The organism is Salinivibrio sp. PR932 (assembly GCF_001996125.1).
GTDB lineage: Bacteria > Pseudomonadota > Gammaproteobacteria > Enterobacterales > Vibrionaceae > Salinivibrio > Salinivibrio proteolyticus.
Genome location: NZ_MUFM01000022.1, coordinates 1 through 50,249, shown reverse-complemented (window position 1 = coordinate 50,249; position 50,249 = coordinate 1). Strand labels below are relative to the sequence as shown.

The 50,249-nt window shown below is 50.3% G+C and carries 37 protein-coding genes and 1 tRNA gene; 22 read left to right on the top strand and 16 right to left on the bottom strand.

The genetic code is table 11. The features are described 5' to 3' along the window. Positions 1-247 precede the first annotated feature (247 nt). From BZG84_RS11305 to BZG84_RS11295, 3 genes are all read left to right on the top strand, one after another. Positions 248-1,738: an aerolysin family beta-barrel pore-forming toxin gene (locus BZG84_RS11305; RefSeq protein WP_077678221.1), complete on the top strand. Its 1,491-nt coding sequence runs from the start codon at positions 248-250 to the stop codon at positions 1,736-1,738. Positions 1,739-1,810: 72 nt separating this feature from the next. Further along, positions 1,811-4,663, top strand: a complete 2,853-nt coding sequence (locus BZG84_RS11300) for a twin-arginine translocation signal domain-containing protein (protein ID WP_077678220.1) — start codon at positions 1,811-1,813, stop codon at positions 4,661-4,663. Between the two features lie 145 nt (positions 4,664-4,808). Continuing rightward, positions 4,809-5,780, top strand: coding sequence for an ABC transporter substrate-binding protein (locus BZG84_RS11295; RefSeq protein WP_077678219.1), 972 nt, complete (start codon positions 4,809-4,811; stop codon positions 5,778-5,780). Here the strand turns inward: BZG84_RS11295 and BZG84_RS11290 are convergent. The 4 genes from BZG84_RS11290 to BZG84_RS11275 form a co-directional block, all read right to left on the bottom strand. Next, on the bottom strand, positions 5,777-6,334 hold the full coding sequence (locus BZG84_RS11290; RefSeq protein ID WP_077481866.1) for a sugar O-acetyltransferase: 558 nt from the start codon (positions 6,332-6,334) through the stop codon (positions 5,777-5,779). The genes BZG84_RS11295 and BZG84_RS11290 overlap by 4 nt on opposite strands. 259 nt (positions 6,335-6,593) lie before the next feature. Further along, positions 6,594-9,032, bottom strand: coding sequence for a M9 family metallopeptidase (locus tag BZG84_RS11285; protein WP_077481864.1), 2,439 nt, complete (start codon positions 9,030-9,032; stop codon positions 6,594-6,596). Positions 9,033-9,178: 146 nt separating this feature from the next. Then, on the bottom strand, positions 9,179-10,978 hold the full coding sequence (locus BZG84_RS11280; protein WP_241825781.1) for a Na/Pi cotransporter family protein: 1,800 nt from the start codon (positions 10,976-10,978) through the stop codon (positions 9,179-9,181). A 188-nt stretch (positions 10,979-11,166) separates the two neighbouring features. Next, on the bottom strand, positions 11,167-13,173 hold the full coding sequence (locus BZG84_RS11275) for a M4 family metallopeptidase (protein WP_077678218.1): 2,007 nt from the start codon (positions 13,171-13,173) through the stop codon (positions 11,167-11,169). A 242-nt stretch (positions 13,174-13,415) separates the two neighbouring features. Between BZG84_RS11275 and BZG84_RS11270 the strand changes: the two genes are divergently transcribed. Continuing rightward, entirely contained in the window at positions 13,416-14,195 is a 780-nt protein-coding gene (locus BZG84_RS11270; protein WP_158011489.1) for a DUF2927 domain-containing protein, read from the top strand. Between the two features lie 32 nt (positions 14,196-14,227). Here the strand turns inward: BZG84_RS11270 and BZG84_RS11265 are convergent, their stop codons facing one another. Then, entirely contained in the window at positions 14,228-14,992 is a 765-nt protein-coding gene (locus BZG84_RS11265) for a ParA family protein (RefSeq protein ID WP_077481811.1), read from the bottom strand. 384 nt (positions 14,993-15,376) lie between these two features. Here BZG84_RS11265 and BZG84_RS11260 point away from each other — a divergent pair, with 384 nt between their 5' ends. The 5 genes from BZG84_RS11260 (at position 15,377) to udp (ending at position 22,426) form a co-directional block, all read left to right on the top strand. Beyond that, a complete protein-coding gene (locus tag BZG84_RS11260) occupies positions 15,377-15,793 on the top strand; it encodes a CBS domain-containing protein (RefSeq protein ID WP_077481809.1) in 417 nt (138 codons plus the stop codon). A gap of 208 nt (positions 15,794-16,001) precedes the next feature. Further along, positions 16,002-17,366, top strand: a complete 1,365-nt coding sequence (locus BZG84_RS11255) for an MATE family efflux transporter (protein WP_077481808.1) — start codon at positions 16,002-16,004, stop codon at positions 17,364-17,366. Between the two features lie 324 nt (positions 17,367-17,690). Further along, entirely contained in the window at positions 17,691-18,917 is a 1,227-nt protein-coding gene (gene gltS, locus BZG84_RS11250) for a sodium/glutamate symporter (protein WP_077481806.1), read from the top strand. Positions 18,918-19,123: 206 nt separating this feature from the next. Beyond that, positions 19,124-21,445, top strand: a complete 2,322-nt coding sequence (locus BZG84_RS11245; RefSeq protein WP_077480250.1) for a zinc/cadmium/mercury/lead-transporting ATPase — start codon at positions 19,124-19,126, stop codon at positions 21,443-21,445. A gap of 219 nt (positions 21,446-21,664) precedes the next feature. Next, positions 21,665-22,426 (top strand): uridine phosphorylase, encoded by a 762-nt coding sequence (gene udp / locus BZG84_RS11240; RefSeq protein WP_069588323.1) that lies wholly within the window; start codon positions 21,665-21,667, stop codon positions 22,424-22,426. Positions 22,427-22,506: 80 nt separating this feature from the next. Here udp and BZG84_RS11235 read toward each other — a convergent pair whose 3' ends face one another. Next, positions 22,507-23,676 carry a Card1-like endonuclease domain-containing protein gene (locus tag BZG84_RS11235; RefSeq protein ID WP_077640364.1) on the bottom strand — a complete coding sequence of 390 codons (1,170 nt, stop codon included), beginning with the start codon at positions 23,674-23,676 and terminating at the stop codon, positions 22,507-22,509. A 282-nt stretch (positions 23,677-23,958) separates the two neighbouring features. Further along, positions 23,959-26,133, bottom strand: a complete 2,175-nt coding sequence (gene yccS / locus BZG84_RS11230) for a YccS family putative transporter (RefSeq protein WP_077480251.1) — start codon at positions 26,131-26,133, stop codon at positions 23,959-23,961. A gap of 275 nt (positions 26,134-26,408) precedes the next feature. On the opposite strand from yccS, the gene helD reads away from it, so the two are divergent. Beyond that, positions 26,409-28,484 carry a DNA helicase IV gene (gene helD, locus BZG84_RS11225; RefSeq protein WP_158011488.1) on the top strand — a complete coding sequence of 692 codons (2,076 nt, stop codon included), beginning with the start codon at positions 26,409-26,411 and terminating at the stop codon, positions 28,482-28,484. A 64-nt stretch (positions 28,485-28,548) separates the two neighbouring features. On the opposite strand, the gene BZG84_RS11220 is transcribed toward helD, so the two are convergent. Further along, complete coding sequence (locus BZG84_RS11220; RefSeq protein WP_077678216.1) at positions 28,549-29,004, bottom strand: methylglyoxal synthase; 456 nt, start codon at positions 29,002-29,004, stop codon at positions 28,549-28,551. A gap of 317 nt (positions 29,005-29,321) precedes the next feature. On the opposite strand from BZG84_RS11220, the gene BZG84_RS11215 reads away from it, so the two are divergent. Both BZG84_RS11215 and BZG84_RS11210 read left to right on the top strand, forming a co-directional pair. Then, positions 29,322-29,807: a hypothetical protein gene (locus BZG84_RS11215; protein ID WP_077678215.1), complete on the top strand. Its 486-nt coding sequence runs from the start codon at positions 29,322-29,324 to the stop codon at positions 29,805-29,807. 29 nt (positions 29,808-29,836) lie between these two features. Further along, positions 29,837-30,952, top strand: coding sequence for an endonuclease/exonuclease/phosphatase family protein (locus BZG84_RS11210; protein WP_077678214.1), 1,116 nt, complete (start codon positions 29,837-29,839; stop codon positions 30,950-30,952). Here the strand turns inward: BZG84_RS11210 and BZG84_RS11205 are convergent. Beyond that, positions 30,949-31,821: a ferric iron reductase gene (locus BZG84_RS11205; RefSeq protein WP_077678213.1), complete on the bottom strand. Its 873-nt coding sequence runs from the start codon at positions 31,819-31,821 to the stop codon at positions 30,949-30,951. The two genes, BZG84_RS11210 and BZG84_RS11205, sit on opposite strands and share 4 nt — an antisense overlap. A 198-nt stretch (positions 31,822-32,019) precedes the next feature. After that, entirely contained in the window at positions 32,020-32,631 is a 612-nt protein-coding gene (locus BZG84_RS11200) for a YitT family protein (RefSeq protein ID WP_077480243.1), read from the bottom strand. Between the two features lie 229 nt (positions 32,632-32,860). Between BZG84_RS11200 and BZG84_RS11195 the strand changes: the two genes are divergently transcribed. The 5 genes from BZG84_RS11195 to BZG84_RS11175 all read left to right on the top strand — a co-directional run bounded on the left by BZG84_RS11195 (position 32,861) and on the right by BZG84_RS11175 (position 39,230). Next, entirely contained in the window at positions 32,861-33,574 is a 714-nt protein-coding gene (locus BZG84_RS11195) for a GntR family transcriptional regulator (RefSeq protein ID WP_077678212.1), read from the top strand. A gap of 71 nt (positions 33,575-33,645) precedes the next feature. Next, entirely contained in the window at positions 33,646-34,515 is an 870-nt protein-coding gene (gene prpB, locus BZG84_RS11190) for a methylisocitrate lyase (protein ID WP_046073371.1), read from the top strand. A 114-nt stretch (positions 34,516-34,629) separates the two neighbouring features. After that, positions 34,630-35,781 carry a bifunctional 2-methylcitrate synthase/citrate synthase gene (prpC, locus tag BZG84_RS11185; protein ID WP_077640357.1) on the top strand — a complete coding sequence of 384 codons (1,152 nt, stop codon included), beginning with the start codon at positions 34,630-34,632 and terminating at the stop codon, positions 35,779-35,781. Positions 35,782-35,824: 43 nt separating this feature from the next. Continuing rightward, on the top strand, positions 35,825-37,276 hold the full coding sequence (locus BZG84_RS11180) for a bifunctional 2-methylcitrate dehydratase/aconitate hydratase (protein ID WP_077480240.1): 1,452 nt from the start codon (positions 35,825-35,827) through the stop codon (positions 37,274-37,276). Positions 37,277-37,322: 46 nt separating this feature from the next. Further along, positions 37,323-39,230, top strand: coding sequence for a propionyl-CoA synthetase (locus tag BZG84_RS11175; protein WP_274533690.1), 1,908 nt, complete (start codon positions 37,323-37,325; stop codon positions 39,228-39,230). A gap of 65 nt (positions 39,231-39,295) precedes the next feature. Here BZG84_RS11175 and BZG84_RS11170 read toward each other — a convergent pair whose 3' ends face one another. The 3 genes from BZG84_RS11170 to BZG84_RS11160 all read right to left on the bottom strand — a co-directional run bounded on the left by BZG84_RS11170 (position 39,296) and on the right by BZG84_RS11160 (position 43,120). Next, the gene (locus BZG84_RS11170) at positions 39,296-40,255 is read right to left on the bottom strand and encodes a sensor domain-containing diguanylate cyclase (RefSeq protein ID WP_077480238.1); all 960 of its coding nucleotides are present in this window, start codon (positions 40,253-40,255) and stop codon (positions 39,296-39,298) included. 112 nt (positions 40,256-40,367) lie between these two features. Further along, positions 40,368-41,555, bottom strand: coding sequence for a class I SAM-dependent methyltransferase (locus BZG84_RS11165; protein WP_077678210.1), 1,188 nt, complete (start codon positions 41,553-41,555; stop codon positions 40,368-40,370). Between the two features lie 188 nt (positions 41,556-41,743). Then, positions 41,744-43,120, bottom strand: coding sequence for a methyl-accepting chemotaxis protein (locus BZG84_RS11160; RefSeq protein ID WP_077480236.1), 1,377 nt, complete (start codon positions 43,118-43,120; stop codon positions 41,744-41,746). An 80-nt stretch (positions 43,121-43,200) separates the two neighbouring features. Here BZG84_RS11160 and yccX point away from each other — a divergent pair, with 80 nt between their 5' ends. After that, the gene (yccX, locus tag BZG84_RS11155; RefSeq protein WP_077480235.1) at positions 43,201-43,473 is read left to right on the top strand and encodes an acylphosphatase; all 273 of its coding nucleotides are present in this window, start codon (positions 43,201-43,203) and stop codon (positions 43,471-43,473) included. Positions 43,474-43,502: 29 nt separating this feature from the next. Here the strand turns inward: yccX and BZG84_RS11150 are convergent, their stop codons facing one another. From BZG84_RS11150 to BZG84_RS11140, 3 genes are all read right to left on the bottom strand, one after another. Further along, a complete protein-coding gene (locus tag BZG84_RS11150) occupies positions 43,503-43,832 on the bottom strand; it encodes a TusE/DsrC/DsvC family sulfur relay protein (protein ID WP_069588353.1) in 330 nt (109 codons plus the stop codon). 192 nt (positions 43,833-44,024) lie between these two features. Further along, entirely contained in the window at positions 44,025-44,693 is a 669-nt protein-coding gene (locus BZG84_RS11145; RefSeq protein ID WP_069588355.1) for a Bax inhibitor-1/YccA family protein, read from the bottom strand. Positions 44,694-44,900: 207 nt separating this feature from the next. Then, the gene (locus tag BZG84_RS11140) at positions 44,901-46,172 is read right to left on the bottom strand and encodes an NRAMP family divalent metal transporter (RefSeq protein WP_077678209.1); all 1,272 of its coding nucleotides are present in this window, start codon (positions 46,170-46,172) and stop codon (positions 44,901-44,903) included. 443 nt (positions 46,173-46,615) lie between these two features. Between BZG84_RS11140 and BZG84_RS11135 the strand changes: the two genes are divergently transcribed. The 4 genes from BZG84_RS11135 to BZG84_RS11120 all read left to right on the top strand — a co-directional run. Then, entirely contained in the window at positions 46,616-47,824 is a 1,209-nt protein-coding gene (locus tag BZG84_RS11135) for a NupC/NupG family nucleoside CNT transporter (protein WP_077480233.1), read from the top strand. A 180-nt stretch (positions 47,825-48,004) separates the two neighbouring features. After that, positions 48,005-48,095 (top strand) — tRNA-Ser (locus BZG84_RS11130). Between the two features lie 466 nt (positions 48,096-48,561). After that, positions 48,562-49,722: a hypothetical protein gene (locus BZG84_RS11125; protein WP_077678208.1), complete on the top strand. Its 1,161-nt coding sequence runs from the start codon at positions 48,562-48,564 to the stop codon at positions 49,720-49,722. Positions 49,723-49,843: 121 nt separating this feature from the next. Then, positions 49,844-50,249 (top strand): hypothetical protein (locus BZG84_RS11120; protein ID WP_108743615.1); only part of this gene is annotated, 406 nt, incomplete at its 3' end.

Genomic DNA, 50,249 nt, shown 5'->3' with positions numbered 1-50,249 from the left:
TACCTAAATAATAGAGCAGTAACTCTAATTGATTTTATTTGCTTTTTTTGGGTGAGTTTTTCCTGAATAAATATCACGTTTTACGTTTTGAGAATAAATGTGAATTCAGCATAAAGTAATGAACTGTAAAGGGAATTTAAATCATCGTTTTTCATTTTGTTTTTGTTATTGACTATGGAAAGGTCAAAGGGTCAGCTTTGGAATGGCCGGCAGACTCTAATAACACCTAACAAAAGGAAGACGTCAAATGGCGACAATTTCACGTACAACAACCTTGACTCTCTCCACCATCGCAGTGCTCGTCAGTACGGGGGTGGCTCAGGCGAGAATCTATCCTGACCAAATCGTGCTCGATACCTTAGGCGATGACCAATGTCGAGCCAACTATCGGCCCTTAACGGCAGACGAGGCGAGTACCCACCGCCATTTCTTGATGGAGCGCATGGGGAAATGGCAAATCGCTGGACTCGAAGGCGATTGGGCGATCATGGGTAGCGGCTATAACGGTGAAATCAAACACTACGGCCAAACGAAAGATACATGGTGTTATCCCATCAATGATGAGGGTGAAATTCCGGATTATGCCGCTCAAAGCATACCAGAAGGCACTGAGCTTGATATCCAATATTCCCTAGTCAACAACCGCAGTGAATTTATCAAACCGCTGAGCTATCTCGCACATTACCTTGGTTATGCATGGGTAGGTGGCAATCACAGTGATTACATCGGTGAAGATATGAACGTTTGGCGTTCTGGCGACCAATGGTTGATTCGCGGTAACAATGATGGCGGGTGTGATGGATATCGCTGTGACGAGAAAACAACTATCAAGGTCGATAACTTCGCTTACACCTTAAATGACAGTGACTTCTGGCATGGTGATGTGGTTGAGTCCGATAAACAGTTAGTCAAAACGATTTCTGCTGTCGCCCGCAACAACCTCGACGAGCCTCAACAAGTGGTGGTTGATCTCAAAGTCGATGAGGCCACCAATTGGTCGAAAACCAATACCTATGGATTTGCGCAAAAAGTACAAACAGAAAACGATTTTCAGTGGCCATTGGTAGGCAAAACCAAGCTCACTATTTCATTTGAGGCGAATCAAAGCTTTGCTAACAGCAATGGCGGCTCGAGCAGTGAGCAGGTGACGTTACAAGCGCGTCCATTTGTCCCGGCGAACTCTGAGATCCCTATTCGCGTTGAGCTTTATCGGTCGAGCATTTCTTATCCGTACCGCTTTGGCGCCGATATTAGTTATGACGTGATGTTTGACGGTTTCTTGCGTTGGAGCGGAAACGCGTGGCATTCGCACCCTGAAAATCGTCCTACTTCAAGACATACCTTTACGATGGGGCGCAGCAGCAAGCCTGAGCACGATATTGCTTACCAGTGGCATCATCGTTACATCCCCGGCGAAGTGAAATGGTGGGACTGGAGCTGGGCGATTGAAAAATATGGCTTAGAGAGCATGCAGTGGGCAACAGGGAAGAGCTTGCGTCCATTCTATTCCTATGTATCGGGTGACTTTTATGCGGAATCTCAGTATGCAGGGACCATTGAGCTTGGCCAAGCGAAGCCAATTGGCAAAGCGGCTTCCGCTCGCGTCAAGCGTTCTATTTCGCCAATGACCAAGACTGGCGAAGCAAACGGGGTGGAACTGATTTCTAACTTTGACCCTGATGAACTTGCTAGCCTTGGTTTCAACAATGCTGAGTTGACCATCAAACCGGTTAAATAACCTCAAACCCGCATCCGAAGATGCGGGTTTTTTTATTCATTCAAGATAATCCCGATTGAGAAGAGGACAATCATGAAAAGCAAATGCAATGTCTGGGAAGGGCTTCGCTCCCAAAGTCGCCGTCGTTTTTTAACTCATTCTTCGGCGGCTGTTTTAACCATAGCGGCGGGTGCCGTGTTACCAAAATCTGTCAAAGCGGCACAGTGGGTCGCACCAACCACTTCAGCAGAGCTCAGTGAGCTTGATGCGATTAGTTTTTACACGGATTCATCAGAGCATAGCGGTTTAGGGTTAGACCAAGTGGATTTCGAGACGCCCACTGACGAAGCTAACTACCTCGCGCATGTGATGTTTCAGAATATGATGAAGCATAACTTTCGGATCCATCACGGTGGTCTGAGCGACGAAATAGGCGGTGCGGTTGAGCCAAATGACGATGTACTAGCCATGCATGATAATCAACAGTCAGTGAGTGATGTTTATGCGCGCTATCAAACCTACTTTGATGACTATATGGCTGAATACATCAGTCAATATTTACAGTATGGCTACAAAGGGCAAGAGAATGTGGACGTTAATGATCGCCTTGCCTACAACAGTTGGGACATGATCAAAGCGCATGCCAATATCGACTTGGCAGAGAAAGGGGAAACCTTCAAACAAATCATTGATGAGCTTTACGCGATCGCGACAAACTATTGTCAAAATAATGCACTGGGACAGTACAAGCAAAATGCGTCTTATTGGTTAGATGAGCTGATCGCATACTACCAGCAAGATAGTACGCTTGAGTCGCTGCTTAACGATTGTGCGGTAAACGACAATGCCGATAACCGCTTCAATATTGCGGTTCAAAAAGTGAATGCGACGAGTGCGAAAATACGCACTTTAAACATTGCAGCAGACCGGCCCAAAACCGAGGACGCCCTGCGTGACATCGAACGCGTACTATTCGGCACTGTGATTAACGGCGTCGCGTTTAGTTTGCGCTGGGGGAGTGAGAGCGATCAGTATTCTGTGCTCGCCAATGAGGAGAATTTCTTCGCCGTTGCTCGCATTCTGCAGAACAATGAATCGTCGACTCAAAGCCAGTTCTGGCAGCAGTTCTTTAGCAACAACGGTGGCGTGCAAACCGTTTGGAACACGTTTAAAGGACTAGGGCTACGCGACGAGACCTTAGGGAATTATGCCACTCAGCAAGCGTTGACGAGCCAATACCCTGAACTGGAAACGCCGGTCAGTAGCCAGCGAAGTATGACAGACATTGTTCTATCCTCGCTGACTTTGCTACTCGGCATTGGCCACTTTACGTGGGCATCCGCGACAGACAGAGATGAGTGGGATAACCCCGTCGAACTCATTGGCCTTGGGGCCGCATTTATCGAAACCTCGCTGCAAATTAGCTATGAGATCCTCGCCACTAAAGTGACGCATTTCTTATTCGGTAAGGGAACACCCATAACCGATGAGATCGCGAAAGTCATGTCTAAATTTAGTGAGTTTCTGGGCAAACTGACCGGTCGTGTTGCCAAGTTTATGAACGTTGAGCGCCGAATTGCGGAGTCATTATTTCTTGGCAAAGTATCGAGTCTGGTGAGTAAATGTTTTGTGGGGCTCGCCTTTATTGCAGTCGGCATTGCCGGATGGAATCTTGGTCAAGCGATTGCCAGCGGTGATACCGCGGATATTGTGTGGGCTTCAGTTAACTTCCTGATATCGGGTGCTGCATTTGGGCTCGCGGTCGCGGCACTGATGGGGAGTGTGCTGGCAGGGCCATTAGGCATTGTGGTTGCCATCGTAGGGATAGTGATCGCGATTGCACAATGGATTTTCGATGCTTTACGTCAGCCGGAGCCCGAGCCTTCGCCGATACAGCGTTATACCAGTGACGTGGTGCAACCAGCAGGTCTCATTCATGCCGACGTAGGACAGTACATTTGCCGTGCTAAAACCTACATGTCTAAAACCAGTTTTAGACCATTTGATGTAAAAACGATGAACACTAGCTGGGATGGGCTGCCATCTATCGAGGATAATGAAACCCGCACACATTTAGGAGCAATGGTGTCTTCGCCAAAAACGGAGCGCACTTATTACTTTGGTGGTAATTTCGATGCGCCCGAATATGGCTGGACGGATAGCTTTTTTAGAGACGGGTTTACAGATAGCTTTGATTATGATCACTGGAACCCTTATACCCATATCGACGAGTGCACGATAGCTTGTGAAAGTGTAAATAAAAACAACGCTAACCAGGCAGTCTTTCTGTGTAGAGATAGTAGTTATCAAAACACACTATATCATACCGATGGTATCGAGGTGGCTCCTCAGAGAGACGATGCTATTCAGCTGCAGGATTCACGTGCTCAGGACATACTCGATATTGTTGCGGTACACCAGCAACAGTCATGCATCTTTATTGTGGTATGCGAAGACAAGCATGTGTATCAAATCAAAGATGGGCTGGTGTCGCTTATCACGGACGATTTTACCGATGGCTACCCGGATGATGATTTCCCATCATTAACGCTCGTTTGTACTGGGGAGATGGTGAGTATCTTCTACACCCTTAAACTGGATGGTGTTGCAGAAGAAGATCGTCGTCTATATCAGACGATTATCGAGCGTGATAGCGATGGCAACTTTACACAGGTACGGTTACTGCAAGATATGCCGTTACCAGAGGACTCACTTAGCATTGGGCTGAATATTGTCGGTCACTACTCGCCGCCGGAAGGAGACCGCGATGGTAGACATGAATTTATTCTTGTCTCTCAAAATCGCTATAAACGTTTTGGTGCTATCGAACCCAAGCAACAGACCCAGGGCGACGGGAAAGCGCTGCGCTTATTCGGTGGGGTCGAATTTCATGCGCCGGATTCAGGATTCTATGGGTTTTACAAAAATACCTTTATGCCTCGGTAACTGTTAAAAAATTGCCGCCACGCATGTGGCGGCTTTTTTCACTTTTTATTCATGACTGCGCTCTCACTCCTATTATGTGCTTTCTCGGTATCCATCCTTTGACTAGGGTTAATAACGCGAAAGAACAAAAAGACGGAGTGTGAGTATGAAAAACTGGTTACTGGTTATAGTGTTCTATGCTGCCTCAGTGGGTCCTTTATGGGCTGCCGACGTCCTGTTGATTGAGAGCTATCACAAAGAATATGGCTGGGATGAAAGCTACATTCGTGGGCTCGAAAGTACGCTTGGCGATGATGTGACCTTACATACCTTTGAGATGGACACTAAACGTTTACCGAAAGCCGATTATGACAGTCAAGCTGACAAAGCCTTCGCTATGTACCAACAGATTGCGCCAGATGTGGTGGTACTGGGCGACGATAATGCGTTGGGCTATATGTTACCGCGTTTACAAAATGAGGACATTGATATTGTATTTTTAGGTATCAATTCTAACCCACGTCGGTTGATGGCCAAATATAGCGGTAAGGCGAGAGTAACCGGTGTGCTCGAACGCCCGCTATTTGCGCGCAGTATGCGAGAGATTGGGCAAATGTTGGGTAAAGACAAACTTATCGTCAAAATCATGTTTGATGCAGGGACGACCGCGACCATCGCCACTGACCATATCAGTAACCAATATCAAAGTTTGAAGAGTAAACTGGGGATTGATGCCACGATTGAAAACCATGAGACGTTTGACGCGTGGAAAGCCTCAGTCAAAGACAGCGATGGCTATGACATCATCATTGTGGGCCTCTATCAAATTATCCGTGATAGCGATGGCAATGTCGTCGATCCGGATAAGGTATTAACATGGACCAACCAACATAGTGCGATCCCTTTATTTGGCTTCTGGGACTTTTCAGTGGGCAAAGGCCAAACCGCAGGAGGGGTAGTGTTATTTGGTGAATCGCAAGGCATTCAGGCGGGAGAATTTGTCAATCGAATACTGGCTGGCGAAGAGGCGTCCTCTATTTCGGTGATTCATGGCAAACAAGGACGCGCCATATACAGTGGGGCCGAGTTTGCTCGCTGGGGGTTTAATGCGCCAAGTGGCTGGCGCAATATTGATTAATCGTGGTGATTAAGCGACTTTATTAAGTGTGCAGGTGTGCCACCGTACAGGCTGTCAGGTGGCACGTCGTGTTTCACCACCGCATTGGCGGCAATGACGCTGCGTGCGCCGATGGTGACGCCTTGACAGATCACCACATTACCGCCAATCCATACATCGTCTTCGACCACAATCGGTTTACACCAGGTCTCCCAAGCGCGCCGGCTTCGATAATCAAGAGAGTGGGTTGCGGTGTAAAATTGGGTATTGGGGCCAATCAGCACATGGTTGCCAATCGTGATCGGGGCCCCATCCAGCATAGTGGCATTCATGTTGATAAAGGTGTTACTACCAATCTGTATGGTTTCGCCAAACTCACAATAAAACGGCGGTTGGATCACCGAACCCTCGCCGATAGTGTGTAATAACGTGTTGAGCAGTTGCTTTCTTGTTGCCGTCTCTACGCTTTGGTTGAATGCTTGCAAGGTTCGTGTGGCGTGGTCCCGCCGGATATCAATGGAGCCATCGCTGTCATCAAACACAAGTCCTTGGCACATTTTTTCCCATTCGGTCATGGTTTCTCCTTATTATTTGTGCATGTCGTGACAAAGGTAGTCATCAAGGCATTATCTCAGTCTGGATGGGAGAGAAAACAGCAATCATCCCTCGAGTATTTTTCCTCTTTCTATGCTTTTTTACCCTTTCTATGGCTATCAAAAAAAGCGCCACTCGGCGGTGGCGCTTAATAACATGGTGCTTAACGCTTAACGCTTAACGCTTAACGCTTAACGCTTAACGCTTAACGCTTAACGCTTAACGCTTAACGCTTAACGCTTAACGAAAATAAACACGCACATCGGTTTGGCTACGGCTTCCGTCACCTGCAAGTAGTAAGTGCAGACGCTGCTGGTCACTCAAGTCGACTTCGATGTACTGGTTGCTGCCCGGTGCGTCTGAGGCTGCTTGGTTTTGTGCTTGCGTTGGCCAATAGTCCTCGGCAGCGAATACGCTCAGATCCCCCGCGTCACCATCCGCCATGACCCACACTTGCGCCTTGGTGGCGCCTTCTGGCACATCGGCATAGAGATAGCGGCGTTGATAAACGCTAATACTGTTCGGGCTAGCAACGTTAAGTTGCGTCGGGCGCAAGTCATCGGTGCCAGCCGGTGTTTCTGGCTGTGGTTCTGGGGTTGGGTCGGGTTGTACTTGGCCCTCAGCATTCACTTTGACAGTGACATCGGTAAAGTCACCGCGCCCTGTGACACTTAAGGTATAACGACCTGGTTTCACATCATTAAGCGTCACGGTTTCATTACTGGTTTGGTTCCACTCGGTAGCGTCAAAATCGTAATAGTGCGCTTGACGGCCTTTCGCCACGTACAGATCCGCGTTGCCCTGTCCTTCGATACTAAATGTCAGCGCACTGGCAGATTGGGCTAGGTCAATTTGATACAGGTGCTCACTATATGCTTGCCCACTAATGGTAACGGTTTGACCGAGAGACAGTGTCGTTACTTCTGGTTCTGGCTTGGGCTCGGGATCAGGGTCTGGACGCGGTGGTTCACTGCCATCGGTGTCTTCTAAGGTGGTCAGCCACTGCGCAAACTCTTGGTCATAACGATGGCCATAGTCTTTGACTAAATTTGCCCACTGCTCGAATTTCCCGGTGCGACCCGCATCAAGCAAAGTTTCCACAGCCTCTGGGTGCTTTTCAAACAAGAAGCGTACCGCCAAATAGCCCCAACGATAGATGCGATTAACATCATTCTGATAGGTGGTGGCAAAAACGTCACTGAGCGAGTAGCCGCCTTCTTTGCCCAAGCGTATTGCTTCGGCATAGTCATCACCATGGGCCATATACTCCGCAAAGCCTTCAAGCCACCAGACGGTATGACCGTGACGAAGCACGTCATTGAAGTCGCCGTACATATTAAAGCGGCCATCCAGATAGTGAACGTACTCGTGTTCAAGGTTCCAAATGGAAAGCGATTGGCCATTATCATTACGGTAAGCAATAAAACGGGCTTGGTTGTCTGGGTCGGCAGGGTTTCCTTCTAAATATTGACCACCATTATCCGTCGAGTTACCAAACAAAAACGAGGAATAGGTTTTGTAGTCGGAAGGGTTATCAAACACTACGACTTCAACGCTGTCATTCCGATCGTCGGCGACCGCTTGATAACCTGAGTTAACGGTTTGATGGAAAGCCACTTCTTTGTTGTGCAGGCTTTCACATGCCTGTTGCGATTGCGCTTGCGTCATGCTTTGTGAACGAATGATCGCCGGACCGTCACATTGGTGACGATAAGGCATTACTTTGGCTTCCAGCGTGGCTTTGGCATCAGACAAACCTAATTCGGCAATCTTATCGGGCGCATAAGCATCCACCATTTCTACCATGCCCACCCAAACAGCGTCATTTTTTCCGCCCAGCGGGAAACGGGGTAATAGATCACGATAATGGCTAATCACACGATCTCGCACGCTGGCTTGGGGGGCCATCAATAGCCGTCCCATTTCGCGGACCGTGTTTGATACCAATAACGCCCCGTGGTCGCTGTTAGAGAGCTGCGGGTGATTAACGACGAATTGGTAAAGGCGGTCAATCAAGGAAAGATCAGCAGCGAGCACATCGTAAAAGGCTTGACGAGATTGGTGGCCCGCCATGGCGCGGAAAAGGTTATTGAGTGCATCTGCGTAACGGCGTTCGTCTAAGCGGTCTTGTTTCAGATTTTCAAGCAGTTGAATTTGTAGGTCTAGGGTTTGCGGCAAGCGCTTGATGCTGTCGGCCATCAGCGTTAAACCATGTAAAGCATCGGTTTGGGCGCTGCCCTTTGCCGTGGCGTAAGGCGAGCGTAAGAAACGATTAATGGCATCCGCAAGACGATCATCTAGCGAATCAGAATAGTCAGGACTCGCCTTGTCACCATAGAAGCGAACATAGTAGGCGGCACGTACATACTCAGCTAAGTTAGCAATTTGGCGGGCTTGGTCGTCCTCCCCCTGATAATGGGCAATGGTCTGCGATAAACGCTGTGCCACTTTGCTTACAAAAGTTTCTTGGTATACGTTGCTGTATCGAATGGACGTGGTGTCATACCAGCTGGTAAAGCAACTGCGTTCAGCACTCATAATGACTTGGAGTGGCGTGTTGCTGGCCGCTAAATCGGCAATGTTACATTGAACATCAGCCCATGCACTGGTGCTGCTGAATGCGGCGAGGGCCATCAGTGCTGATAAAGGTTTAGGTCGGGAAGGGAATAATGTATACATTTCAGGCTCCTAGATATAATTAGGCGGAGCCGTTATAACGATTTTACCGATATGGATGGGTTATAAAGCCCAAAAGTTAGGGCTTGGTTCCGTTTTCTTTGTTTATATTGCTATTTTTGCACCAATATTCCCCAGAAAATATGGCACTAGGCTTCTTTCTCGCGCAGATGCAACTTCGCGATCCGTTTGGTAACGGTATAAACACGTTTGAGCGACTCGGTCCACTCCATCTCAATGCTAAATAGCTGTAAGCGATTGGCATCATCTTCTACCAGACGCTCAGCCTGATGGGCGAGAACTTTATCAAGCAGTGCATTTAGCTCGCGTTTCGTATGTAAGACCTGTTTGGCACGCTTATCATCGCCTCGTCGGATCGCATTAACACAATCTAGCAGCGCGTGAGTCACTTTATCTTGCATAGCATCCAGCGTCGTACGCATCTTATTACTGATGGTGATATCCGCATTGAGGGATTTTTCCATTATTGGGATCAGTGTGTTAGTGATCAGATCCGCAATGCTTTCCAGTTGGTCGGTCATGCTAATTAACGCCATTTGACGTTGGCTTTGCGCGTGACTAAGTGGCTCTTTACGCAGCCTGCCTAAATAAAACAGAATACGCCCGTGCAAGGCATCGACTTGATTTTCGATTTCATCAATTTGTTTTAATGCGGCGATCGCTGCATCGCGTTGTGGTTGGCTTGCCAGTTTAGAGGTGAGTGGCGGCAGGGTATTCATCATATTACAAACCCGCCGTCCAATACGGCCAATCTCAAGTTGCGCCTGATCCATCGCGATATCTGGTGTCATCAATAACTCTTTCGCCAGATATTTAGGGGTAATGATAGGCTTTTCGCTACTGAGTGGCTTTTTCGAGCGCGGCACAATTTTTTTCGCTAGCCAAACAAACCCACCGGCGAAAGGCAACATAACCAGTGTGTTGACTACATTAAATAATGTATTGGCGTTGGCAATCTGCCGCGGCAGTTCAGCGCCCAAACGATCGACCCCTGTCAGTTGGGGATAAGCTGGGGAGAGCGCGACGCTCCAATCACTTAATAGCGAGATCAATGGCAGCCAAATCATGACGCCGATGATATTAAAAAGAACATGAATGCTAGCGGTTTGTTTGGCTTCTCGAGATTTTCCGATAGCGGCGAGAAGTGCTGTCACGCAGGTACCCACATTGGCGCCCATCGCAAGGGCAATACCGCTTTCCAGTGAAATAAAACCTTGTCCTGCAAGGACAATCACGATCCCGGTTGTTGCTGAGGACGACTGAACTAATGCGGTGAACAGAGCCGCAAGTAAGATCGCGAGTAGAGGGTTGTCCATGGTAGCCATCGCGTCGATAAAGGGCTGATAATCTCGCAGCGGTGACATGGCATCGCTCATCACATTCATACCCAGAAAAATCAAACCTAGGCCGAACAGCATATTGCCGTAGTGTTTGGCTTGGTCGGCTTTGGCGATAAACTGAGTGAGAAAGCCCGCAGCGACCATCACGTACGCTGCTTTGGTGATCTTAAAGGCAACAATTTGTGCGGTAATTGTGGTACCAATATTGGCACCCATAATGACCCCGGTCGCTTGGGCAAGTGACATCAGGCCTGCTGAAATAAAGCCAATCAACAAAACGGTGGTGACAGAAGACGATTGAATCGTCGCAGTAATGCCGGCACCGGTGAGCACGCCGGCGACGCGATTGGTGGTCAGTTTGGCGAGCAAGGTTTTTAAGCGGCTACCGGCGGCGTTTTTTAGGGCATTAGACATCTTGTCCATACCATAGAGAAACAGCGCCAGCCCACCGAGGAGTCCCATGATCATACTAGGATACTGAATGTTCTCAGCATTGGCTTGCGCGGCCCAAACGAGCGGGGGACACAATAAGAACAGCAGCACCACAAGCTTGGCGCGAAATGTGTTAGAAAAAGTCGTCAGATGCATTCAATCTGCCCAATTATCTGATTATTGCCAATAATCATTAACATAGATGTAAAGAAGCAGTAATGCGAATGTCACTTTCAGGGAGAGGGCAGAATCGTGGCGTGATCACAGTCGTGAGGAAATGGTGTGCGAAACTCTCATAAAAAAGCGGCCAGCCGTGGCTAGCCGCCAATCACAAGACAGTAATACTAACCTTGGCAGCTTCCTTGATATTGCCAAACCCATTGGTTCGAGAATGGATCAATGCCCCAGTTATCTTGCGTCGCTTGGAACAGATGCCCTTGATATTGAACGCTGACGCCGGAGTAGTAATAGTTGTAAGTTCCCCAGCTAGGGACGTTGCTGCAGCGGTTTTGCTCGATACCACGGTCATCAAGGCGTGCGATCACGTTTGTGGAGTAGTCCACCGTGCTGGTGACAGTGACATACAGATCCATGCCCTGAATTTCACTAAAACCGCAGTATTCCTCGTTACCTGCGTTAGTGGACGCACAGTCATGATCTTCGGCGCTCGCTGGACGGCCAACCGCCGTATATAACTCAACGTCACCTTGACCACGATATGTTTGTAGCCATACCGTACCGCGTGGCGCATTCTTAATCACAAACTGGTGAGCCGTGCCTGCGTAGCCGTGAAGCTCCACCGGCTGATCGAAAGTGAGCGGTTCGACGTCAGGCGTCGGTTGCGGATCTGGATCTGGGGTAGGGATTTCACCAGTTCCTTGGCAGCTTTGGGTTTGGATGCCAACTTCGGCAAAGGCTTGGCTGACAGCGCCGGCTGAATAGTTTAGTGCTTTCGCGGCTTCACATACGCCATCAGCGCCTTGTTGGAAGCTCGAGTTAGGTTGCCAGTACAATTGGTTGGCGGTGGCAAACGCGGTAAACGCTTTTTGGATATTCCACTCTGCGCTGGTGGCAAGATGGTAAAACGCTTTGTTGAAGATACCAGAGCTAAAGTGCACGTCGATGCCAGGATAGTAACGGTTAACATGACCAATGGAGCGCCCATCTTGGCTTGGATTGATGAAATAGCGCATCGCATCGCTATATTTCATCACGTTTTCACCCATTTTCCAGTTGAAGTCGCCATAAACATACTGGCCGAGTGCCGCAGCGGCGATATCGGAGAAAGACTCGTTCATGCCTCCCGACATACCGCGATATTCGAGCCCTGAATTTTGTTCAGTAAAACCGTGGCTGACTTCATGGGCAATCACATCCCACGTGGTTAACGGATACATGCTGCCATTACCGTCACCAAAGGTCATTTGCCGCCCATCCCAAAAAGCATTGCCATAGCCCTGACCATAATGAACACGCATGGTGAGCTTTTGACGGATAGGGCGCACGCCGAGCCAATCTTGATACATTTCAAAGACTTTTTGTCCAAAGTACTGCGCATCGTTCATGGGTGCATAGGCGCCGTTGACTTGACGGTAGGTATTCTGCGGACAATTGAATTGATGAACGCTTCCGCCCCATTCCTGATTGTTCATGTTGACTGTCACAACGTTGGGACTATCCATTTGACAGTAGCGGTTGACTTCAAAGCCGCCCAGTTGGGTATTTGGGCCGAAGGTATAGCGTCCACTTTTTTGGTTACCACCGGGTCCGCCGGCTTCTAGGTGCGCGATGCCTTCCCAGCTGTCCAAAATATCTCCCGATTTTGCATCGACGATTTTCATTGGACGCGAAGGATGACCGTTATCACTGGCAAGGTAGTCAACTTTATAGACGAGACGCGCTGTTTGTTGTTCATCTAACCAGATCAACAATTCTGTGTTTGCATCTGCTTGATGAAAATGACGATTACCTTGGCTTGTCTGGCCTTGAGCAATCGCAATGGCCTGCTGTTGGTTAATCATGGGTAGCGTGCCACCAATATCTTGTTCGATGTCAGTGACAACGTCACCTTTAACGCTTGGCGCAAAGCCCCGTGCGGCGGTGTTTTCCACCACAGAATAGCCGTAAACCGGGATGCCATGGTGCAGTTGCTGTTTACGGACCAGTGATTGATTGCCCACTTGCAGACGCGATTTTTCACGAAAACTGAGTGCAGGGGCTGCTGTCATTGCTGAGCGTGCCGTATTGGCGTCCAGTGCTTGGCTAAGATCCAAGTCAGAGGCGTCAACGATGGTGGCGGCTTGAGCGGAAAACGCAAAGGGGAGCAAGAGTGCGAGCGGTGTTTTACGCATAGAATCCTCGAGTTAGTGAGTCAAATCGCCCGTTACTATCCACATTACTCAATAACTAAAAATGTGATCGCTATCAAATTGAGGATCTGGTTCAAAAAATGTCTAGAAAAATGGTATGCCCATTCCATGTTCAACAGATATGGTAAGAAAAACAGACAGCACGCGATTCAACCAGTTGTTTTTCAACTGCTGTGCTACGCTAAACAGGCATCGAAAGCGCGGGGTTGAGGTAGTGAACGTTGTTGTTTAAGGGTCGAGTTAGTATCGGGCTTATCGTATGGCTGGTCTCGTTCAGTACGCTTGCTGTTGAGCAACCTTGGCAGCAACCGAGTTATATTCAAGATGCGTTTTATCGCATTGCGCTGAAAAGTGAATATGTAGAAGGTGAACATGGTGTTCGTAAGTGGAGAGAATCCGTGCGCTATACCGTGTCGCATGTCGTCAGCGACAGCGAACTTCACGATAAACTCGTCCGCTACCACCTTGATCATTTGCAAAGTTTGACCGGGATAAACTTTATACCGGCTTCACACCCCAAAGCCGCTAATCTGACCATTGTATTTACCAACCACCAACGCTTTTTAGACGATGCGCGGCAATACTTTAAAACCAACGATGTCACCCCATTACGCAAAGCGGTCTGTGCGGCTAATTTTGCCGTTGATAAAAATGGTTGGATACGGCGGGCAGCGGTCGTGATCCCAGTTGATTTGGCGCGATCTAAAGGTAAGTTAGTCGCCTGTGTGGTTGAAGAGCTAACCCAGATCATGGGGCTGCCCAATGACGACGATAACGTGTTTCCTTCCATTTTTAATGATCGCACGCCGGAACAACTATTAACGGGCTTAGACGGCTTGTTACTGCGGCTCTTGTACTTGCCGGACATACAAGCCGGACAAAACTGGAGCCAAGTGCAGCCAATCATTGCGCCGGTGATTGAGTCGTGGGCGCGCGATGGCACCATTGCGCAGGCTCATCGCGCGGTAAGAACGGGCGAGTTATACCGCTTGTTGGGTTGGTAATGCGCGAAGGGTTACGCGCTTAGGCGCGCCGCCTATGCAGCGTGTTGATCGGAAAGCACGCGCGCTGCGAATTCCCGCCATAATCGACGATAATACATGGCCGCAGCGGTTCCTTTGCCGATATCGGTGACAGGTGCACAGGTCACGCCCATTTTTTCTACATCGCTACTAAAGGGCACATGGGCATCTAACATAGCAGGGTATTGTTTCTCCATCCGATGCATGGTGTCGACGTGTAAGCGCTTTGTTTTCTGCACCATCGAGAAAAAGGGGTGAATACGCGCCACATCAAAATCATGGGCGATAAAATACTGATAAAGCTGCTCAAGCGTGCGTTCAGAGAGCGTCGTCGGGATCACGGGGGTTAGCAGTTCATCACAATGGCGGAATACCGCATCAGACAGCGCGGAAAGAGTGGGTGGGCAATCGAGTATCACGATATCGTAGTCATCCTTGACCGCTTTAAATCGACGTTTGAAGAGACTTTTTGACCCGCTTTTCTGTGAGGCTAGAAAAATATCGAAGTCTTTAAAATCATGGTGCGCTGGCACCACATCAAGATTAGGGTAGTGGCTGGGTTGAATGGACTTTTTAAACTTCTTATCACGGGTAAAGAAGCTGTCTTGTCCTAAATGCTTGGATGGCTTGAGTTTAAAGTAAAACGATGACGCGCCTTGCGGGTCGAGATCGCAAAGCAAGACGCGATAGCCGCTTTCTGCCATCAAATGCGCCATGTTCACCGACGTCGCCGTTTTTCCCACACCACCTTTGTTACTGTAAACCGCAATAATTTTCATCGTTTTCTTCCCATCCCCATGCGTGAATCGCCATCGTTTTGAATACCATCCATTTATTTTTGATACGGTATGAAATCGATGAAACCCTAGCTACCCCTATGGCTGTTTTATTTAACAATTTGTGACAAAACAAAAAGAGAAGGGCGTGCGAGCTTGTCTTGTTGCATATGAGGCTGAGAGGCGTGTGAAGCCGGTATAAAGCAATCACGTCATATCATTGCTTTGTCCAATCACACAAATTGCTCAAAGTGATTTAGACATTTCGCCAACTTAGACAACACTTAAAGAACGGGATAACCATAGCTGTGCTGCGCGGCATACTCTTTTCGACATGACGTGGTTAGCAGGTATATGGCGTGAGTTAAGCATTGAAGAGGGGGCGACATGGAGTCGATCAAAGTCAAAGATTATATGAACAAGCGGCCGGTGACATTCTCGCCAGAGATGCCATTATCCAGTGCGCTGGAAAAATTGCTGCGGAGCCAACAAACCGGTGGACCCGTGATTGATGCCAACAAGCATCTAGTCGGTTTTATTTCTGAGCAAGATATGCTGCAGCAATTGCTTAGAGACAGTTATCACTGTCAAGACTCCCACTCTGTGTCTGATTGTATGACGCCGAATGCACTCGCAGTGCAATCAGAAGACAGCATCATTAAGCTGGCCGAAATGATGATACCTACCAAGCCCAAGCTCTACCCGGTGGTTGATGACGGTAAATTGGTGGGGATTATCACTCGGCGAGACGTGCTCCGTGCGATCAGCACTCAAATGGGAGAGTGCCTCACGCATCCCGTCTAAATGAAAGACTAATGCGTCTTGTGCTGTTTCTTTGAGGGGAGAAGTGGCCAAGGCGTTTTTCTTTGCGCGCTTTCGCGTACGAGGAAACGATGTAACTTATCAATATCACGCACACGTGCGCTACCCCAAAATGTGCTGATCCTAACTCAGCACCGTATCGGCGATTGGGTATGATACTCGTCATCATACCCTGACGCACTATCTGACAATGCCAGTACAACCTCATTCACTGTCACGCCAGTTCTGGCGCTATACGTTACCTACCGTAGCCGCTATGTTGGTCAATGGCCTTTATCAAGTCATTGATGGCATTTTTATCGGTCAGGTCATGGGTGCTGATGGCTTGGCAGGCATTAACCTAATTTGGCCATTGATCGCGGGTATGTTGGGGGTGGGCTTGATGGTCGGTGTTGGCGCAGGGGCAAAAATAAGTGCTGCACGAGGAAAAGGGCATGATCCCTCAGGGCATCACACGCTCGCGGTCGCGATCGGATTAGTGCTACTTCTCAGTGTTTTTCTTAGCTTCGCACTGGTCGCGTGGGGCGAATATCTACTAGCACTTCAAGGCGCAGAGCAGGTGCCGCTGGCTTTTGCGGTGCAATACTTAGATGTACTGGTTTGGGCCAATGTGTTTACCCTCGGTTCGATGGCGGTGCCTATTTTACTGCGTAACGACGATCAACCTGGCTTGGCGACGCGATTGATGATGCTAGGCGCGTTGCTCAATATTGGTTTTGATCTGGTGTTTATCGTCTGGCTTGAGTGGGCATTAACCGGCGCCGCGATTGCAACTGCGTTAGCGCAAGCGGCGGTGACGCTGGTGGGCGTCAGCTACTTTTTTTCTCGGCGGAGTCGGCTGCAAGTTATTTGGCCTTCATGGTCACAGGCTTGGTCAATCACACGGCATATCTGTGCAATCGGTGCGGCGAGTTGGATTATGTACGGTTATAGCGCTGTGATGGTGGCGGTGCATAATCACCTTTTAATGCTGCACGGCGGAAAACTGGCGGTAGGGGCGTATGCCGTGATCGGCTATGTGGTGATTGTGTACTATTTGCTAGCCGAAGGGGTAGCCAATGGGATGCAACCTTTAGTGAGCTTTTATGCGGGTGCCAGTCAGCCACACTGGGTAAAGCGGTGCTTATTGATGGCGTTGTCTTGTGTCTTAGTGACGGGCGTTGCCTTTGTGGCAGTGATCAATGGCTTACCCAACACCTTGGCACGCGTATTTGTTGGCAGCGGCAATCCTGCCTTACTGGATAGCACAGTCAATGGGCTACGGTTGCACCTGATCCTTCTGTTTCTCGATGGCTTTATTGTCGTTGCCGCCGCGTACTTTCAAGCCATTCATCACGGGCGAACCGCGCTAATGATCAGTATCGGTAATATCGTACTGCAACTCCCGTTTTTGTTTCTGTTTGCGTCATATTGGCAATTGGATGGGGTTTGGCTAGCCTATCCGGCCTCTAATTTGGCATTGGCAATACCTGTGGGGGCATGGTTAGCGATCGATCTGCGACGCCGCCTCCGTCATTTGTCGCCAACAGATGCGAATGTAGGCGATTTTTGCTGAAAATGTCGACAACATTACTCACTGGCTTTGAGGTGAATAACCTTGCTAATTCAATAATTAGCAGCGATATTGACGCATAAAGTTCGATACTTGGTGCCAAAATCACAGATTTCTGCTATTGTGCCGCGAATCAGACATACCGAGGCGTCAAGCAACTGTTGGCGATACTCGCAGTGTCAAACAACTAAAAACGATAAGCAGGATGCTGAGATGTCGTTGGGATGTGGAAGCCAGCATTGACTTCAACGTGAATAACATGAGGTAAAAGACAAAGGTCAAATTGGATTATCAGGGAGGATGTGATGAGAGAAACAAAGAGGTTATATGTATCAACTCAATTCTATTGGTGCACTAGAGTCATTTTTGATCGCCATTGGTGTGCTTTTTCTAGGCCATTTTGTTAATTCAAAAATTCCTGCATTACGTAAATTTAATATCCCCGAGCCTATTGTCGGCGGATTAATTATTGCCTGTGTTATTGCAGTGCTGCATTCAAACGGTATAGATTTTAAATTTGACTTGCCGTTAAAAAGCACCTTTATGCTAATGTTTTTTGCCACTGTGGGTTTAGCGGCTAATTATAAACAATTGGTGAAAGGTGGGTTAAAAGTATTTTGGTTCCTCGCTATCGCTTCTGTCTACATTATTATTCAGAATGCGATTGGGGTGAGCTTTGCATCGATGCTTGGCTTGGATCCACTGATGGGCCTTGTGGCTGGCTCCATTACCTTGTCTGGTGGGCATGGCACAGGCGCGGCATGGGCACAGATATTGACCGATGAATACGGTATCCAGAGCACGCTCGAGATTGCAATGGCCTCCGCCACACTCGGTTTGGTCATTGGTGGCATTATCGGCAGCCCGGTTGCTCAACGCTTGATTAATAAGCACCAATTAGAATCAGAATATGGTCGTGGCACGACGACACATCAGAAGTATCCTGAGTTGGTGACCTATAACGAAAATGAAGAAGACAAAGTAACTGCGAAGAAAGTGATCGAAGTCTTATTCATCTTATTGCTTTGTATTACGGGCGCGCGTTATTTATCAGAATGGGTTAATAGTTTCAATATTCAGTGGTTAATGATCCCGGACTTTGTATATGCCTTGTTTTTGGGTGTGATTGTTACTAATACCCTTGAGATCTTTAAATTTAGAAAGTTGGAATCAGAAACGGTTGATATGGTCGGGACAGTATCATTGTCATTATTCCTTGCCATGGCGCTGATGACATTGAAGCTTTGGAATATTCTCGACTTAGCAGTGCCTTTTTTGATTATTCTTACCATTCAGTCGATCGTGATCGGTGTATTTAGCTACTACGTGACATTTAAGTTGATGGGAAGTAACTACACTGGAGCAGTTATCGCCGGTGGCCATTGTGGCTTTGGACTGGGTGCCACGCCGACAGCCGTGATGAATATGGGATCGATTGTCAATCGTTTTGGCCCAGCGCCTCAAGCCTTTATGGTGGTGCCCATTGTCGGTGCTTTCTTCATCGATATTGTCAACCTTATCATTCTGCAGGGCTATATTTTTATTATTCAGTAAGCCGAACGCGCTCAGTGCTGATCACTGAGCGCACTTTTCTCTCTTTCTTTCCCCACATCACAGCGGTTTCCCTTTATTCCAGCACTTTCCCCGACCCACAACGTAAGACAAATGCGATTAGTTTCGATCATCGCTTGACTCTGGAGTAGGCTCCAACCCTTATAGTAGGTATAAACGTTCGATATGCCGTCAATAAGGAGCCGACTATGTGTAAACACTGTGGATCGCATCATTGTCATCAACCCCATCACCATCAGAATCCGACCACTTCTGCGGTTGGAACCACACAATGTGCACCAGACAGCGGGTGTTGCAGCAGTCATGCGGAGGGCGAGGGTAACGCCGGCGATGATGATCCGGATGGGCATTGCCACGCGCATGCTCAGCGACAACGTGCAGACACCTCTTCTGAGCGCACATCAATCGATTCAGTGAATGCGCACGAGTGGGGCGTGACCGGTATGGATTGTCCAAGCTGTGCCGCGAAACTCGAAAAAGCCATTCTGGCAACGTCAGGCGTAGCGCAAGCACAGGTGATGTTTGCGACGGAGAAACTGCGTGTTACTTATACGGCCGATGCACAGGCTTCTACCGAGCGTGCTGTTGAACAAGCCGCCCAAAAAGCGGGCTTTCCTCTCGTCGCTCTCAACCAAACCCAACCTGAGGTAACCGGATGGAAAAAGTGGCGGCAAGATGCGCTGTTATTCGGGCTAATTGCGGTCATGATGGTGGCATGGGGGCTCCATTATTGGTCTGAACCTTTATCGTGGGCGCTGTTTACTTTAGCGACCTTAGTTGGACTGGCGCCAATCGTGGGCAAAGCGATACGACTGGTCAAAAGCGGGTCACCTTTTTCTATTGAAACACTGATGAGTATCGCCGCACTCGGGGCCTTGTACTTGGGTGAGACCACCGAGGCCGCGATGGTGCTGGTACTGTTCCTGATTGGTGAAAGACTGGAAGGTTATGCTGCCTCACGGGCACGAGATGGCATTCAGTCACTGATGGCCTTGGTTCCTGAGACAGTGACTCGCGTTCATGCATCTGGTGAGCGTGAAACCGTGGCGGCGAGCGCACTGCAACCGGGCGATGTGATTGAAATTAGCGCTGGTGAGCGTTTGCCTGCAGATGGCCAGTTGATGGGGGCAATGGCAAGCTTTGACCAAAGTGCGCTAACGGGAGAGCCCATCCCGGTTGATATTGAGGTCGGTGATGCCGTGATGGCAGGCAGCCTTGCGACTGATAAAACGGTCCAACTCACAGTCACATCCGCACAAGGCGAAAATGCGATTGACCGGATCTTACGCTTAATCGAACAGGCTGAGTCGAAAAAAGCACCGATTGAGCGGTTTATCGATAAATTTAGCCGTTGGTACACACCGACTATGATTGCGCTTGCCGCATTAGTCGTCGTGGTCCCGCCGTTGTTTTTTGCCGCCAGTTGGCAAGAGTGGCTGTATCGCGGCCTTGCTCTGCTATTAATTGCCTGTCCGTGTGCCTTGGTGATTTCAACACCGGCAGCGATCACATCAGGTCTGGCGACGGCAGCGCGTCGAGGCGCACTGATTAAAGGCGGTGCGGCGTTAGAAATGCTCGCCAGTGTCAATGCGGTCACTTTTGATAAAACCGGCACGCTCACAGAGGGGAAACCGACCGTTACCGATGTGCTGACATGGCAAGGTGACGAGAAGGACTTACTTAAGTATGCCACCGCAATTGAGCGAGGTAGTCATCATCCATTGGCCAAATCCTTGGTGCTTTATACCGCCGAACGAGGCATTGAAGTGCCAGACGCACACAACATCCAAGCGCAAGCGGGACAGGGTGTGAAAGGGGATGTCGATGGGTGTCGGATTAGTCTGATCGCACTCGACCGACTGACGGATGACATGCTGACACCGAATCAGCGACACCAAGCCGGTGAGATTGCACAGCGAGGTGTCACGGTGGCGGTCGTCATGGTCGAGGGTGCGCCGCATGGTCTGATTGGCTGGCGTGATACCTTGCGGGGCGATGCCAAGCAAGCCGTCAACCAATTACGTGATTTAGGTATTCATCCGGTGATGCTAACCGGTGACAATCCGGCTGCGGCAGCAGAGATTGCAGGAGAGCTGGGTATCGACTTTCGCGCAGGCTTATTGCCGGAAGATAAAGTTCATGCTGTTGAAGCCCTAGCGAAACACTATCGTGTTGCTATGGTGGGAGATGGTATTAATGACGCACCGGCGATGAAAGCGGCGCAATTAGGCGTAGCGATGGGCAGTGGTACGGATGTTGCGCTTGAAACGGCTGATGCGGCATTAAGTCATAACCGTTTGACTGAATTGCCCGGGATTTTACAGCTGGCGCGCGCAACGCAGGCGAATGTCCGTCAAAACATTACCATTGCGTTAGGGCTAAAAGGTGTCTTTCTGGTCACGAGTGTCTTGGGGATCACCGGGCTTTGGGTGGCGGTGTTAGCGGACAGCGGCGCGACGGCGCTGGTCACGTTGAACGCATTACGGCTGTTGCGAGACAAGCGCCAATAAAGCTGACAGCGCTTGTCTGCATACGCTGTCATAAAGTGATAACGATCTCTAAATTCTGAAATCTGTAAGGATTGACAGTGTAATAGGTCGATAAAAGTCACATAAATACCCGAAGAATTGGGTATCCTAGACACATAACAACTTCGAGTTCAGGCCTGCTTTGGCAGGCCTTTAATCATTTGAAGATGCTGCTGACAGCATCCAGCGAGGAGACTGATTATGTCTGATACCCCTGTATTCCACCTTGGCGTTAACCACGCCGACCTACAAGGCGCCACCACTGCGATTATTCCAGGCGATCCTGCGCGAGTAGAAAAAATTGCCAACCTGATGGACAACCCAACCTTTCTTGCCTCTCAGCGTGAGTATACCTTGTACCTAGGCTGGTTGGACGGTAAGCCTGTGGTGGTTTGCTCAACCGGTATCGGTGGCCCATCAACCTCGATTGCGGTTGAAGAATTGGCGCAGTTGGGTGTGCGCACCTTCTTGCGTGTCGGCACTACCGGCGCCATTCAACCTAACATTAATGTCGGCGATATGATCGTCACCACAGGGTCTGTTCGCCTTGATGGCGCGAGCACCCATTTTGCACCGATGGAATTCCCAGCCGTGGCTAACTTTGATGTGGCAACGGCCATGAAAGCGGCGGTTGATGAAGATGGCGCAACGGTTCACACCGGTGTGACTGCATCAAGCGATACCTTCTATCCGGGTCAAGAGCGCTACGATACCTTCAGTGGTCGCGTTGTACGTCGCTTCCAAGGCTCGATGCAAGAGTGGCAAGACATGGGCGTGCTGAACTTTGAAATGGAATCCGCCACGCTACTTACCATGTGTGCTAGCTCCGGTCTGCGTGCGGGCTGTGTTGCAGGTGTGATTATTAATCGTACCCAAAAAGAGATCCCTGACCACGCAACGCTTAAAGAAACCGAAGCGCGTTCGATCAAGATTGTGGTTGAAGCTGCTCGTAAACTGCTGTAATTCAGACATTGTGGTATCAAAAAACGCGGTGATCATCATGAGCGCCGCGTTTTTTATGATGGCCAATCTGAGCGCGCGAGTTAGCTGGTGCGAATTGCGACAGTACCTCCGGCGGCGACAAACCAATCATAGAGATGGGTACGTAAATTACCAAGTTGATCTGGACCAATCAGTGCTAAGCCCAGATCGGTAGCTCGGGTAATATCGTGATGGCGCAACGGACGGAAACTCACCAACATTGCTCGCGCCTGTAACCCTCCAAGCAGATCGCGCAGCGACTCTAGCTTGTACAAGGTGTCATCGCCATCGCTCGACATGCCTTTGGTTTTACACTCAATAATATGCAGTTTGTTATTGACCACAGTCGCCACATCAAGCTCGTTACGCACTTCGCGCTCGCCAATTTGGCGATATACTTGTACGGAGAGTGAATTATCTTGAATGGTTGGCATTTCTTTTTGAATGGACGTGACGGTGTAATGCACGTAGCTTTCTAACCATTCACCATTGGCAAAGCGACGCGCTTCCTCACAACTAAAGGTTAGCACCCCATTTTGGTATGTTGCGAGCCCAGCTTCAGTCAGATCGTCAAGCAGCATACCGAGTTCACGGTAGCCTTGCTGTTTCTCGCTTAACGTCACATCAAGGCACTGTTCCTTGCGACACGTGGTGGCTAAATAGTTCAGTGTCGCCAAGCCGGGTCCTAATTCATAAGCATTGCTGGCCCACTTTTCGCCCAAACGATAAATATCATCGGTTAAACAACCGATCACATCGTCATCATGACGCTCACAACGGGCGCCAAAAATCGTGAGGTATTCGGTCAAGCTAATATGGTCTTCGACTTGCTGTTGTGGCAACCCGTCTGGATACAACCAGCACAATTCATCGCTATAAGGCTCAATGACATAGCTGGGCCATTGATAGGTGCGAAACACTTCGTAAGCAGACAGCAGTTGATGACGCAGACCACAGCTCGCGTTAAAAAGGATATCTTCAGAGGTGGTGCTAAGCTGTTCGGCCAGTTGTTTCACTTGGCTTTTTAATTCACGGATATTGATATCATCGGAGATTTCAAAAAACTCGGTTTCGATGCCTTTTGGCGCAAGCACGCGGGTAAGGCGTTCAAATTCTAGGTCTTGCTCAAGGGTGCCTATTAACACCAACTTGCTCACCGGCAGTTGCTGGTGTAACACGGGGGTGACCAATCGGACGGGATCCGAGTCGATGATTCCTACATGAATAGCCATAATTGCTCCAGGCGGGCGATGCGGCTAAACGAGCCGCTAAAAATATAAGTGTATACCCTAGCTTCCAAACGAGTCATTTGGGTATAGCGTTAAGTCACTTCAGGTGGCTGTATTAATAATATCCGGTCTACATCATGGGCTTTCAACCATCAACAACGTAAATTGTTGTAAATTGACACCCCGCTGACTTAGCGTTGGCGTGCAGGTCGAGTATCCGCACGCAACGCGAGTATTGGTACGCAGGGTGAGTCACCGAAGGCGGGACCTTGGCCCCGCCGTTAATTATGCGCGACTTTGTTTCAGGGCTTGTTGGCGCAGCGTGAGTGTCAACTGGTTAAGCTCTGGCAGCATGCGCTGAATCAGTTGTAATTGCTGCAATACCATCGTCAGCGGTGTGTTATCGACAGGCTCTACGTAGCCGCCGTGAGTCTGATGCATGTCATCAGTGGTTGGTAACGCCAGCTGTGCATCATGGTTGGTAGGCTGGGTCAGTAGCTCGGTTAATTGGGTTAACCCTTGGTGGATATCACGGTGAAGCTGGGCCACTTTTTGATGGTTGACCTCATCATCCATCCGGCTTCGATGCGCGCCAAGGGCAGAGATATAGCTTAGCATCGCGTTGTTTAAACATAAGAAACGGAAGGTTTCTTCGATGTTGGTGCGATAGCGGCCAGGCTCCGCCAACATATTACTGATCGCGGTAGTCAGCTCCGCATCCGCATTGTGCGCTTGGCGCCGCGCAATTCGATAGGCAAGGGTGTCGCGTTTACCTACTCGGTATTGGGCAATCACGTGGGCTAAATAGTCCCGATTGGCTTGCAAGGCTTCTGTCATGATCCCGCGGAGACGGTGCGCTTGCCAGTCGGGCAACACATAACGGACCGCCGCAACGGCAATCAAACAGCCAATAACGGTATCGCCCAAACGCGGTAAGATCACTGCGAAACCTTCCCCGAACTGACTAAAGCACATTAATACTAATAAGGTGATAAACAAGGTGGCTAGGGTGTACTGAACGGTGCGGAACGCGAAAAATAGCACCCCAGTGACGACCATCAAGGCCAATTGACTGCTGGGATCGGGAAACAGATATAAGGCCGGCACGCCGAGTAGCAAGCCAGCCACAGTGCCGACAATCCGCTCTTTAAGCTTACTGCGTGTGGCTGAGTAATTGGTTTGGCAAACGAACTGAATGGTCATCAAGATCCAAAAGCCATGCTCAAGCGAGAGGCCTTGAATCACGCCATACCCCGCGAGGAGCGATAACGACAAGCGCACCGCATGGCGAAAACGCAACGATCGAAACGTCAGTTGTTGGCGAATGCGAAAGAGCATCTCACCAACAGAGCGCGCATCGGGATCAGCCAATTCATTTTCTTGGGCTCGGCTATCAACTGCGAGGTTACTCAAGCTCGCCAACTGCTGCTCAACCGTCTCCAGGTTTTTGTATAAAAACTGCAACTGATTCAGCAATGCGGTGCGAGTATGGCTGTCTTGGTGTTTAGCCAAATACGCCATCGATTGCTGGATAGCCGTTAATGCTTGCTGTCCTGCATGATGATGTTGATAGCTGATCCCCAACGAGAGCGCTTGCGCTACCTCACGGCACGCGCGCGCTTGCACATTGAGCAATGCTTCGAAGCGAAACAAAATGTCCGAGTGGAAAAAGTGGGCGGCAAGATCTTGGTAACGATAATGGGACGAGCTAACCCGCTCGTGAATGTCTTGGGCGATAAAATACGTTTGCAGCAAGGTTTGATGCCGCTGGGTCAGACGGCCGCGTCGTGCTCGCGCCAGTAATGATGCTTTGGCTTGGTTGAGCGCGGCTACCACTTGCGCATTTTGGTTGGCGGCGGCGATACGAGTAGGTTGCGGAACCAATTCGGCAACCGGATGGAACAAACTGGACTTGGTTTCCATGTAAGTGGCGGTTTGGCGAAAGACCGCTGCGAGTCGGTGCTGCACGGGACGGTGCGGCCAAATCACAATCCAAACCAGCGATAGTAACCCGTACCAAAATGCGCCTGAGAGCAGCATCATGGGTTGAAGCCACAGATCACTGCCTTGCTCCATCCCCAACATGGTGTATACCGCCAGTAGCAATGAGGCAAAGGCGATGGTGCCATAACGCTCCCCAATGGCCCCCAGCATGATAAAGCCAAAACTGGAAACGGTTAGCCCTAATGCAAACAGCCAAGGCCAATCGTAAAGCAATTCAACCGAGAAAGAGGCGACCGCGAAGCAGGTGAGCGTCACGCCCAAGGCTTTTATCCGACCCCATAGGTGATCATCCACTTCCGCTAATGCTGAAGCGATGACCCCGAGCACCAGTGGCGTGACAATATCGGTGCGACCAGCGTATCCCGCGTAAAGGGCAACCCCCATTAAAGCGATTAGGACGCGGATACTGTCATTGATACGGTGGTTCGCCCAGTACTCGCGTAGCGTCAGTGGCATCGAAGGAAAGCGTGGCAACGAAAAGGACATAAAAACACGGATTAAGCCAACAATGAGGGCAAGATAGCAGAAAGACACTGAAAAACTAAGCGTCATCCGCGCGTTTTCGTGCGCTTTTTAGAAATAGCTTGCGACAAGTCAAATCCATAGCGTGCTATAGGTGATGCGGCGGGAAGCCATATTGCTAGTGAATTGATTTATCGAGAGTTGCGCAGTAGCATGCCTGTCATCTTATCAAGGCTGGAAAGCGCGTTTTTACGCACTGACTCATGAGTATGAAACTCTCCGCAAACCGCTGGGCACAATGGCTTGTTTATGGCGACCATTACAGCTTGCAGCTCGAAGATGACGGCTTACTGCTCGAATCTCGTCACCATCGGCAATATATTCCTTTTTCGGCATGGGATGGGCAGCTCACGGTGTCGCGCGGGTTGCTGTGGGGAACGATTTCGCTCACCGGTTATACCGAAGAGGGCGATCCGCTGCCTTTTGAGGTTTTTGGCTTGCCTTGGCACCGCGCCCAGCAGGCAGGGCAAACCATCTATCGCAGTTATCAAGCCTATATTGCCCGTTATCAAAAACGGCTGGCGCTGATCCGGCCCAGTTTGCTGGCAGAGTATGATGCACTGGTGAATGCACCCGCTTATGTTCGCTTATCGCAATTGCGCGCGGCGCAACAAATCCTAGTCGAAAAGCTAGAAGGCGAGGGGATCCCAGCCTCATTCTTGGCCAGCTTAGATGAAGTGATGGCAACGACACTGGCACCCGTTTTGCGGGGGGATAAACAGTGGCTCAAGACGCGCAATCAGCAATGGCAAGCGATGATGCTCAATCAGTGGCAAGCTTGGTTTGATCGCATCGAATCATCGCCATTGAATGACGGGCAGCGCGCCGCCGTGCTCACCGATGAATCTCATACCTTGGTGGTGGCGGGGCCCGGTAGTGGAAAAACCAGCGTATTGGTGGCACGCGCCGCCTACTTGATTGAAAGTGGTCAAGCCAAACCAGAGCAACTATTGCTGCTGGCCTTTGGTCGTGATGCCGCTGAAGAACTGAAAACGCGGATAAAGACTAAAACCGGTCATGAGGTGAATGTCACTACCTTTCATGGCTTTGCCCGCCAGCAACTTGCCGATCACCAAGGGCAGGCGCCGATGATTTCTCCACTCGCCAGTGATGATACAGCCAAAGCGGCGTGGCTGACTCAAACACTTGCCGAACAGTGGCAACAGCCATCTCCCCGTAAAGCATGGGATAAACTGCATCAGCAACAAACACTGCCGCTTGATGAGAACGCTGAACTGACTGCGTGTGCCCATGACAGCCGGTTGCACACTTGGGTTTGGTCGCGCCTTTCACGGGTGATCCAAGCCAATACCACCAAGCGTGCGTTGACCGATAAACTGGCAAGCTTTGAGGAGCAGAGTGCGTTAAAAAATGAACTGGCGGTGATTTGGCCATTGTACCAAGCCTACAAACAGGCGCTAAAAGCGGAGAACGCGGTAGACTTTGATGGATTGATTACCCAAGCCACCAAGCTGTTTCAGCAGCGAAAATTCACCACGCCCATCCAGTTTGTCATGGTTGATGAATACCAAGACATTTCGCCGGCACGGTTGGCAATGTTAGAGGCACTGTGTCATGGCAAGACAGACACTAAAACCCAATCACCGCGCGCCTCGTTATATGCGGTGGGGGATGATTGGCAAGCCATTTATCGCTTTGCCGGTGCCGATGTTAGCTTAACCACAGAGTTTGCACAGCGTTTCGGTGACAGTGAAATTTGCTGGCTGACCACCTGTTATCGCTATCCGTCTACCTTGGGGAAGGTGGCGCAGCAGTTCATTGAGCAAAACCCCAAGCAGCTCAGCAAACAGTTGGATTATGCGCGTGACAAGGCACCAGCGAAAGCGCCTAAAGTGATCAAGGTGATCACGGACGATACGTTAGAAAAAACGCTGGCAAGCTTAGAGAAAAAGCACGCCAAAGCAGAGCACGCGGTGAGTGTGATGCTGATTGGTCGCACGCATGCCCTTCGTCCTGACGCGCTAGAAAGCTGGCAAAAAGCTTATCCATCATTGACGCTTCGCTATACCACTGCACACGCCAGTAAGGGGCAAGAAGCGCACTATGTGTTCATCCTCGGCATGGATGAAGGCGTATTTCCCGCCAAACCACGCTCGCTCTCACTCGATGAGGCGTTACTGGGAAAAAATGAAGAGCCGATTGAATACGCAGAAGAACGGCGATTGTTTTATGTCGCCTTGACGCGGGTCCAAAAACAAGTGTGGCTGGTGCACCAAAAAGGCCGTGCCTCATCGTTTGTGGCGGAACTGAAAGGGTATCAGTGAGACAGTCCCCACACTGTTAGCCATAGACGACATTAGTCATCGACGGACAGTGCGGGGTAAAAGATTATAAGCGCTCGTCTAAATAAGCTTGATAATCAGGGATTTGAATATCCACTTCTTGACCAAATAACGGTGAGGTAATCAAAAAGCTTGCGGTGGCGCGATTGGTGGCAACGGGAATGTTCCATACGGTGCTGACACGCAGTAGCGCTTTAACATCCGGATCATGCGGCACGGCATTGAGCGGATCCCAAAAGAAAATCATCGCATCGATTTTTTGTTCAGAAATCATGGCGCCCAGTTGTTGATCACCCCCCATCGGGCCACTAATCAAGGGTGTGATCGTTAATCCGGTTTCGCGCGCAAGAATATGCCCGGTGGTGCCGGTCGCATAAAGCTCATGCTGACTGAGCACTTCTTGGTGTTTTTTAACCCACTCACTCAAGGCGTCTTTGTAGTGATCGTGCGCCACTAATGCAATGTGTTTGCGCGCGGACATGGTGCGAGACGTTTGTTTCATGCTGCTTCCTATTTAAAACATGGCGGTTTAACGTCAAACTGCGTTTAGCAGGGTGTTATCGAAGCCTAATTCAATCCGGTAGTGAAATATAGCGTACCGCTGACAAAACCTTGGCATAGCACTGTTTAGAGTGTCACATAATAAGAAAAAACTGACGCATTCAATGAAAAACGTCAGGGTTTTCAGTCACAAGTTAACCAAGCACGCAAAAGTAGCGCAACAACCCATCGAAGTGGCAACAAAAAGGCTACAGTTAACTAACAAGGCAAAGGAAGTGCCTAGTCATGCAGGAGAGTTTATGAGCAAGGAGTACGCGTATGTGGGTGACACTGGATTTTGAAGCATCCGGTTTGTCGTTATCGTCTTATCCCATCGAGGTGGGATACGTGTTGCCAAGTGGCGACAGCAACAGTTTTTTGATTGACCCTTCCACCGCCAGTGGGCACTGGACTCACTGGGACAAAGAAGCCGAAACCCGAATACATGGGATCTCGCGTGAACGCCTTTTTAGCGAAGGCATCAGTGTGCTCGATGTATGCCAGCACCTCAACCAGACCCTCGCGCCTTTTGATCATGTTTTGTGCGACAGTCAATGGGATCTGTTTTGGATGGGGCGGCTTTACAAAGCCTGCTACATGCGTCCTTCATTCACCCTAATGGAGGTGAATCAATGGCTAAAAAAGCACAGTGATCTCGATCGGCGCGACTTTAGCCGCGAAATGGAGGCATTGGGGCCAGCACCGCATCGTGCTGAAGAAGATGCGCGACAAATTCGTCGTGCCCTCGATAGCTTGTTAAAATAGCCCATCATGTAGCGCATTGTTGGGATGTTATGACAGCACCTTCAACCCTTAGGTTGGCACAATTCAACCTGTCTCTAGCGGGACGTCAGGCCGGCGAGATCAAAGCAAAGATGTTAGCGCCCACCCCCAGCCGGCAAATTAAAAACCTCGCGGCAACCATACAACGAGTGCGGCCCGATGTGGTGGTGCTTTGCGAGTTTGATCATCCGGGCAACGGTGGCGACGATGGGGCGCTCGCCGCATTTTGTGAGCGGCATTTGGCTGAATCGCAACACGGTGACATGCCGATTGATTATCCGTATCGCTACTTGCCTGCCACCAACACGGGGTTAAAACTCAAGGTGCCAGTCAGTGAGCATCAACACTTAACGAATGCTCAGCAGTGTCATGGTTTTGGCGACTATCATGGTCAATTTGGCTATGTGATTTTATCGCGTTACCCCTTCGAAGATGATGCGATTCGCACTTGGCAGCACTTTGCGTGGCATCAATTACCTTACCATCAACTCCCAGCGGACTATTACACCGAACAAGCACAACAGGCGCTACGTCTCGCCTCGAAAAACTTGGTGTCAGTGCCGATTCTGGTTGGTGATGAACGAATACAAGTGGTGGCCTGTCATCCCACACCACCGGTGTTTGATGGACCGGAAAAGCGTAATTGGCGGCGCAACAGTGATGAAATCCACCAACTGATTGGCCTTTTGGATAACGCCGACTGGCTGGTGGACGACAAGGGCGCTCACGGCGGTCTTTCTCCCGAGACGCCGTTTGTGGTGATTGGCGATTTAAATGCAGATCCGAGCTACGGCGATGGGGATAAGCAAGCCATTGGCGCTTTGCTCAATCATCCGCGTGTGCATCCCGAGGTCGCTCTCGGCGCACAGGTGCCAAAAAGTGAGGCGGCCCAGTCTCACGCGTTTCGCTTTATCAATGGTAAAGGGCGGGCAATTGCTACCCATAACAGTGGGTTGCGCCTCGATTATGTCCTACCTTCGTGTGAGCTCGCGGTGTTAGCCTCCGGCGTATTTTGGCCTGCCCCTGATGATGCCGACTACCCACTGATTTGTGATAAAAACGGCCAAGAGCATGCGCGTGCTCACTCCGATCATCGTCTTGTTTGGGTCGATGTGGCGCTGAGTTAGCGAGGCTGCGTGTCCAGCGCCACGCCTTCACGCTGACACGCAACTTCTGCGAGGCGCTTAGCTTGTTCGTCAGGCTTTAAAAAACAGCAGGTTGAACAATAACTGTGTTCATCCACGGTAAAGATCCGGCAGCAGCCGCCGCGCAAACGGAAGCTGTGGGTTTGTAATACGGTTTGCGTGTCGTTCGGGTCGTAGACGGTCACATCGTGAAAACCACTGCGCTTGCTATAAAGCGGGGTGCCGCGTTGATGGACGATCGACAGTGCCGCGTCACGCGCGGCTTGTTCACAATCACGATGTTTCCCCACCATCAAAAAGGCAATACAGATTGAATCGGCAACCACTTTCCAAAGTGGCCCCTCACGCATACCGCTTTGTTCCGCGACCGCATCAACGATGGGCGAAAAGTGACGTAACAACGCGCCGTGCAAAATAGTTAGCCACTCTTCTGCCGCAGGTTGTTTCCAGCCAATCAAGGCATTGAGATAAAAATGTGGCTTGTGATAAACCAGCTCCTTGCCATTCGGTTTAGTGACGCGGGTAGGCTCGTATTTAACTTGCCAGTTATCAAGGTCCAGCGAGGGAAGCTTTCCAGCCTGTAGCCAGCTGGCAAGCACTGGAAGCAAAAACTCATAGGCATAGGCGCCGATAAAAAGCGTGCCTTGGGCACGGCTATCGGCATCGCCATAGGTCGAGTTTACCGCGGCAAAACATTGCGCCAGTCCTTGTGGTTTGGTGAGTTGTTCCCGAAGCGACACGCCTTGCACATCATCAGGGATAACTGACAAGCCTAATGCGGTGGGAAAAGGGGACAGTGCAACCGCGGCAGGCAGTTGTGGTGCTTCAAAGCTAGGATCGGCCGCGTTCATCAACACTCCTTATGATTGGCGCCTAAAAGGCGAAATTTAGCATGCGCAGCAATCAATTGTAAGAGTGATTCGTATTTAGATATCAAGGCGCTATCGTAACGATTGGGGACAAGGTGTTGTAGAGGAAGTGATTGAAAAAAGAGGCGGAAGGCCGCCTCTATCTATGCTTATGTATGTTTTCCGTGTCATTCACGCCCGCTATACGGCTTGGGGCGGCTGAACTTGGTAGCGTCCGGGTTTATGGTTCATGGCAAGGACGAGATTGGTCGTGATTGCGGCAGCGACCGATAAGCCAATGAGCCAAGGCTCGACCACCAGCAGTGATAAGATCACAATCGAGCAATCCAGCGCCATTTGCACTTTTCCCGCGCGGATACCAAACCGCTGCTGCAAAAACAGCGCTAAGGTGTTAAATCCGCCCAAACTGCATTGATGGCGGAACATCACCAGCATGCCCATGCCGATTAGCCCGCCGCCAAATAGCGCGGCATAAACAGGATGAATGGTGTTGATGGTGAGCACAGCGGTTAAATGATCGGCGCAAAATGAGACGATGCTGACCGCAACCAAGGTACTTAAGGTAAAGCGTTTCCCCATTTGGGTGTAGGCGAGCCAATAAAAAGGCAGGTTGATCACGAAGAAAAGCTCACCAAAACTGAAGTCAGTGACTCGCTGTAAAAACAGCGCTAATCCAGCGGTGCCGCCGGTCAATAACCCTACTTGGTTGAAAAAGAAGATGCCGAGTGATACCAAACTACTGCCGATAAGCAGCGCGAGTGCGTTTTCACGCTTGGAATGATTTCTATCCATATTTGCGTTCTATCCCTATTAAAACGACCGCACTACCATACGCCGCTCTCGCAATAGGTCGAGTCAAACGCCCGTTTGATAACAAGTGAATAACAATCCAATGCGTACATTATCATTTACGTTGTGGTTTTTATCACGATAAAAAGGCGCCGCTACAGACCAAAGTCTAATCTACATTGTCTACAATATTGTTCTATTCTGGCTATATTGAAGTTTTTAGGCGGTATTTATGTCTTTATTGTCGACAAATGACCAATTTCTCGCGCAGAACGCGCAATCGTTGCCTGCTGAGCCACGTGAGCCCACCAAGTCAGCCAGCCTAACCGAGCAACTTATCGAGGCGATTGTCACCGGCACTTATCCAGCGGGCACTAAGGTATCGGAAGCGGGATTGGCTGCTGCATTTGGCGTCAGTCGAGGGCCACTGCGCGAGGCCATGATGCGGGTCGAAGCCCTGGGATTGGTAGAGCGTGTGCCACATGTGGGGGCAAGGGTAGTGACTCTCACGCATCGTCAACTGGCTGAGATTTATGCGGTGCGAGAAGCGTTAGAAGGTATGGCCGCAAGACTGGCTTGCGCGCACATCACCGATGAGGAAATTGAGCAGTTAAGTGCAGTGCTCGACACCCACCATGCCTATATCGAACGGGTGGACGGGGCGGCCTACTTTCACCAACAAGGCGATTTTGATTTTCATTATTGCATCATCAAAGCCAGTCATAACCAGAAACTGATCAACCTGTTGTGTGGTGAGTTGTACCACTTGCTGCGGATGTACCGGTTTCAATCGCCGCGGGCGCATTCTCGCCCTAAGCAGGCGCTGCAAGAGCACATGCAAATTTTAGCGGCAATTCGCGAGCGCGATGCCGAGTTGGCCGAAATGCTGATGCGTCGACATATTCAGCGCAGTCGCCAACTGATTGAGCAACAAATTGCTGATTGAATAGCAACTGACGAATTAAAAATAGTGCGGTGGTGAGTCCCGCTAAGTCACTAATTTACAAGGAGAATGCTATGAGTGCAGGTGCACGTTTTCGCCAAGCGGTACGCAACAATATTCCGCTGCAAGTCGTCGGTACGATTAACCCCTATTGCGCCATGATGGCAGAGCGAGTGGGGCATCAAGCCATTTATCTGTCAGGAGGTGGAATTGCCAATGCCTCTTATGGCTTACCGGATTTGGGGATCACGACTCTCAACGACGTGTTGGAAGATGTCCGCCGGATCACCGCAGCAACCGACGTGCCCTTACTGGTGGATATAGATACCGGCTTTGGCGGCGCGCTCAATATTGCTCGCACCATTCGCGAAATGGAGCGGGCCGGTGCAGGTGCGGTACATATGGAAGATCAAGTGGCGCAAAAGCGCTGCGGTCATCGTCCCAACAAAGAAATTGTCAGCCAAGCTGAAATGGTCGACCGCATTAAAGCCGCGGTGGATGCGCGGACCGATCCTGAGTTTGTGATCATGGCGCGCACCGACGCCTTGGCGGTGGAAGGCATGGACAGTGCCGTCGCCCGCGCTAGAGCGTACGTAGAAGCAGGGGCGGACATGATTTTCCCCGAAGCCATGCAAACACTCGAGCAGTACCAAGCCTTTGTCGAGCAAGTAAAGGTGCCGGTGCTGGCGAATATCACCGAGTTTGGTCAAACCCCACTGTTTACCAGCCAAGAGTTGGCGGGCGTCGGGGTCAGCATGGTGCTGTATCCGCTCTCTGCATTTCGTGCCATGAACCAAGCCGCCCTCAATGTGTATCAACACTTGCTGGATGATGGCCACCAGAAAAACGTGGTAGACACCATGCAAACCCGTGATGCGCTCTATGACTTCTTGGGGTATCACGCCTACGAACAGCAATTGGATCGCCTATTTGGAAAAGAGTGATCACAGACGCACACTCTCGGTGTGAAAACGTCGGTTACACCACTGGAATTATCGCCACGTTCACGGATTCATGCAGCGGTTGAATCTGATGGCATCAAAGGAAAGGAGCCAATCATGACAAATGTCGCCGTCGCACCCAAAGATAAATCACTCTCCGGCGCGGGCCTTCGCGGCCAAAGTGCCGGCACCACCGCCTTGTGTACGGTGGGGCAAACCGGCACTGGATTAACCTATCGCGGTTATGACATTACCGATTTAGCCAATCACGCCCAATTTGAGGAAGTGGCTTACCTGCTACTCAAAGGCCAACTCCCCAATCGCCAAGCGCTGGCTGACTACACAGAAACCTTGGTCGGCAAGCGGGGGTTACCTGACGCCTTAAAAGCCGTGCTGGAGCGAATTCCTGCCAATGCGCACCCCATGGATGTGATGCGTACTGGTTGCTCGATGCTGGGTAACTTGGATCAAGAAACCGACTTTAGTGAGCAAGCGGATAAAACCGATACCCTGTTGGCGATGTTGCCGGCCATTATCTGCTATTGGTATCGCTATTCGCATGATGGTGTACGAGTCGATACCTATCAGCCGGAGGTGAAAAGCATTGGCGGTTACTTCCTCAAAATGCTCACTGATGAAACGCCGTCGCCACTGCATGAATCTGTGATGCATTGTTCGCTGGTGCTGTATGCCGAGCATGAGTTCAATGCCTCGACCTTTACTGCGCGTGTGTGTGCGTCCACCTTGTCCGATTTGCACTCTTGCATTACCGCGGCCATCGGCAGCTTACGCGGCCCATTGCATGGCGGTGCCAATGAAGCGGCGATGGCGATGCTAGAACAATGGCGCACACCTGACGAAGCCGAAGCAGGATTAATGCAAATGCTCGCCAATAAAGACAAGGTGATGGGCTTTGGTCATGCAATTTACCGTGAATCAGACCCCCGCAATGCGCTTATCAAACATTGGTCGAAACAGCTAGCGCAAAACGCGCCAGACGCTTGGCTGTACGACGTGTCTGAGCGGGTCGAACAAGTGATGAAGCGCGAGAAAGGCTTGTTCCCCAATGCCGATTTTTATCACGCATCGGCCTATCACTTTATGGGGATCCCAACCAAATTGTTTACTCCGATTTTTGTGATGAGCCGAGTAACGGGCTGGGCGGCGCATGTGTTTGAGCAGCGCGCTAATAACCGCATTATTCGACCAAGTGCCGATTACGACGGCCCTGAACACCAAGATTGGCTACCTATCGATCAGCGCTCTTAATCAGCGCGCATTTACCCGATTGAAATCACAGAAGGAATTGACCATGAGCAACAACGTAGAACTGAACCAGCGCCCCGACCCCGATGCCTTATTGGTACAAATTGCTGACTATGTCGATAGCACGCCGATTGCCTCGGCAGAAGCCTACAACACCGCCCGTAACTGTTTGATGGATACCCTTGGCTGCGGCTTGCTGGCGCTACGTTTCCCTGAATGTACTAAACACCTGGGCCCACTGGTGCCGGGCACCACAGTACGCCACGGGGCGCGTGTGCCGGGCACTTCCCACGAGCTTGATCCGGTCACTGCCGCGTTTAACATCGGCTGTATTATTCGCTGGCTCGATTTTAACGATACTTGGCTCGCCGCCGAGTGGGGCCATCCGTCCGATAACCTAGGTGGAATTTTGGCCACCGCCGATTACTTAAGTCGTGTGGCCGTGGCCGAAGGTAAACCGCCGCTTACCATGCGCGATGTATTGACTGCGATGATCAAAGCGCATGAGATCCAAGGCGTGCTCGCCCTTGAGAATAGCTTTAACCGTGTTGGGCTCGATCACGTTTTATTGGTGCGTGTGGCATCAACGGCTGTGGTTACCAAAATGTTGGGCGGTAATCGCGATCAGATCATTGATGCCGTCTCACAAGCTTGGGTGGATGGCTGTGCGCTGCGCACCTACCGCCATGCGCCAAACGCCGGTTCACGCAAATCGTGGGCGGCGGGCGATGCCACCTCCCGCGCGGTGCGGTTGGCGATGATCACCATGAAAGGCGAGATGGGCTTGCCGTCGGTGCTCAGCGCACCTAAGTGGGGCTATTACGATGTGCTGTTTAACGGCAACGCTTTTAGTGTCAAACAAGACTTTGCCAGCTACGTAATGGAAAACGTATTGTTCAAGATTTCCTTCCCAGCGGAGTTTCATGCTCAAACGGCGGTAGAGGCGGCGGTGACCTTGCATTCACAGGTGAAAGACCGGGTGGATGAGATTGAACGTATTGAAATCACCACCCATGAATCGGCCATTCGCATCATTTCCAAAGAAGGGGAGTTGGCTAACCCGGCTGACCGTGACCACTGCCTGCAATATATGGTGGCAGTACCGCTGCTATACGGCAATCTAGTGGCCGAGCACTACGAAGACGCCTTCCATCACGCCGACCCGCGTATTGATGCGCTACGGCAAAAAATGGTGATCAAAGAAGACTCGCGTTATAGCGCGGAATACCTTGAAGCTGACAAGCGCTCGATTGCCAATGCGATCCAAATTTTCTTTACCGATGGCAGCAGTACTGAACAAGTCGCGGTGGAATACCCAATTGGTCACCGCCGCCGTCGCGAAGAAGGGATCCCCGTGCTGGAGCAAAAATTCCGCACCAACTTGGCGACCCGTTTCCCGCGCGCACAGAGTGAAAAAATCGCTGCCTTGTGTAGCGACCAGGCCGCGCTGGAGAAAACCCCGGTGCACGAATTTATGTCGCTGTTTGTGATTAACTAAGCACGCGGAATGAATCCATTGCCTGCAAACGTATCGCCTGCCAAGGGTGGGCGATAAGGAGCCGCTTATGCAAGAAGCAAGTTACCAACACCATGCGGATTGGGCCAGTCGTGACCCCGAGGGATTTTGGCAGGCACAGGCCAAGCAGCTCGATTGGTTTACCTTTCCACAAACCATTCTTAGCAAAGACGATAATGGCATTGAGCGCTGGTTTGCCGATGGCACCATGAACACTGCCTATATGGCACTCGATGCGCATGTTGAACAAGGTCGGGGCGAACAAACTGCACTTATTTACGACTCACCGGTTACCAACAAAAAAACCACCTATACCTATGCGGCTTTACGTGACTACGTGGCGAAAGTTGCGGGCATGCTGGCAGGGCTAGGGGTTGAAAAGGGGGACCGCGTGGTGATTTATATGCCCATGATCCCAGAAGCGACCGTGGCCATGCTCGCTTGCGCACGGCTTGGGGCGATCCACTCGGTAGTCTTTGGTGGCTTTGCCCCGAATGAGCTGGCGGTACGGATTGAAGACGCGGAGCCCAAAGTGGTGCTCACCGCCTCATGCGGCATCGAGGGCGCGAAAACCTTGGCTTATAAGCCGATGGTTGATCAAGCCATCATGGACAGTCGCTACAAACCCGACCATGTGGTGGTCTATCAGCGTGCCATGTGTCGTGCCAATTTAGACAATCCGCGTGATGCTGACTGGGCGGCATTATTAGCTGAAGCGACGCCTGCGGCGCCAGTGCCTGTCAATGCCACCGATCCTTTATATATCCTCTATACATCAGGCACCACGGGCAAACCCAAAGGCGTAGTGCGCGACAATGGCGGCCACGCGGTGGCGATGAAGTACAGCATGAGCGCGATTTACAACGTCAAACCCGGTGAAGTGTTTTGGGCCGCATCGGATGTCGGCTGGGTGGTAGGGCATTCGTATATTGTCTATGCCCCTTTGCTACACGGCTGCACCACGGTGATGTTTGAAGGCAAACCCGTCGGCACACCGGATGCGGGGGCGTTTTGGCGCGTGTGTGATGAATATAACGTCAGCATCTTATTTTCGGCACCTACCGCCTTTCGAGCGATTAAAAAGCAAGACCCAAATGGTGAGCACCTTGCGCGCTATCCGATGACATCTTTACGTACAGTGTTTATGGCAGGCGAACGGCTTGACCCGCCCACATTGGAATGGGTAGAAGAAAAGACCCAGCGACCCGTGGTTGATCACTGGTGGCAAACCGAAACCGGCTGGGCGATTGCAGGCAATCCATTAGGGTTAACCTGCTTTGCGACCAAGCCCGGCTCAGCAACCATGCCAAGCCCTGGCTATCAGGTGTGTATTCTCGATGAAATGGGCGAGATTGCCGCACCAAACCAGCAAGGATACATTGCCGTGAAGCGTCCTCTGCCGCCTAGCTGCCTGCCGACGGTGTGGCGCAACCACGATCGTTTTGAAGCCGGCTATCTCAGCCAGTTCCCCGGTTACTATGTCTCCGGTGATGGCGGCTACATGGACGAAGATGGCTATGTGTTTGTGATGGGACGGATTGATGATGTGATTAACGTCGCGGGTCACCGCTTATCGACCGGCGAAATGGAAGAGGTGTTAGGCAGCCATGACGCGGTCGCCGAATGTGCGGTGGTGGGCATGCACGATGAGCTCAAAGGCCAGTTGCCGCTTGGCTTAGTGGTGTTGAAAGATGGCTTTGTCTCTGTGGGTGGCGATATAGAACGGGAATTGGTGCAGCGTGTGCGGGATCAAATTGGCGCGATCGCTTGCTTTAAACACGCGGTTATTGTGGACAAGTTGCCTAAAACACGCTCAGGTAAAATCTTGCGTCGTATTATTCGTCAGATGGCGGATGGCGAATCTTACCAAGTCCCCTCGACGATTGATGATCCGAGCAGTTTGGAGACCATTGCAGCGGCGCTGTCTTCTTCCTAAGAGGGATAGGCTGGTATTCGCACGGGCATTAACCGAAAGCGGGGTAGGACACCCCGCTTTTTGGCTTACACCTTGGCTTTTTTTTGCTGGTACATCTTGGTGTCTGCTTCATCCAGTAGATCATCCAAGCTGCGCGGCGTCGACATGGAACTGGTCGCCACGCCATAACTGAATGAGATAGGGTAGGTGTGGCGATTGATTTGATTAAACCGCTCCACAACACCGGAAAAACGGTCGAGTGCTTGCTCGGCGGCTTCACGCCCAGCACCGGAGAGAAACACCACAAACTCATCGCCACCAAACCGCGCAAACACATCGGATTCGCGCATGTTGGCGCGCAGCAGATTAGCCATATGACGAAGGGCGATATCCCCTTCGGAATGACCATAAGTATCATTGATGATTTTAAAATCGTTTAAATCGATAAACGCGAGTGAATACGGCGAATTCATGCGCTGACAGTGCTGTACGGCGCGACTGGCTAGCTGCATAAAGCCGCGTCGATTAGATATTCCCGTGAGATCATCAGTATATGCGGTTTGCGCTGAGGAGAGCTCACTCTCGGCGAGCAGGGCCAAATCCTTCAAAAAGCGCAGATCTTCATCGCTAAAACGGCGCGGCTTATCATCAATCACACACAGGGTGCCCATGTTACTCCCGTCGCCAAGCGAGAGCGGGTATCCAGCATAAAAGCGAATATGTGGCTCGCCCGCAACGAGGGGATTATCAGCGAAGCGTGGATCGAGACTGGCGTCTTTCACCACAAAGGGTTGATCGCCCAAAATAGCATGACCACAAAAAGAGATATCGCGTGGCGTTTGGCGTACGTTAAGGCCAAAGCAGGATTTAAACCACTGGCGATCATCGTCAATGAGGCTGACGAGGGCGATGGGGACATCGAAAAGGCGTTTAGCTAAGCGAGTGATGCGATCAAAGCGCTCTTCGTCTTCGGTATCAAGCACGCCAGTGTCTTGTAATTTTTTGAGGCGTTGAGCTTCGTCGTTGGGCTTAATGGGGCTTAGCATCTGAACACTCCTGTCGGGTCGCTACTTACTTAAACGTAGATTCATCAGACAATTGTGTCCAGAAGTGCGGACGCGCTTTGCGCCCGTCCGCACACCAGTTAAAGACCGTGTGTTATTGCACCAAACACGCAAAGCCTTTGAGGTAAAAACCTTCTGGATATGCACTGTGAGTGGGATGGTCCGCCGCTTGTGCAAAGCGCTCAATAAACTGCACGTTTTTACCGGCATCTAATGCCGCGTCTGCCAGTATCTTTTGGAACAGGCCCGTATCCATTAAGCCCGAGCACGAATAGCTGAGCAGCACACCGCCCGGATTAAGAAGCTGCATAGCGAGCATATTGATATCTTTATAGCCGCGACATGCGCCGGTCAGTTGGGATTTGGACTCCGCAAATTTGGGCGGATCCATCACAATCACATCAAAGCGCTCGCCTTGTTCGCGATAAGTGCGCAGCAGCTTGAACACATCGGCATTCACAAACTCAGCACGGGTGAGATCAAAGCCGTTTCGAGCCGCATTGGCTTTCGCTTTGTCGAGCGCGGGCTGTGAGACATCCACATTAGTGACCTGCTTAGCATTGCCTTTTTGCGCATACAAGCCAAAACCGCCAGTGTAACAAAAGCAGTTTAAGACCCGTTTGCCATCCATATATTTCACCGCTTGTTCGCGGCTATCCCGTTGGTCGAGATAAAAGCCGGTTTTGTGGCCATTGGCAATATCGACTTCAATCGCCACGCCGTTTTCTTCGATGATGACGGACGCAGGTGGCTCCTCACCGTGTAAAACGCCGGTGCGCGGTTTAAGGCCTTCTTTTTTACGAATCGCAACGTCGGAACGCTCGTAGATATGGCACTCTGGAAACTCGGTGCGCAGGGCAGTGACGAGGTTATCACGCTGAGCATCCGCGCCGGCGCTAAGCAATTGGCACACCAAGTAGTTATCGTACTTGTCGACGGTGATGCCGGGGACGCCATCAGACTCAGCGGCCAATAGTCGATAACCAGTGAGCCCATCACGCTCAGCGAGCATGGTACGCAGCGGTTTTGCCGCGCGGATACGGGCTAGGAAAAAGTCACTGTCGATGGGGTTTTTTTCAAAGCACCACATGCGAACTCGAATTTGGGATTGGGGTGAATAGGCGCCTAGCCCTAAAAACTCACCTTGATGATCACAAACAGTGACCGTGTCACCCAAAGCAGGTTTCCCTTCGATACGGGCAATGCCGCGCGAGAAAATCCAAGGATGGCGGCGTTTGATGGATTTATCGCGGCCTTTGGCGAGATACACAGTGGCAGTCATGGACGTTCCTAACAATTTGGTGGTGCAAAACACGTCAAAATGCTGAGTAAGGCACCTGCATCATGACGTGACTTGCGGATAAAGCAAAAAAGGGCGGGTATTGTCGAGCAAGGCTGGTGTCATTGCAATAAAAACGCGCCCAGAGTCGGGCGCGTAATAGGAAGCATGCGGGCGGTGAACCAAGAGGTTTAGGTGCGAAGCCCTGCCACCAAGGTTTTCAATTGCTGCGCTTGCGTGCCAAGTTCACTGACTTCGGTAGCAGAATCTCGCAGCATTTGTGCGACTTGCGTGGACTGGCTGCGCACTTGTTCCACATCTTGTGAAATCGTGCTCGCCACGTTGCCTTGCTGCTCGGCGGCGGCTGCAATTTCGGTACTGCGATCAGAGATCGTGCTGCTACGGGCGGCGATTTGGCTGATCTCGGCATCAATCTCTTGCACCGCAGCTTCGCTGGCAGACGCATTTTCGACTGTGCCCTCCATAACGCGACGCAATTCAGTGGTATGCGTTTGCAGCGACTCAATCATGGTTTGAATATCGACCGTGGACTCTTGAGTGCGACTTGCCAAGGTGCGCACCTCATCGGCGACTACCGCAAAGCCACGCCCTTGCTCGCCCGCACGGGCAGCCTCGATCGCCGCATTCAGGGCCAATAAGTTGGTCTGCTCGCTGATGGCGTTGATGGTGGTCACCACGCTGCCAATTTGCTCAGCATTTTGATTCAACTCGGTCACCTTATCAGCAGCTTGAGCAATTTCACTGGCCAGCGCGTTAATCGCCGCCATGGTTTGCTGCACTTGTTGACGCCCTTGCTGAGCTGCCTCGGTGGCCTCTTGGGTCTGGGTAGATGTATCGGTAGCGTGGCTCGCCACTTCACGAATCGACCCCGCCATTTCTTCGGTGGCACTGGCGAGTGAATCAAGATACTGACGTTGGCTTTCACCCAGTGATTCACTTTCGTCGCTGCGCTGCTGCAGGCTCGACGACAAGCTATCCATCATCTCTGCGCTTTGCTGAATGGCTTTCACCATGTTTTGCTCACGCTCAAGCACTTTGTCGATGGTAATCGCGATCTGGCTGAACTCATCTCGCACTGGGAAGAAGTTCATTCGGTAGCTGAGTTCCCCATCTGCTAGCTTTAAGAGAGCTTGATTCATGGTGTACATCGCGCCGCCGATAAAGGTCATGATGTAATAGGTCAACAGCGCAATCACCACCACCATGCCAAGGAGCAAGCTCCAATCGAGCGTGCCAAGGTAGGTGAACAAGGTGCCATCGGCTTGATAGTCAAGCTGTCCCGACGGCGTAAGCGTAAACCCGCTTTGCTGGTTTTGTAGCACCGTGCGTACTTCTTGCGCCGGCAAATCGTATTTCGCCACAAGGGCTTGAATGGCTTGGCCTTCCGCTTGCATGTTGGTTGCCACTCGCGTGTCCGACGCTGCATCGAGTGTCAGCGCTATCACTATCATTGCGAGGAGGGGAAGGAAAAAGATAAGGTAAAATTTTTCTTGGAGCCGAAGGTGGATGAGGTATTTATCAATCCATCGAAACGCTACTTCTTTCATGACGTAATCCTGTCAAACGACTGTCTCATGTAGCGTTATACAGATGTCATTATGCAATGGAAATACAGTGGAGGTGACCGATGTCTCAAAAATGCGTCAAGGCCTATGTCACAGGTCACGTTCAGGGCGTTGGCTTTCGTTATCACACCGCGCACGAGGCATTAAAGCTGTCTTTGACTGGGTACGCGAAGAACTTGCCAGATGGACGCGTTGAGGTGTTGGCATGTGGCCGCGAAGAGTCGGTTGATGCTCTTATTGCGTGGTTAGATCAAGGGCCGCCCACCGCGAGTGTGAATCACGTTAAACACGAAGATACTGAATGGCGTTCCGTGGATGGGTTTGCCATTCAGTAGGTCATAGGACGGTCTTTAAAGCGGCTTAGTTACAAACATTTGGCGGGTTTGGGGAGGCCTGCCAATTTGGTCGCTTGTTTGGCCGGGCCTTTCGGAAAGAGCTTAAACAGGTATTTGCTGTTACCTTTCTCCGGACCGTACTCTTTTTCCATCGATTTTACCAATAAACGCACCGCCGGTGAGGTGTTGTATTCTTGGTAAAAATGGCGGACAAAGTGGATCACTTCCCAGTGGGCCTCGGTCAGTGCAATGCCTTCTTGCTCAGCCAACAAGGGAACCAGCGCTTCGTGCCAATCGTCTACGTTTTTTAAATACCCTTGCGCATCCGTTGCAACGGTTTCACCTTCATACACCAACATAGTCTTGCCTTTGTTCGTCATCCCAGCGGATGTTCTCGCCGTTGATAAGGCTGCAAAGCATAGCGAGCGACTGGAATGAGTGCAACTGACGTTTATTACGGACAGGTTTCTTCATCACGCTTGTGCGTATCGCCATAAAAAAAGCCGGCAATAGCCGGCTTTGGTAGTGCATACACAATTTTTGCGTGGCACTTAGTCGTCGTTCATGATGCCAAGAATGCTCAGCAGGTGAACGAAGATGTTGAAGATGTTCAAATACAGCGACACGGTGGCGCGGATGTAGTTGGTCTCGCCGCCGTTAATGATGTTGCTGGTGTCATACAGAATAAAGGCTGAGAAAATCAGTACCGCGATGGTGCTGATCGCCAAGCTCAGCGCTGGGATCTGTAGGAAGATGTTCGCGACCATGGCGACTAATAGCGCGATCACACCGGCGACCAAGAAACCGCCCATGAAAGAGAAGTCTTTCTTCGATGTGATGGCGTAAGCCGACAGGCCAAGGAATACCATACCTGTGGTAGCAAGCGCCTGCATCACAATCCCTGGGCCACTCGACAGGCTCAGGTAATAGGTCAGTGTTGGGCCTAACGAGGCGCCCAGAAGGCCGGTGAACACGAAGGTCCACACGATACCCGCGGAGGAGTTCATAGTGCGAGGTAGCACAAAGAACACGATCGCCAACGCACCTAGGGTCATACCTAGCGACATCATTGGGCCGATGCCGACAGCGATAGCGATAAAGGCCGCGATAGCACTGGTGATCAGTGTCATCGATAGCAGCGCATACGTATTACGTAGCACTTTGTTAGTAGATAACGCACTCTGCTGTGACTGGCTGTGCGAAACGATACGATCGTTCATAACGTTCTCCCGGTTGGGTTAACAATCCATTTCTTAATACGACAGTTATGTGGGCAGTCGTTCACTTTTTCAAGCTACCCACGTCCTTAACCTAAACCATGACTGGCTTTTATAAAGCAAATAATACCTTATCCGTGCTCAACGCCGATGGTGAAGTTGTAAAAGGATGTTAACCCAGCCCTTCAAGCGTGAACAAGGTAAACTTTGTTACATCAACCACTTCCACCAGATAAATACTGCTAAAAAGCCGAATAAATACATCAGACCCACGATCGCCAGGGCGCGCATCGACTTACTCATGGTCACTTCAGGCGGTAAGCGGTGTTTGGTCACCAAAATATAGTTGAGTAATGCAAAGAACGGCGTGGTCACGAATGCAGCAATCATGGCGAAATCGAGCATGGTTAGTAATGCACCGGTCCAAAACGCGACAATACCGAGCGCTAATACGGCCGTGATTAACATCCAGCCTTGATTGACCTGTGGCGAGGCTTGTGGCTGGCGACGCAATAAGCGCTGCGATTCAGACACGACCCGCGCATACCCGTCGATCACGGTAATGGTGCTGCCGAAGATACAGAAAAAGGCGACCACCGCGATCAAATAGCGGGACCATTCACCAATCGTGGCGGCATACAGGCCAACCAATTGATGCGAGAAGCCAATCCCCGATTGCTTTAATTCAACCCCACTGCCATGCAACAGCAGGGCACCGAGTGATAGAAACACAATTGCCAATGCAGCGGTGCCGATATAGCCGACGTTAAAATCAAACAGCGCCGCTTTAGCATTGATGGGCTCAGATTGCGCTTTGCGCTTTAGCCACACCGAGGTGATGCTAGAAATTTCAATCGGGGCGGGCATCCAACCCATGGTGACCACGATAAAGCCAATCGCCGTGATTGACCAAATGGACGGAGCCTGAAAATTAGGCTCAACCGCGACAGGGTTGCCGATTGCCACAGTCACCGCAACCAAGGTGGCACAGGTGAGCGTTGCCATAATCACTTTAGAGAGCCAATCCAGCGCCTTGTAATGGCCAGCAATTAGAATGACCAAACAAGTCATTACAATAATGATGGAAAGGGCGGTCAGGGAGAGATCAAACGGCACAAAATAGCTCAGCAGACTGGCGCTAAATAAAGTCAGTGCGGCTGTATTGATCACGCCGGATACCGCGCTGAGCACGATAAAAAGCCACAGATATCCGCGGCCGAGGCGGGCATAGCCCTCTACTAAGGTTTCGCCGGTTCCTGCGGTGTATTGCACGCCTGCGCGGAAAAAAGGGTATTTAAAGAGATTTACCAGCAGGATTAATGCGGCCAATTGCCAACCATAAATGGCACCGGCTTTGGTTGAGGCAACCAGATGAGAACCACCCACGGCGGCAGCGGCCATCATAATGCCCGGCCCCAAGGCGCGAACACGTTGGATCACAGATAAACGCGATCCGGCCTCGTGAGGAGAGACGGTTTGCATGATTGTTTCCTTTATAATAATTGCGTTGTTGTGTTTGTTTTTATCGCTATTTGATTAATTTTATTGTCAATAGCAGGTTATCAATAACATATGAGCGATCTGTGTCAACCAATCTTGCCAAAAACCCATCTCGCAGCCTATCCGACCATCGTCGTAGCGCTCGGTGAGCGGCCGAGAATAAAATGTGATCAAAGGCCAAATTTAGCTGGAAATGCGACTCAAATCACAATAGAATGCCCGCCCAACATGCGCTCTTCGCCAGCCCATAGGCAAAGAGTGGCTGTGTCGCGATTCGCGGCTGAAGAAAAAGTGTCCAAGGTTGGGCCCACCTTCACCGAACCCGCGGTACGATGTAACGCATGATGGAACCTCTTGCCACCTTGGCAGCGTGTCGTACTCATCTGTACCGCAAGTGCAACACAACACGGCAAGGTATTCTATTTATGCAACTTCTCTATAGTGCGGCCGGCATCGTCGCTCTGTTTTTGTGCGCCTATGCGTTCTCCTCTAACCGTAAAGCGATCAACTGGCGTACAGTGCTTGGGGCATTTGGCCTACAAGCGGGTTTTGCCGCACTGGTGCTTTACATTCCAGTAGGACAAGCCATGCTGGGTTCTATGAGCAATGGCGCGGCGAAGCTGCTTTCATTTGCCAACGAAGGCATTGAGTTTGTGTTTGGCCCTCTCGCCAACGACGGGTTTATTTTCGCTGTTAAAGTTCTGCCGCTAATCATTTTTATCAGTGCGCTGATATCCCTCCTTTATCATCTCGGCATTATGCAGTGGGTTATTAAACTTCTCGGCGGTGGTATACAGCGATTACTCGGCACCAGCCGAGCAGAGTCTCTGGTGGCAACCAGCAACATCTTTCTTTCTCAGGGCGAATCTCCTTTGGTAGTTCGCCCTTTTCTTAGCCAAATGACACGCTCTGAACTCTTCGCCGTGATGGTGGGAGGCATGGCCTCGGTCGCCGGTAGCGTGCTAGGCGGATATGCGGCGATGGGTGTGGATTTGAAATACCTGATTGCCGCGAGCTTTATGGCTGCCCCCGGCGGACTTTTGATGGCAAAAATCATTGTGCCGGAAACACAGACACCCGCAGAGCAAAACCATGTGGAGATCAGTGACAGCGATCAAGCCAATGCGATTGACGCCCTCGCCAGCGGCGCGATGAATGGCATGAAAGTCGCGGTGGCTGTGGGCACCATGCTGGTGGCCTTTATCAGTGTGATTGCGATGCTAAACGCTGGGCTGAGTAGCTTAGGTGAGTTGGTTGACATTGACGGTCTAAGCCTAGAAATGCTGTTTGGCTACCTGTTCTCACCGCTGGCACTACTCACCGGTGTACCGGTGCACGAGATCTTCACCGTGGGTAACTTGCTTGGCCAGAAAATTGCGCTTAACGAGTTTGTTGCCTTCTTATCGTTTTCTGATATCAAAGCGAACTTGTCGGTGCAAAGCCAAGTCATCGTGACCTTTGCCTTGTGTGGCTTTGCTAATATTGGCTCGATTGCCATTCAGCTCGGCTCGATTGGTGCGATGGTGCCAGAGCGTCGCAAAGATGTGGCAAGCTTGGGCGTGCGCGCAGTGATTGCCGCCACCTTTGCCAACCTAATGAGTGCGGCTCTGGCGGGTATTTTTATCGCGCTATAAGTACTGTGAAGTAAAAAGATTCTATTAAAGTGTCTCAGTAAAAGGAGGGCGATTGGCGGTAAGCTAATCGCCTTTTGCTAGCAATATCGCCAACCTGATCACGGCTTGAGCGAACAGACCAAAAGCGGCAAATAAAGGGTTTACAACCCACAACGAACCCAATAATATACGCCGCGTTCCGGAGAGATGGCTGAGTGGTTGAAAGCACCGGTCTTGAAAACCGGCAAGGGTTAATAGCCCTTCTAGGGTTCAAATCCCTATCTCTCCGCCACATACCGAAAAGCCGCTGATTATTCAGCGGCTTTTTGCATTTATGCCCCTACAAATCCCCAAACCCTGACCACGCCAACATTTTAGACGCCTTTGTCTAAACACATTACCCAGCGTTTGATAATCTAAGCCCCCTAAAATTCTCGCCCATACATGGCCTTTTGGACGCCGCCAACCAGTGGGCGGTAGCATGGGTGTTTAAGTCAATCCATTGGTATAGCGGTGCCTATCACCTCGTTCCCACGCTCCTGCGTGGTAACGCGTGATGGGTTAGTTGGTATCTTTTCGGGGTAATGTGAACGCCTGAGCTGTGATGGACGGCACGCACATTTTTGCAGACGAGTTGATTGCTTGAAGCGTTGAAAGTCGTCTTAATAACAGTAATTTAGGTGATAGTAGATGCGTATAACGGTTTTGAAAAATCGAGCACGCGCACTAATGCAATGTTAAGTGTCCAAGGAACATCGATGGATCTCAAAGAATTTTTCCCTAAATCTGGCCATATTCAAAGGCTGTACTGTGACAAGTGCAATGGGCATCTTGATTTAGTGTTTGATGATTTTTCTGAAACTGTAAGTGGCGTTGAAATAAGTATCAACGGGCTTCCAATGCTGCATTGTCCAAAATGCAATGAGAAATACCTCCCTGATGATTCCCGCTTTGCAGTAATTCATCTGCACGAGCAGGCAACGAAGAGGTCGAGTGATATAGTAAAAGTCACTCGAAACAAAACGAATCAAGATTTCGGCTTTGGCTCTGTTCCATTTATATATGATTCTGATGACTACAAATACATTCCTGGTCTTAAAAGACCTTGGGATGAAGGTTTTCTAACACCAGTATTCTTTAATCGAGAAGTTTTGCTGAAGTATGACTCATCCCCAACTTATAGGTTAAGTTTCGCGTCCACAACATACGGCGAAATACGAAGAGGGGATGACTTTTCCATGCCGTTCGGTTTGAATGGGAATGGAAAAATTGTAATGTGGTTGGGCGATATAGCTCGCTTGCCAGAAGCAGAACAATATTACCTCAGGTCTGAGAATATTGAGTCAGATCATTCTATAGGCTCTGAGTTTTATGATGGTCAAATTGAATGTGTCTTTACCGATCTTCCCAAAGAAGATGATTTGTTCAAAGCTAGATCAGAGTTCTTAGAAGCTTGCTTTACAAAGTTTGGTAGCAAGATTGCCCACCTAGATAAAGAGGTGTTTGATTTGTCGGTAACGTTTAATGCTCCAATAGTCGATACTGAGAAAGAAAGAAGGCACGTAGCAGATACACTTAATAAGATTTACCTTGAATCATTCGACAATAAGGCGCTAGGCGAAGTGATTAAGAGCTTGGGCGGTGACCCCAAAAGTCTAGGCAGTATTAAACGCCTACAAAAAGTCATAGAGTTATCATGCCCTGCATTGGATGCCTCGACGATAATGAGCCCTTTTTATATACTTTATGATTTGCGGGTAGCATATTCCCACCTAGGCTCCGACGAAAGCGGGGAAGAAAAGTTGAAGTTTGTTACTGATCGTCTTGGCATAAAAGCAGACTCTGGACTTATGGAAATTTATCCATCATTAATTGAAAAACTCCATGAGTCGTTTACTAAGCTGACAGATGCACTTTGAAGCATAACTATAAAGCACTTAACAAGCGCATGTTGTCGGACTGATTTTCCGCTGCGCTCCAAACCAGCCGCAAATGCGGGCGTTATGTGCTTTCGAAATCATCAAATGTACGAGGATGAAAATGTCAGAAAATCAACCAATTAGTGTGACTGAAGAATCTCCTTCAGTTCAAGCTCATTTAGCGATGTTACAAAATGTTATACAGAGAATGGCATCAAATAGCTCTTCATGTAAATCATGGTGTATTACTTTAGTTTCCGCTGTGCTTGTAATAGTTGCGGATAAAGGAAAGCCAGATTATGCATGGATTGCATTATTACCTACGGTAATATTTGCTTGTTTAGATGCATATTACTTAGCGTTAGAAAAGGGGTTTAGAGAAACTTACAACAAATTCGTCGAAAAACTACATCGTAAGTCATTATTTAGTTCTGATTTATATGCAATCAAGCCACAGGAGAAAATGTCAAAACATCAGGTTGATGCAATGAAGTCAATTTCAGTTTGGGGATTTTATATTCCATTAG

What these genes read in the sequence shown, in the direction of transcription:
- BZG84_RS11305 (WP_077678221.1), top strand. Translation starts at nt 248, where the DNA reads ATGGCGACAATTTCACGTACAACAACCTTGACTCTCTCCACCATCGCA.
- BZG84_RS11300 (WP_077678220.1), top strand. Translation starts at nt 1,811, where the DNA reads ATGAAAAGCAAATGCAATGTCTGGGAAGGGCTTCGCTCCCAAAGTCGC.
- BZG84_RS11295 (WP_077678219.1), top strand. Translation starts at nt 4,809, where the DNA reads ATGAAAAACTGGTTACTGGTTATAGTGTTCTATGCTGCCTCAGTGGGT.
- BZG84_RS11290 (WP_077481866.1), bottom strand. Translation starts at nt 6,334, where the DNA reads ATGACCGAATGGGAAAAAATGTGCCAAGGACTTGTGTTTGATGACAGC.
- BZG84_RS11285 (WP_077481864.1), bottom strand. Translation starts at nt 9,032, where the DNA reads ATGTATACATTATTCCCTTCCCGACCTAAACCTTTATCAGCACTGATG.
- BZG84_RS11280 (WP_241825781.1), bottom strand. Translation starts at nt 10,978, where the DNA reads ATGCATCTGACGACTTTTTCTAACACATTTCGCGCCAAGCTTGTGGTG.
- BZG84_RS11275 (WP_077678218.1), bottom strand. Translation starts at nt 13,173, where the DNA reads ATGCGTAAAACACCGCTCGCACTCTTGCTCCCCTTTGCGTTTTCCGCT.
- BZG84_RS11265 (WP_077481811.1), bottom strand. Translation starts at nt 14,992, where the DNA reads ATGAAAATTATTGCGGTTTACAGTAACAAAGGTGGTGTGGGAAAAACG.
- BZG84_RS11260 (WP_077481809.1), top strand. Translation starts at nt 15,377, where the DNA reads ATGGAGTCGATCAAAGTCAAAGATTATATGAACAAGCGGCCGGTGACA.
- BZG84_RS11255 (WP_077481808.1), top strand. Translation starts at nt 16,002, where the DNA reads ATGCCAGTACAACCTCATTCACTGTCACGCCAGTTCTGGCGCTATACG.
- gltS (WP_077481806.1), top strand. Translation starts at nt 17,691, where the DNA reads ATGTATCAACTCAATTCTATTGGTGCACTAGAGTCATTTTTGATCGCC.
- BZG84_RS11245 (WP_077480250.1), top strand. Translation starts at nt 19,124, where the DNA reads ATGTGTAAACACTGTGGATCGCATCATTGTCATCAACCCCATCACCAT.
- udp (WP_069588323.1), top strand. Translation starts at nt 21,665, where the DNA reads ATGTCTGATACCCCTGTATTCCACCTTGGCGTTAACCACGCCGACCTA.
- BZG84_RS11235 (WP_077640364.1), bottom strand. Translation starts at nt 23,676, where the DNA reads ATGGCTATTCATGTAGGAATCATCGACTCGGATCCCGTCCGATTGGTC.
- yccS (WP_077480251.1), bottom strand. Translation starts at nt 26,133, where the DNA reads ATGCCACTGACGCTACGCGAGTACTGGGCGAACCACCGTATCAATGAC.
- helD (WP_158011488.1), top strand. Translation starts at nt 26,409, where the DNA reads ATGAAACTCTCCGCAAACCGCTGGGCACAATGGCTTGTTTATGGCGAC.
- BZG84_RS11220 (WP_077678216.1), bottom strand. Translation starts at nt 29,004, where the DNA reads ATGAAACAAACGTCTCGCACCATGTCCGCGCGCAAACACATTGCATTA.
- BZG84_RS11215 (WP_077678215.1), top strand. Translation starts at nt 29,322, where the DNA reads ATGTGGGTGACACTGGATTTTGAAGCATCCGGTTTGTCGTTATCGTCT.
- BZG84_RS11210 (WP_077678214.1), top strand. Translation starts at nt 29,837, where the DNA reads ATGACAGCACCTTCAACCCTTAGGTTGGCACAATTCAACCTGTCTCTA.
- BZG84_RS11205 (WP_077678213.1), bottom strand. Translation starts at nt 31,821, where the DNA reads ATGAACGCGGCCGATCCTAGCTTTGAAGCACCACAACTGCCTGCCGCG.
- BZG84_RS11200 (WP_077480243.1), bottom strand. Translation starts at nt 32,631, where the DNA reads ATGGATAGAAATCATTCCAAGCGTGAAAACGCACTCGCGCTGCTTATC.
- BZG84_RS11195 (WP_077678212.1), top strand. Translation starts at nt 32,861, where the DNA reads ATGTCTTTATTGTCGACAAATGACCAATTTCTCGCGCAGAACGCGCAA.
- prpB (WP_046073371.1), top strand. Translation starts at nt 33,646, where the DNA reads ATGAGTGCAGGTGCACGTTTTCGCCAAGCGGTACGCAACAATATTCCG.
- prpC (WP_077640357.1), top strand. Translation starts at nt 34,630, where the DNA reads ATGACAAATGTCGCCGTCGCACCCAAAGATAAATCACTCTCCGGCGCG.
- BZG84_RS11180 (WP_077480240.1), top strand. Translation starts at nt 35,825, where the DNA reads ATGAGCAACAACGTAGAACTGAACCAGCGCCCCGACCCCGATGCCTTA.
- BZG84_RS11170 (WP_077480238.1), bottom strand. Translation starts at nt 40,255, where the DNA reads ATGCTAAGCCCCATTAAGCCCAACGACGAAGCTCAACGCCTCAAAAAA.
- BZG84_RS11165 (WP_077678210.1), bottom strand. Translation starts at nt 41,555, where the DNA reads ATGACTGCCACTGTGTATCTCGCCAAAGGCCGCGATAAATCCATCAAA.
- BZG84_RS11160 (WP_077480236.1), bottom strand. Translation starts at nt 43,120, where the DNA reads ATGAAAGAAGTAGCGTTTCGATGGATTGATAAATACCTCATCCACCTT.
- yccX (WP_077480235.1), top strand. Translation starts at nt 43,201, where the DNA reads ATGTCTCAAAAATGCGTCAAGGCCTATGTCACAGGTCACGTTCAGGGC.
- BZG84_RS11150 (WP_069588353.1), bottom strand. Translation starts at nt 43,832, where the DNA reads ATGTTGGTGTATGAAGGTGAAACCGTTGCAACGGATGCGCAAGGGTAT.
- BZG84_RS11145 (WP_069588355.1), bottom strand. Translation starts at nt 44,693, where the DNA reads ATGAACGATCGTATCGTTTCGCACAGCCAGTCACAGCAGAGTGCGTTA.
- BZG84_RS11140 (WP_077678209.1), bottom strand. Translation starts at nt 46,172, where the DNA reads ATGCAAACCGTCTCTCCTCACGAGGCCGGATCGCGTTTATCTGTGATC.
- BZG84_RS11135 (WP_077480233.1), top strand. Translation starts at nt 46,616, where the DNA reads ATGCAACTTCTCTATAGTGCGGCCGGCATCGTCGCTCTGTTTTTGTGC.
- BZG84_RS11125 (WP_077678208.1), top strand. Translation starts at nt 48,562, where the DNA reads ATGGATCTCAAAGAATTTTTCCCTAAATCTGGCCATATTCAAAGGCTG.